This window comes from Microbulbifer sp. GL-2, assembly GCF_007183175.1.
Classification (GTDB): Bacteria; Pseudomonadota; Gammaproteobacteria; order Pseudomonadales; family Cellvibrionaceae; genus Microbulbifer.
In genome coordinates this window covers 2,126,028-2,183,698 of sequence record NZ_AP019807.1, presented here as the reverse complement: position 1 = coordinate 2,183,698, position 57,671 = coordinate 2,126,028, and the positions used below count along the sequence as shown (strand labels likewise).

Sequence of the window (57,671 nt, the reverse complement as noted above, 5' to 3'; positions counted from 1 at the left end):
GGCAGCACTGCTCACGCTGGAAGCATCCTCTGCGGATATGGTTGAGCAGTCGATTACCAGAGTGCCAACCGGGAGTTGCTGTAACAGCCCCTGATCACCGAGGTAGAGCCCTTTTACGGCCTCACCGCTGGGCAACATTGAGATCACTATATCTGCACCCTCAGCGGCCTGTAGTGCAGTATCGCAGGGTACGCAGCGATCCTGCCGCGCCTGTGCCAATGCCTCGGGGTTTAAATCGAAAGCCGCCACCCCAAAGCCAGCCTTCGCCAAATTGGCAGCCATAGGGCCACCCATATTACCCAGACCAAAAAAGGCTATTTTTTCCATAAAAGCCACTCCATATTTTGTTGTTTATATCCCGGACATAGAGCGGCCGGGTCGCTCTATAAAAAGGCTTTCTATAAATCTGCTAGTGGATGCCCACCAACCCAGGGGCTTTCAAAGCAATCAGCCACCTGTTGGGGAGTTATTTCCTCCAGGGTTCCCGGCTGCCATTTAGGTGTGCGGTCCTTATCAACCAATAGGGCACGCACACCTTCCTTAAAGTGGCCACTGGCACAGAGGTTAACAGCCAGGGTTAACTCCATACGGAAAACATCGGCAAGCGACAAGTGACGAGCCCTGCGCAATTGCTCCCAAACTATCCAAGGAGTCAGTGGTGAACCTCCCACCAAAGTCGCAGCAGCCCGCTGCAACCATTTATCCACACCCAGGTATGCGCTGATAGCTGCACAAACCTCGGGCAAGGTTGAGAAATTAGTGAGCTGCTGGATTTGGTCGTAGTGTTCTCGCAGCTGCGAATCAGGCCGCTGTAGAGGGGATAACTCCAGTCCTTTAAGGCAGTCACCGACAAGTTGATGGTTTATCGCATTATCCTGCACAAATTCCAGCGCCCCGAGCGACTGTAAAACAGGCTCACGCTGGTCCTGGGCAATAATACGATCCGCCATCCCAGCGAACAGAGCATCGGCGCCATTAAACTGGGCACCAGTCAGCCCCAGGAAAAGGCCCAGACGGCCAGGCATACGATTAAGGAACCAGCTGCCACCTACATCGGGAAGCAGGCCAATGGTAATTTCAGGCATCGCCATACGGGTGGTTTCGGTCACAATGCGATGACTCGCACCAGCCATAATGCCGATACCACCTCCCATCACAATACCTCCACCCCAAACCACTATTGGCTTGGCATAGGTATGTATTTTGTAGTCCAGGCGATATTCATGGGAGAAGAAGTCAGTGGTATAGCGGTAATCCGGTGTTTCACCATAAGCCGCCGACTGCTGATACAGCGCCACCACATCACCACCGGCACAGAGGGCCTTGTCGCCACTTCCATCAATCCATACCGCCGCGATTTCATCATCTTTAGCCCAGGCGTCCAGCTGTGACGACAGCAGATCGATCATCTGCAAATTCAAGGCATTCAGGGCCTTGGGCAAGTTTAGGGTCGCGATCGCCAGGGCACCGCGCCTGGAAAACAATACTGGGGAATCCTGATCCATTGTTATCCGTCTTATTGCTCTCGTACTAGTTAGCGTCGCAGTTAAGCACAGATCATATTCCGCGTCAGCCACACACGAGTACAGCACCGCCAGGCTGGGGCTAGCGGTTGCACTTTTTACGCAAACTGATAAGTTGCGCGCAAAATCTGAACGATTCCAACACCCATTACGGAACCCCAAATGGCCGAATACGTATACACCATGAACCGGGTGGGCAAAGTAGTGCCCCCCAAACGCGAAATCCTCAAGGATATTTCCCTGTCTTTCTTCCCGGGAGCCAAGATCGGCGTGCTGGGCTTGAATGGCGCCGGTAAATCCAGCCTGCTGCGCATTATGGCCGGGGTCGACCAGGACTATAACGGCGAAGCTCGCGCCATGCCGGGAATCAAGGTTGGCTATCTGCCTCAGGAACCCCAGCTCGATGCCAGCAAAACTGTGCGCGGCAACGTGGAAGATGGTGTGCGCGAAGCTATCGACGCCCTCACAGGCCTGGAACAGGTCTACGCCGACTACGCCGAGCCCGATGCGGATTTCGATGCCCTAGCGAAAAAACAGCAGCAATTCGAGGACATTATCCAGGCCTGGGATGCCCACAACCTGGAACACCGCCTGGAGGTTGCCGCTGACGCGCTGCGCCTGCCGCCTTGGGACGCTGACGTAAACAACCTGTCTGGTGGTGAAAAGCGCCGTGTTGCCCTCTGCCGCTTGCTGCTTTCCCGCCCCGATATGTTGTTGCTGGACGAGCCCACCAACCATTTGGATGCGGAATCCGTATTCTGGCTGGAGCGCTTCCTGCACGACTTCACTGGCACCGTAGTGGCCATCACCCACGACCGCTACTTCCTCGACAATGTCGCTGGCTGGATTCTGGAGCTGGACCGCGGCCACGGTATCCCCTGGGAAGGCAACTACACCACCTGGCTGGAACAAAAAGAGAAGCGCCTGGAGCAGGAACAGCGTGGTGAGCAGGCTCGCGCCAAGGCCATGCAAAAAGAATTGGAGTGGGCACGCCAGAACCCCAAAGGCCGCCAGTCCAAGAACAAGGCCCGCCTCTCCCGCCTGGAAGAAATGCAATCCCAGGACTTCCAGTCCCGCAATGAGACCAACGAAATCTACATTCCACCCGGCGAACGCCTCGGCGACAATGTGATTGAATTTAAAGGTGTGAGTAAAGGCTTCGGTGAGCGCCTGCTAATCGACAACCTGTCCTTCCGCGTGCCCAAAGGCGCGATTGTCGGTATTGTCGGCGGCAACGGCGCTGGTAAATCCACCCTGTTTCGCATGATTACCGGCACTGAGCAACCCGACTCTGGCGAAATCAATATTGGTGAGTCAGTCAAGGTTGCCTATGTAGAGCAGGGTCGTGAGAACCTGGATGACAGCAAGACCGTATGGGAGGCCATCTCCGACGGCCACGACATGCTGAAAATCAACAACTACGAAGTGGGCTCACGCAACTTTGTTGGCCGTTTTAATTTCAAGGGCAGTGATCAACAGAAGCGCGTAGGCGAACTCTCCGGCGGTGAGCGTGGACGCCTGCACTTGGCCTATACCCTCAAACAGGGTGCCAACGTACTGCTGCTGGACGAACCCTCCAACGACCTGGATATCGAAACCCTACGCGCCCTGGAAGAAGCCCTGCTCAACTTCCCCGGCTGTGCCCTGGTAATTTCGCACGACCGCTGGTTCCTGGATCGTGTGGCTACTCATATCCTCGCGTATGAAGGTGAGAGTGAAGCTCTCTTCTACGAAGGCAACTACACCGAGTACCATGAAGACTTTGTGCAGCGGAAGGGTGAAGAAGCAACGCCGCATCGGATGCACTATAAGAAGCTTAAGACTTGAGAATAAAAAAGCCCGCGAAAGCGGGCTTTACTCAAACAATCAAAGTAATTCAATCTTCACTGCTTTACAACTTAGCTCTGAATAATATTCAACACTATGTAACACTCAAAAATATCCTGTTAACAAGTTAACTTCGGCACAGGCATTTAAATATTAAAGCATGCTAAGCAAACATGAGTTATAAACTTTGACATTTGTTTCTTTTTACTTTGGCGGCAAATCAATTACCGCATCTGGCCCTGCTTGGATATCGGTCTCAACTAACATAATGAATCTCCCTTCTAGTGGTAGTGGTAGTGGTTCAAAATAAAAATTACAACTTGACTATTATTGCACAATCCATCCTGAAAGCCTCCCAGAAAAACCTATTTTTAAGCCTTCAACTGAAAGGCTCAACTTAGAATTCAACTAGCGCAATCATACCACGCTCAAAGTAGCCTATATTGCACTTGCATTAGGTATAGGCACTATGAATCAAATAGCGCGATGGAGCATCCAACTAATCAATTTGGCGGAACATCGATAACGGCATCGGGACCAACTTTTATTTCAGTTTCAATACGCATAATACATCTCCTTCATCACAGTTACTTTAGAGAGTTCGACATAATTAGTCCGAACTAAACAAAGCTTAACTCGACACCCCCCTATCAGACTACATATAAACAATAATTATGGGCAAATAGTCACAATTCCAGCCCCCAGGTAACCATTGATCAGTTCGGACAGCTATCAATTAACACCCTCGACCCAATTTCAACCATCCAAAATACATATTGGTACGATAGAACCACTTACGACCTTGCCTCACCGTCAAACACTAATTTGTACGATAATCCTAATCAACCATGAGCGAACCTTTTTTGATTTTATCTCAGCACAAAATATCGCATTTAGTTTCAGCTTAGAATTTTGGGAACAATGACCTTAAAGCATACATACCCCTCATTCCAGCCTCTAGAAATATACTGCAGATAAAAAATCAGCTCCAGGGTCAGCGTAACACCTTTAATTTTTTGTAGCTGAAACTTTTATTTCAAGTTAGAAACCAAGGGAAAATCTAGGTATAAAATTCACCTTAAAAATATAAATCTATTACACTCAAAACGTCGCCCATCAAAAATCAACATTTCCTGCATTCAATCTTGAAGCACAGCATACTTTAAGCTACTGTGGCAACTGTATACTCTCGTAGTCTTTGCCTCAGGATTTTATAAACCAACGTTTTTCTAGGGCGATTATTTAAATGCTCAACAGCCGCTTCGACATCTTTTTGACTCACAAATTTTTCGGAAAGTGCTGGCGCAGCAGGCCATTAATATGGCCGTTCAGGCCTCTCTTCCCAAGATACATACGGATGTGTAAAATAGATTTCCACACCCTGAATCTCACTAATCTTCTCGTGCAGAGCAAATCCCTTGCCATTATCGACGGTAATGACGTGTGCTAACAAGTAGTGTAATGGTAGTCTGAGCAACTAACTCTGCCGTTTTCCGCTCAACCTGCTAAGAGTGTGAATTTGCCCTTACGATCTACACTGCTGACCAGAGCATTACTATGGCCTTTACCTATAAAGACATCTATTTCTCATTCTCGGATGCATAATTTATCATCTACAATTTGTGGCCGCTGTTCGATGCTGATGGCGTTCTTGACGTACCCCCGAGTTGATTTCCCATTAGCTCGCTTGTTGTAAGGTCTACCCCTGCATCGCAGATTCTCTTACAGAGTCCCACCACAATACTTATCATCCCAGATATATAGGTAAATAATTGGTTTCAATGCTGATTGGCATATTTTCCTCCTTCTCTAACCAGTCAGAGATTTATTCTGGGCTCCATAGAAGCTTCAGCTTAGCCTCTTTTAGTGCAATAGTCTTTGGTAGACTCTTTTTGGCTTCCTCGCCTGTCTACACCGCTCTTCAGTCATCCGCTGAGCTTATTTATAGCGGTAGCCATTACCTCCTCTATTACTAACCAGCCCTACAACCATCGCCCGCTATATTCACCTTACTGAGTCTATTGAGCAGGATACTGCTGCCACTATTAACACTTTGGTCAATAGCCTGTCCGTTGATCTAAGGTGGCTATAATGCGAATTGCCTCGGTGATCGCACATTATGAAGGTGCTCTACTGCAAAAGTTCGGCGCCCACCTATTGCCTGAGCAGCGCCGGACCATAACAGCCATTCGCCACTGTCGTACCACTGGCCATTGAAGCGCTGTGGCACTACGTGACTGCGCTCAATGCCAGAACCATGAGGTCAGTCAGTAGCTGGTACGAAAGAGCAGTAAGCTGCTGCCGGTGGAATATTTTCTGATGACCTTGAAGAACTGCGCACACTAGCTTAGCGTCATCAGAAAATTGTTTATACGTGGCTAATGGCTACCGCTGCCGAGAACCTTAAAACCTTTTCCCTCAATGACAGTCATCTCAATGGCGAAATCGGATTGACCAGTGTTCTCCATACTCACACCCGGCGACTGGATTATCACCCACACTGTCACGGAGGTACAATGAATCGAACCAGGCAACAGTGGAGGAAGGCTAAAAGCCAATATCTTTTCAATGGCCTCACCCTCGCCAAAGTCTTTCGTGCCCGCATGCTCGAAGCGCTGTATGAAGCGGGACTGCAGGTCTCCGGCCTGCCAGAGGTTGTACCATCTCAGTCTGTTGGTAGCGGGATATCGACACTCAAGTACTTATCCAAATACCTATATCTTGGATTAATTAGTGAGAAGAAAATATTGAGTGATCAAAACAGAAAGATAGCCTTCCGGTATATCAAGAGTAAAAGCGGACAGTCCAAAACCCTGGCACTGCTAGGCGCTGACTTTCTATGGCTGGTAATACCGCATGTGCTGCCCAAAGATTTTCGGCGAGTACGCGACCACGGATTTTCACACAGCAACGTCAAACGATTATTATAGCTTGTACAGCTGACTCTCAAAGTTATCTTTGAGACGCTTACGGCAAGAAATCGATCTTCAATACACCGCCCCAAATGCAACACGCCCATGCGATTTATACAAGCCTTCAGTCTGGACTGGCTCTCAGGCCAACGAATTAACATTCAGTAAAATATTGTCATTTATCAGAGGACATAAGTGTTCAGTAAAAAATACCTCTTCCATTGGTATCAGAAAAACCAAGACTGACGATCGCCCATAAAAAATGGAGCGCTCGCAGGTCGTGGAAAAATCCCAACACCTGAAAAAGATATTTTCTTATAAAGAGCGGGTTGAAAACTCCGAGCTTGCCCAACAACTGGATTAGGTCGTGGCTGCACGTGCTCTACCCTTATTCCTTGTTAGCTCTCTTTCATCACTTAGTCTCCTGGCGGAGAAGAAGCAGCAGATATAATCTCCAGCCGGCCGCTCTTTTCCAGATGATTAACTGATGCACTTCAGGGTTGAATGCAGGATATTGGAAATCATTAACTTTCATCATCCCCGCCAGTACCCCGAACAGGATCAACACCAGCCTGTGATCCAACCTGGATATCATTTTCAATAATCATAACGGACCTCCTTTATTATTTGAGAAAAAGCCGAAAGCCCAAATACTGTCGATATGAAAAATCAATTTTTCCTGCTTTAAACCCTATTTTCCCTCTCTAAGGATGAGCAATTACCAGTAGAGTTTTTGCGTGTTTCTGTACGCAAGCCACAGCCATGCGCAAGTTTTCCGGATCCAGTGCGGCAAAGCTTTCATCCAGCACCACCAGCTCGGCATTTTGTAAGAGCGCACGCGCAATAAATAAGCGACTCATTTCTCCGTGGGACAGGCGCCAGCCCATCTCGCCAACAGTCTGTAAAACCCCTGCGGGCATTTTCTCTATCAATGGCGTCAGGCCAAGCTCATCGCAAATAGCATAGGCTCTGCGTAAACTACCTTGCTTCGGTGGCCATTCGTCACCCATCAGCAGGTTGAACAGGAAGGAATCACCAAGCACATGGTTTTCATGGAACTGGGGAGCAGAGGCCACCAAGCGGCGCCAACGCTCTGGGCCGATACTGACCCAATCGTAGCCATTGAGAAGCAGTAGGCCCTCATCCGCTTGCTGAATGCCAGTAATCACATTAGCTAGGGTCGATTTCCCCGAACCAGAAGTCCCCTGTAACAACAGGCGATCACCTGGGTAAATGCTCAGGTTGCAATCTGCCAGAACCGACTTTTCTTTGTTCGGATAACTAAATCGAAGGTCGCGTACATAACACAATGGTTGCTCGGCAGAATGCTCGTCACTACTTGCACCACCAGTGCGTGCGATACTGACCAAGGCAACACCCTGTGGAGCCTCCAGGACGAAAAGTTCACGCACCCTCTCCCAGGCCACCAGGGCATTCAGAGCGTTGGTAAAGCCGTTCATGCACTTGAGCACGGCCCGGTAACCGAGCAGTACTCCTCCCAAAGTAACTGCCAGCTGTGCGCTGCTGGCATCACCACTGACAAATACCGGGACCAACCCAGCCACCCCGAGTAACAGCCAGGCACGCGGCAACAGCGCCACCAGGCGCACCATGGTGCCATCCATTTCTGTAGAGATTTGCAGGTATTCGCTCAGCTCCCGATCCTCACCCCGGTGCCAATCCGCCGGGGCCTGTTGAGCAAACCGGGTGCGATGGCCAAGCATCTTTTCTATCAGGCGATCTGTCATCGACAGACGCTGGGCCGTCCAGCGACGACGGCTGTGGTATTGGGCCCTGCCGAAGATTACCGCCACCAGAATAAATAAGGGCAAAACCAACAGGTGCATCGGGCCACAGGCGCCCAACATTAATATAAAAGCAGCCATTGCCAGTTCTACTGCACCAAGTAATAAGAGGAAACCGCCCTGTAGTGCACTGGCTTCAATATTTTCTGTATCGTAAACTCGCCCCAGTACCTGCCCGGTACCCATATGACGCACACGGCCGGGATCAATTCGAAGAGCGCTGGCGAGCAATCGCTGCTTTAACAAGGCTCCGACTTGCACTGACATGGAACCGCGCAGACGCGCGGTAAACAGTGATAGAGGCACCTGAGTTGCCAATAACAATACCCAGGCAATTAGCCAGCCAGTATCAATATAACCACCCAGTACTGCGCTACCGATAACCCACCAGCTGGCTAGGAAAAAAGCCATCTGTACTGCATGGCAGGCAAGCATACTGGCAAACTGCCAATGCTGACCGTGCAGAAGTAATTGTTGCAAGAAAGACCTGTTTGCAGGCTGGCGCAACAGCCAACATTCCTCAATGCGTACTCCCGCCAGGCTCTCTTTCAGTAGTGCTTCAACCGCGCGCTCACGCCGTCGCCCTTGAATACCAGCACTGTCGAGCAAGCGGGCAATACGTTCGCGCTGGGGAATCTCCTGCTTATAACTAAGCAGGGCCATCACCCGACGGGGACAGACTTTCACTACCTGTAGCGTAGGGGTCAACAAACGCAGCTGGCGGCGATTACCGCCACATAGGGCGACAAAATGCTCTTCTTCATCAAAGTACAGACGGACCAGAGCAGGAGCAGCTTGCAATAGCATTTGGCTCTGCTCACCGTAACTGCAGCTAACTTGTTCAACCTGTATATTCAAGGCTTCCGCACTCATTTTCAGGCGGGTATCCACATCGGCTTCAGCACCCTTGACGAGATCAGCAGATAGTGCCGGCTCCAGGCCACAGTGGCGAGCTAGAGTTTGCTGGGCAGATTCCAGTTGGGCTGCCGGCCAACACAGTTGGCGCAGGTTATTATCAGAGCCTTTAATGTTCACTGGTCACCTCTGCAGTCTGTGCTACCCCTGCTTGAGTAGGCGATTTTCTCTGTGATGGCTCCTCGCTTAAACGCCCCTCCGACATGCGCAAATGGCGCCAATCATCACTCTGCCAGCAATTCTGCCACAGCTCCTGCTCTGCAGCGAGCAGCTGCGCATAGCGGGAATCCTTTCGAGCTCCCAGCTCTAAAGGGACACCATCTTCAACTATGCGGCCGTCTTCCACCACCAATACCCGGGAAAAGTTCTGGGTCTCTGCAATATCGTGGGTAATGCAGATCAATGTGGTATCCTTCCAGATCTGGCGAACACGCCCAAGCAGTTGCTGACGCTGATTGCGATCGAGCCCCCGAAAGGGTTCATCCAGAATGGCGCAGCAGGGGTTCTCCCTACCCAAGGCACGTCCAAGACGCACACGCTGTCCCTCTCCACCACTGACAAGAGCACCGCTCTCGCCGAGGGTGCTCTGCAAACCTTCTGGCAGCGAGGCCACCAACTTGAGCAAGTCTGCTTGTTCAAGGATTGGATATAAGGGTTTATTGCGGTTGTTACCATAGTGCAGGTTATCGAGAAGGCTGCTGTTCCAAAGCTGGATGGCTGGATCAATCCAGGCACAATGTAGACGGAAATGAGCCTGAAGCTCACCGTGTAGTTCAGTACCATTTAAAAGTACCCGTCCAGCGGCAGGCTTGTGCCAGCCCAACAAAAGACCTGCAAGACTGGATTTCCCAGCTCCAGATACGCCAACTATGGCAACATGCTCACCGGAACCTATATCCAGGTTGATACCATCGAGAATAGTGCGACCGCTGGCGTTGACACTGACATTTTCAAAGCGAAAGCTCGCCGGTTTTTCCGGGCAAAAATCTACCTTCTTGTTTACCGAACTCTGCTCTCCCTTATCCCTGACGGCTTGCAAAGGCTCGAGTGCCCGCAACAGAGTATTGCGCTGACGAGGATACTCTCGAATCAATGCGGCAATATCTTCACCCAGAGGTGGAAGGGCTAATACCCAATAAACCAAAAGCAACAGGTCAGGGCTGGCCCCGCGAATGTGGATACAATAAGCCACCAGAATGCAGGCGAGCGAGCAATTTACAATCAGTTGCACGGCCTGACTGTTAAGCTGTAAGCGCAGATCAAGGTAGCTGGACCTAACCCACTCGGAAAGTAAACTTTCATGTTCTCTTCGAACCGACTCAGCAGCGCCATGCGTACGTATCGGGATAACCCCCAAGAGAGCATCCATATAGAAGCGCGCCAAGGCGCCGGCATGGGTCTGAACCCGCATCTTATGGTCATTGAGTAAGGGCTGAAAAGACAGCGGGACTAACACCTGCATAGTGGCCATTAGGATTACCAATGGAGCAGAATCAGGAGCAATCCATATAATTCCACCGGCCGTAGCAATTAGTGAGAGCGTTTTAAAGAGGATACTACCAGCCAGCACAGGAAGTTCTCGCAACGCAGTAATACGGTGGCTGCGCTCAGCAGTATCAGAGGTAGGGCGGCTCTGGAAAAAATGATCGGGTATTTGTGGTAAAGCCGAAAGAAAGCGTATACGAAAACGATTTTCCAGATGTCGCCCAACCATCAATTGAATCTTGGCCGCAGGATACTGCACAAGAATTACAGTCAGCATAAAGCCCAGTAGTAGGATCATTGAGCCAATTCGCTGTATTCCTGTAGCCAGTTCGCTATGGATATCTACCAACCCGCGAAACAGTAAGGCCTCCGCCATCAAACCAAAAACAGCCCCAAACATCGCGAGGGCCACTATAAGCGGGGCAAATAAACCATCATCACGCAACAATCCCCACAACTCCCGCAGTGGGCGCACCAGGGGTTCCTCTAGCGCTCTGGATAGATTCCCTGAAGCTGGCTTTACTTCAGCAGTTTCACGCACACCTTTAACACTCACTATCACCGCACCGCTGAATTCCAACTGCTCCGGAGCCAAATTCACAGTCTCGGTTGCCTCAATACCAGGTTGACTCTGTGGGCGAACACACCAATAATTCTCTGGCACCAAGACAAATGCATTGGCAGAATCCTCAGTAAATTCCACCATCAGCTTTTGCAACATCCCGCTAACTTCACTTCCACGGCGTACTGCCCCAGAAGAAACTAGTGCTGTCATCATACGAACAGATGCATCGAGAAATGCCAGGGGCATCCAATCACGAGTTTTCAGAGCAAACTGGCAAAATTCAGAGCATAAAGACTCAGAAACTTTCAGCTGTAAAACTCGCGTGCGAAGAGGGGTTATAAAATCGTCTCCTCCCGCCCAATCCCGCCACCCCTGTGGGGGGACACCCGTTGTGTGAATATGCAGTTCCTCGAGAAAGCGACGGGTACTGGGCCAACGTCGGCCACTGGCCGGGTCCATCACCTGAACAACGCCACCATGATTGCGCCAGGCCACTACAAAATGCGTATTGCCATTTGGCAGGCGCACCACTGCTAACCCTGGTAAATAACCGGGAATATCCATGAGCAAGTGATCTTTTGGCACAACCATTTGAACTGCGTCAAGGCCCAGCTCAACAGCAATTTTTTCCAGTGTATTTATGGAGGTTCCATCTACATCGGTCTGGCACGCATCGCGCAGATGACCATAATGAACATTGATTCCAAAACCTTCCAACAGACACTTCAGAGAAGCCGGTCCACAGTCCATATTGGAGGTCTGTACAACCTCTGGCACTAACCAGCGAGTTCTTTGCTTCACGGCAAAATCCTCGCGTTATTATTTTCGCTATCGGATTCCCCAGTGAGTATATCCCCGACCCTTTGTAACAACAGCTGATAGGGAGTTTTTGTACCCGTAGCAATTTCCACCCTGGCCGGCAGGTCATGTAACAGTGGCAATAGTGGGGGGACGTCGCCCTCTAGGGAAAGCTCAACTAAAATCCGCTCTCCCTGTACCGCGCTGGCAACCCTCTCTACGCGAGCATATAGCTGCCCATAGCGCGCCCAAGAAAAACCTTCGAGTTTTACTCGCGCACTTTGCCCTTCGCGAATATGGCCAAGCGCTAGAGCAGGAGGAAAAAATGCCTGCACACTAATATCACCCTTCGCCTGTATTGTGGCTACTTGCTGGCCGGCAAGCAGAACCTCGCCCTCGCGTATATCAGCAAAAGAGGCAAGTTTTCCCGTAATTGGGGCACGTAACTGCTGTTCATCCACAGCCAAATTACTCTGCTGTATACGAGTATCTACCTCGGCAAGCTTGCTTTGGATATCAGCGCGACGTTGATTCAACTCACTAAGAGACAACTGATATTCATTGGCAATCTGCTCACGACGATCTTCAGCAGCCCCAATTTCGGCTTCTGCAACAAGGGTGGCCATGGCCATTTGCTGATAAGTGCGTTTTGCCGCCAAGTAATCCAGCTCAGAACTTTGCTGTTTCTGTAGCAATCGCTCGTAACGATCTGCCACATCCGCCTGAATCTTTTGATTACTGACCTGTAGCTGATGTTGCTGACGCAGAAGTTCGAGTTGTCCCAGGAGAGCCTTATCATCCTCGACAAACTTCTTATTCAGTAATTGCTGCTCCCTCTCAATCGCATCAAGCTGTATGTCAAGGCTCTGTGAAACCTTACTATCACCATCCAAATCCAAATCAAACGCCGCTGTATCAAGCTGTACCAGTACATCCCCCCTGCTGAGGACATCACCTAGTGAGGCTTGAATCGCAACGACCCTTCCTGTCCGCTGAGTGCTGACATGTACGGTATTCTGCTCTTGCTCAAGCCTAGCTTGATCACTAACGCTATAAGTGGTGATATCCTTGATTAGAAACCAGACAGCCCAGGCTACCATCAGTGATACTCCCAAGGCGGTTAGCAACCCTAAAGAGTAGAAAGTATCTTTAGATATAGAGCGTGTTGTATGAATAAAAGGAGTTGGCAATGCGATTTACCTAATCTGTACCAGTTATGGCTCATGCTATTTATGTTTCATTTTTATGCGTACAGCTCTTGGCTATATTTCGCGGGGCCAAATCTAAATCCCCCATTCCAGTTAGTCAAATTCGATATAAATCCAACTACCCCCCCATTCAACGCTGTCTTTCGTGCCTTGACAACCATAAGAGCTGGGATGCACCAGAGTAAGGAGACATAAGTTGACAAAAATTAAGTATTTCCACCCCTCCAATAAGAAAAAATTTACTAGAATTTCTCTCCTACAAAAAATTTTTGAATTTTAAAAATAACCCCCAAAATAAAGGCATACATCAGCAGCCCCCCCTGTCAACAACCTTCTGTTAGCACTCCCATTCCTAAGCACTATTTTATGCCATACCTAATACTCAATTTTTCACTCATAAAACCCCTTACTACATAACCAAATAAGACTCACTGGAATCAAACCCAGAAAAAACCCAAGATATTAAAATATATAAAAATAATTAATTCTAAGCTGTAGTGCTATGAATTTATCGCTTAAGGTAATTTGCAGTAACGAAAATTTATGTGTTGATGAACTGCATTCCAACATCTTGCCTGATGCTTTCACGAGTTACCCAAAGGCTAACAGCAACAGGAAACCATGTTAGCAACCTGTCCTAAACAAACCTCAGCTCACGTCACCACTTACTCAACTCCAATATTCGTATTGAAAAATATATCGGAGGTATAGTCAGTATTATTAAGCGGAGGGGGTTTAAGGATACCATCTTGGTTGTATATAAACTGGGTGGAATCACCACTACTGATGTAGTCGATAGAGCAGAAAGCGAACCCAGAAACGGATTTGTTTGGATACAGCCATTGTCCAATGGTAAATATAGCTTCTATGAACAGTTCCCAGAAACAAATCGAACCGCAAGGCGCATCACAGTCAAGCTGGTTCTGGGGGCCAGATATTTCATGCCCACACATACCAGGTCCTTTAACATTAAAAAACCCAAGGATATATCCTGGGTTAGATGAAACCCGACTCTCCCATCCGATCGTCCCTGCACTCGTAAAATCAAGATATGGACTAAGATACACATGCACAACCTGTACAAACACTATATACCCTTCTTTCCAAAGAGCCATACTTGGGGGAAGTCAGGATAGGTGAAGATTAATAGAGATCCCCTCTGGTCATAGTGCCCCAATTACCGATCCTTATATTCTCAGGCTATGATCGAGCACCCTTCTACAACTAGAATTTCTATCTGATCAATAAAAACCATCTTTTCGTTCTATTGATCGGCATTCAAAAATGCAGCACCCCAGACAAGCAGCTACAATGTAATCAGGTTGAGACATTCTCCCTAAATGTCGATATCGATATAGTAAATATACTGGATGGCTTGCCACACTGCCCACAATTCATGAAACTTAGTGCTAAATTGAGCATCTATCCATATCACCACTTCTGGAAATTTACATATGCCCAGCTGTAAGATATTTATAGAGGCCTCAAAACTGGTTCCAGATTCTGTTCCAGCTATATTTAATGAGATTATTATTGAAGGCCTGGAAGCCAAGGGGGAGCATGCTATAACCGCTGTTATTGAATCAAACTATGTAAAACCGTCAGGCTGCTATATTGAAATTACATACTGTAAAAAACCTGCGCTTACTCATGAAATATTACAGAAACTTGCCATTCGGCTAGATGAAACAGCTAGAAAGGTATTTCAAATAGAAGACCCTGTTAGGGTAAGGATTTTTTTGTTTGATGAAGACTTTACATCAGGAACAAACTAGTCTTTTCTAGTGAAAAGGCAACAATATAAAAAAACCTACAATTAAAAATCAACCATATATAGGAGTTGTAAACAGCGATATTAGAGGCCATCTTTCCTTAAATTAAAGACAGCCCCCAAAATCTTCAAACCATTAGAGCCTTAACACTTTTAAAAACGCGCGCTTGCGCCAAAACGGAAATAACGAGGTGTTTGATAAACTTGATTAATCCCCCAATCTGGATCAGAAATTCCTGGGCTCAACTCGGCAAACTCATACACTTCAGTTTCAGCGTCTGCATCAAGTATATTAAATATCTCCGCCCTAAGCTCTACATCTGCCAATCCAATTCGCGTACTGTAGACTAATGACAGGTCTATTTGGTTAACCCAACTAGTTCTCCCCCGGCTCCCACGTTTTGTTTTAATCAGATTTCCATCAGGGTCAGTGAGATAATAAGTATCACCATATTCTACAGAGCCATTCGGATGTCCCGTACCAAAGGAGTTAATTGGCCGCCCGGACTGCAAGAGAAAGTTAGCTCCGAAAAGCAGGTTCTCCATTATCTGGTAATTACCATATATTTTGAACTTGTGAGTTCGATCATTAGGTAGATAGCCATCAGCTCCATCCATCAACTCAGGGAAATCAAAGTCCTGTGTAATACCAGCATCATCTTGAGCATTATCAGACTTCACGTAACCTTCAGTATTACCTTTGCTCTCAGACCATGTATAGCTTGCATTGATCCCCCAAACACCATCGAAGCCCCTTTGTGCAGAAAGCTCCAGTGCTTTATAAGTTCGCTTTGCCTCTGGATAGGCTAAGAGTTCAGCTGGGAAAGTAGTCATCTCTAACACACCAGTGCCATACCGATCATAAGGTATGGTGATATCACTACCAGGGTTAGCAAGCACATATCCATGGGCATCCCCAGTGTGCTCATAACCTAAAGCATCAACTGCATGGTCGATGATAACGTCATCTATATGGGATTTTAGATCTCGGTAAGTAGTCTTTACACCAACGGTCCAATCACCATTTAAAACCCTCTCGTAGCCAAGAATAATTTCATCCTGGTACATTGGCTCCAAATCTCGATCTGACAGCTGTGCACTATCTGGAACTTCACCACTAGAAGTAACTTGGACAGGCCCAATCTCCTGAGAGGTTGGAACTCCATCAACACCAAGGTTGGAAGGCGCAAATGTTTTCAAATCATACTTATCATCAAATATAAAATAGCGCTGTAATCCCAACTCACCACCAGAGAGGCGCACATTTGTATTTGAGGCTATTGGCATAAAATATCGCCCCCAGTTACCAAATACCCTAGACTCACCATCGCCAGCAGGGTCCCAAGAAAAACTAAGCCTGGGCGCCCACTGATCGTCAATTTCAATGAAAACGTCCCCTTCCCCGTTATAGTTGGAGAAGGTCTCATTGCGAACTCCGGCACTTATCGTAAGGGTGTCAGTAATATCCCAAGTATCCTCTATATAAAAAGCTCTGGACTCCACCTCAAAATCACCAGAAACTTCCCCCAGACGGTACCGAACAATATGAACATCCGAACCATCTCCATTCACATCAGGAACTATCCCGCCATTTGAAAGCTTTTCTCCAGGTGCATAAGTATAGTAGCGATAATAAACACCTCCTTCTGCACGGAAACTGGTACCAGAATATGTTTCTATGGATGTAGAGGAATTATTCTCCTGATCATAGCCAAACCGCACAGCATGATCCCCCAAAACCCACTCGAAATCTATACGATCAGCAACCCGCTCATCGCCACCAGTTTGAGGCCTGGAGCTAGCCTCACACCCTGGGAAAGTAGATGAATTTCCCGGTAGTGCACCATCACTTGTATCGACAACATAAGGACATTCTGCATCAGTAGTACTAGTAGTTGTTAGGGAATATTCATTCTCACCATGGAGAAGTGAAACACTAAAGTTATCAGTTATTTGTCCATCGTAGCGAAAAAGCCAATTATCCCCCCCACGATCATCCCAAACTGTACCTTTATACTCCTGCTTATTCTTGTTATAGGGATCATAATTTAACTGTTTATTTACTCTTGTGCGCTCATCAGAGAACTGTACATAAGAAACTATGTGATCATCAGTTATATTCCAAGTTAAATTCATACCCCAAAAATCATCACCAATCTCCCTATCATTGAAAGTGCCAGGATCAGCTCTTGTTGTAAATTCCTCAATTGTTTCCTGTTGCTCATACAATGCATAAAAAAACAACCTATCTGGAATAATAGGGCCACTAACATAATAATCAGTCGTATATCTTGACTGCTCATTTTCAGAGTTCAGATCATATAATGTGCCATCAGTAGACAATGTATCCGGACTAGTTGAGCGAAGTGCCGCAGGTTCATAATAGGCAACTACTCCATATTCAAATTCATTACCTCCCCTTTTAGTAACAGCGTTCAATACACCACCTAGTGAGCGCCCAAATTCAGCGCTATACCCACCAGTTTTGATTTGAAATTGATCATAGAACTCAAAAGGGACTGATGATCCACCAAGCCCATTCCTAAAATTGGTTACATTTAGCCCATCAATGTAATAAGCATTTTCTCCAACAGATGCGCCACCAAAAGATATTAGATCCTTATCCTCTCCAAACCCGGAGTCCCCCAAAACCGTTCCCGGGGCTAACAAAGCAACTGATTCAATATTACGAGAAACAGGTAACATTTCTATATCAGCTAATCCAATATTAAGTGAGGACTCTGCCGTTCCAGTACGTATTTTTGGAGCCACCTCTCCAAAAACTACAACCTCCTCTAGGTCTCCTAGTGAAAGGGATATATTCAAATTAGCAGAACTTCCAATTGAGACAGCGACAGCCTCAACAATAGTAGGTTGATACCCCTCCTTTTGAACCGTTACCTTATAGACCCCGCTAGGGAGATTAACTCTAAAATCTCCATCCCTTCCAGTAGACATTGTCCGCTTAAAGCCATTTTTTTCATTCTCAATAATGACAGTAGCTTCCGTTATTTCGGTCTTATTACTCCCAAAAACAGCCCCCTCAATAGCTCCATTCACATTCCCCGCGGCTATCGCCTGGCCACCAAAAGCCGACAAGCTAATAGATGCAGCTAACAACGTCCTCTTGAAAAATATCATAAAGCCATCCTTTTAAATATCATCATATTTATAATTTATTAATTTTTGATATCAAGCTTAAAGTGTTGATCGTCCTCCAGCGACCCACTTAAAATTAACTCTACAGAACCTAAGGACCGACAAAATTCTACTAGTCGGATTGAGTGATTAAGTACCACTTTCCAGCATGATTTCCGAACGAAACACATGATTTGCATATCCCCATAAAAGGATATTGTTTACACTATCCTTAATCATTAACGCCAGGAAAGTACTATCTAACCAGGGTGCCATTCACACTCTGGCAAATATTATTCTTTCAAACTAAGAACTCAATACATATAAAAATATATTGAACCCAAAAGGAAACATTTACGCCAAAACATGCATTAGAGCTAAGAGCCAAACAGGGCAGTCAACTTATTTTTAAGATAAGATATCAAGATTGAACAACTTACACGAAAATTAGAGCGCCAATCACATCTAAAAATAAATAAATTATCACGCAAGAATTAACAACAATAAGCATTGTCGGGCTAAATTTTCAATTCCCGTCCCCTATAAATATCGAATACAGGTGGAAGGACTAGGATGGATCGAAAGATAAAAGTTCTTTCCTCTCCAAAGCGAGCCTGAAGTCAAAATCCCAGAAGGCAAATAGCACTTCAATATACAATGATCAAAAAAGTGTAAAAAGTTGACAGAATTGGAGTTAAAGACTGGGAAGAAAAGCGCAAGGGGACGGAGAACTCGCCCCCTAGAAATAGGGCTATTTACGCAAAAACTCCAACATCCACCTGGCAACCACATTCTCGTGGATATCATTCTGCAGGGAGGCTTGGCCTTTCTCCACAACCTCTTCACCAAAGGCTTCGCGGCGTAGTTCCATCAAACTGTTGGAATAGGGCTTGGTAAACTCTGGGTGTGCCTGGAAGCTCAGCATATGGTCATCCACTTGCAGCATTGCCATAGGACAAAACTCGCTCGACGCCAAAACTCGACCACCTGGTGGCAATGCCTCAACCTGGTCTTGGTGGGTGACCAACAGGCTAAAGTTGTTCATAGGCTCAGACATCCAGGAGGGGGTTTCCTGCATCTCGTAGGTGTGAACCCCCAAACCCCAACCTTTATCAGATTTGCGGGTTCTGCCCCCCAGTGCCTGGGCAATCAGTTGGTGCCCAAAACAGATGCCTATAGTCGGCTTTTTTATATCGTGAAGCTTGCGCACAAAGTCCATCAGCGGTGGAATCCACTCCTTTTCGTCATAGACACCCGTTTTGCTACCGGTGATCAGGTATGCATCCACCTCATCTATCTGGTCCGGGTAATGGCCGTGCTGGACTTCGTAGGTAATGAACTCCAGTTCAGAATCCTGGCTGCGCAACAGGTCGGCAAACATCTTCGGGTACTCGCCGAATTCGCCGGCCAGTTCCGTGCGTACATCGTCGGTTTTTAACACTCCAATCTTCATTATTTCACCGCTGGGTTGACTGCTGAATGTTGGGATTATGGCATATTCGCGAATGGCTGGTCGCTAAGCCTGCCGCGTAAATTGACACTTTCAAGCGACTGTTTTGGGCGCCACAGCTGTGCGCGCAATGTCCTACCAACACTGATGGCTGCTTGTTCTCAGCTGAAATTTGACGACTGAACCGCAAATAACATTCCCCTTGAGGCATTCTTACCCAAAGGACTTTTGTGTATGATCGCGGCCTTAGCACATTTTTCAGCCAATTATTCGGCTAACGGGCGTTCCAGAGGCAATTAGGGATGCCCGACACCAAGATGATTGAGGACAAACAATGACCACAACGACCTCCCCCAGCGACCAGCAGGATAGCCCACCGGGGCGCAAGACGGCCTTTACCCGCTTTCTGGATGTGGTGGAATGGCTCGGTAACCTGCTCCCGCACCCCATCACTTTGTTTGCCCTCTTCGCCGTTGGGGTAGTTGTACTCAGTGGAGTGGCTTCCTATTTTGGCCTGTCAGTGGCGGACCCACGCCCGGTAGGTGCCGCAGGACGCGATCCCGATGGGGTCATTGAAGTCTTCAACCTGATGAGCGGCGATGGTCTCAGGATGATCGTCACCAGCCTGGTGAAGAACTTTACCGGCTTCGCCCCCTTGGGAACGGTATTGGTAGCCCTTCTTGGTGTAGGCATCGCGGAACATTCCGGCCTACTCAGTGCCGCTGTGCGCGGCTTGGTACTACAAGCCTCCAAGCGCACCGTAACCGTGATTGTTGTCTTCGCCGGTATTATCTCCAATACAGCGTCAGAGCTTGGTTACGTTGTACTGATACCCTTGGCAGCAATGATCTTCCACTCCCTGGGGCGCCACCCTCTGGCGGGCCTGGCTGCGGCCTTTGCTGGTGTTTCCGGTGGTTATAGCGCCAACCTTTTATTGGGTACTGTGGACCCACTACTATCGGGCATCACTGAATCTGCGGCCCATATGATCGACCCCACATATAGCGTTGGCCCCGAAGTGAACTGGTACTTTATGATCGTCAGTACCTTCCTTATCACGATTGTTGGCAGCTGGGTCACCATGGCAATAGTGGAACCCAAGCTCGGCAAATATGATCCTCAAGAAGCTTCTGTCGACTTAAGCCAGGACAAGCTGGGCACTCTGAGCGACGCTGAGAAGCGCGGGCTCAAATACGCTGGCCTCGCCGTTTTGGCTGTTTCCGCCCTTTTTGCACTGTCCGTCGTGCCCGAATGGGGAGTGCTTCGCAACCCGGAAACCGGCCTGGTCGCTGGCTCCCCCTTCCTAAAAGGTATTGTGTCCCTCATCCTGATCTTCTTCGCCATTCCCGGTTTCGTGTATGGCAAGGTGGTTGGCACCATGAAGAATGACCGCGATGTGATCGATGCCATGGCCAAAAGCATGAACAGCATGGGCATGTATATTGTGCTGGTATTCTTCGCAGCTCAGTTTGTTGCCTTCTTCAAGGTTACCAACCTGGGCACTATTTTTGCCGTACTGGGCGCAGACACGCTGCAGAGTATTGGCTTGACGGGACCACTGCTTTTCCTGTTCTTCATCATGATGTGTGGCTTTGTAAACCTGATGCTGGGTAGTGCTTCCGCGCAATGGGCTGTGACCGCTCCCATTTTCGTGCCAATGCTGATGCTGTTGGGTTATGCACCAGAAGTTATCCAGGCGGCATACCGTATCGGCGACTCCGTGACGAATGTGATTACGCCAATGATGAGCTACTTCGGCCTGATCATTACCTTCGCCGCCCGCTATAAGAAAAACCTGGGGATGGGAACCTTGATTGCCACCATGATCCCCTACTCAATCTTCTTCCTTGTTGGCTGGACCGCTCTCTTCTACATCTGGGTATTCGCCTTCGGCCTGCCCGTTGGCCCCGGTGCAGCAACCTACTACGGTGGCTGAAACCCAACCTCCTGAGAAGCCCGCTTATGCGGGCTTCTTTTTGCCCGTCCCCTACCCCCGACAAACTTAAAGTTGAACCAAAGTCCCATTTATTAATAATTAGGGCCTACTCAAGGAGTACGTATTTGGGAAAAACCAATTTCCGACTAATTTCCTTAAAAAATTATTATTCCTATAGAAGTAGTCACCATAAAACAAAAAAGGCATTTATCGCAATTTGAGGAATATTTTTCTTAAATGGCCGGTTATATGGGTATTTTTTTTCATTAGGTGACAACATTTAAATCTCCCGCTAGATTAATCCCCTTCAAAACACCTAAAAAAAACAAGTAATATAGATACCTGTAATAACATTTAGCGGAGACCGATACGCGGATTATCGCCACCAGCGCCCTGCCCTGATCTAACTATCATTTATTATCCGCTCAGGATGAGCACTATGGTTGTGCCCTGCACTACCCTCATCTTATGAGGTGGTGACTGCTTCTGCTCATCCATCACTGACATATTGGAACGTCGAAATAAAGCAGGCCCTCGTCGGCAGGACTGTCCTCATTATTGAGCAGTTAAACCTCTTTAAAGATAACCATAAATAATGTGCCACAAGGCTCAGGTTTTCTATTACATCGGGGTTCCGCATAAAGTCGAATCACTTCCGCCGGATCAAATTATTCAACCCGCAAAAAGTTCATAACTCATTTATCCGGGTGACATACAGGATTCTAAGAAATTGACTCAACAAATAAGAACGACGCTGTTAACGGGCTTTTACGAGTTGGTGAGCCAATTTAATGGCAGCCCTGAAGGCCTGCTAATAAGTGCCCGAATAAATCCCCAGCAGATTGAGAACCTTAACGGTTATCTCCCTCTGAAGTCCGTCAATGAACTGTTGGATAAGAGTGCACATCAACTGAGCTGTGCCGATTTCGGACTGCGTCTTGCTCACAGCCAGGGAGCCGCTGCACTGGGATCACTGGGAGCCGCTGTACTGCAATCCCTTACTCTGGGGGAATTCCTGAATGCAGCCATCAAGCAGCTTGATAAGCCACCCTACAGCCTGCGTATAGAATTACAGAAAAAGGGACGACATACATTACTCGGGTTTCACTGTATAGATGATCTCCAGGCAAGTGCTCAGGGGGAAATACCGCTTGCACTGGATCAGTGCCGTGAATTCCTCCTGGGAGTGTCTCTGATAGCATTGCAAAACCTGTGCGGCGAAAACTTCCAACTGGAGTCTGTACACCTGCAAACTGAACGACCTCTACACGACCAGTATGAAAGCTTCTTCGGGGCTCCGGTGCACTTTGGCCGCGAAAAAGATGCTTTCATTCTCAACAGCAGCTCCCTGCTGCACCCTACAGAAAAGTGTAATCCCAACTTGCGCCCACTGCTGAAGACCTATATTGAGGAGCTTCTGCAACAGGGGGAGGCCAGCCTTGTGGTACAGGTACAGCAACTGATCTACTGCCTGATGCCATTAAAGCGCTGCAGCCTGCAGGAAGTTGCCAACCAGCTAGGAATGCACAAGCGCACCCTGCAACGCCGCTTGCGGGACCGCAACCTGGTATTTGAAGATCTGCTGGATCGTATCCGACGTGAACGTGCCGAGTACTACTTAAGCACCAAGCAGCCCCCCATGTCACAGATTTCCAATATGCTGGGATATCGTGAACAGAGCTCCTTTAACCGCGCCTGCTATCGTTGGTTCGGAACCACCCCAATGCGAGTGAGGCGCCAGATGATGGCAAACGTTGCAGCCAGGGAAGCTGCGGAAGTCGAGTAATAGCACTCTCGAATAGGATTGACAAGGCAACCCCTCTGCCCGGTCAATCCTAACGAACCGACACCTTACAGGTGTCCAGGCCAGGGTAAAACTGCAGAGCGGCATATAATCAGCCCGCCATTTTTTTCACTTACCCCCAAATACTAAATAAAACTGGTAACACTTAAAGAATAGCCAGAAACTAAATCTTATCGCCTATGCTCATAGCTAATGTGGCTTTACCCCTGCCACCACCAACATATCAAATCAACGGCATATAAGATCACTATACTGCACTTCTTCGAGCGCCGAATTATCAACAACCACCTTGCCGCTCAGCATACGCTACTAAGGTAAAAACCTTTGTCTTGTTGTCCAGTACTTTCAAGAGAACCTGCAATAATTAAGAATATAGAAAATGGTACACCTTATTAAAAAATATAATTCTTAGCCCTGAGTCAAAAAATCCAAAATGAAATCCCAGGCAAGAGTATCTTGCCACAGCAAATTATGGCCGCCATCAAAAATCCCCAGCCGAGCATTGGATATCTGCTGATACAGTGCCCGCTGATTTTAGAAAGGAGCAATATTGTCGTAGCGTCCTCCGCAAATTAGCGTTTCCCTATTTAACCCCGGCAAACGCTCATAAGTATCATGCCCCATTCTCGCCTTGAGCTGTCGTAGACGACACAAAGCACCTTCATTTTTATTTTCTGAAATTTCACAAACTTTACTGTAATAATTACTTAATGGGATATAGAGCTCTGGCAATGTATGTATATCATCAGGGCTTGACATACGCCGATCGCCCGAGCAGATCCAAAAATCTACTTTTTCATTAGTGGTCATAGATTCGATGTCATATTCATGAAGAGGAAATGACGCTCCACCAATTCCACCAGAACTAGTCACCACCAACACAAGCTTTTGCACCAGTTGCGGATATCGCAGGGCAAACTCCTGTAAAACCATTCCGCCAAAAGATTCTCCAATAAAAAGAGCACTCTGCCAGCCAAGATGTATTAGCAGTCGCTGAAGGTCATCGGCATAGTCGGACATCTCTGGAGAGGCATCAGGGGAATTAGACTGTCCAATACCACGTGGGTCAAAGCTCAGTATCTCAAAGTGTTTCGCCAATGGGGAGTCAAAAATAGTCGGGGGAACTCTGAGGTCACTAAGGGTTCCGGGGTGAAATACCAAACGTGGGCCACTTCCCCGAACTTCATAGATTATGTCCACGCCATTGCAACTAAATATCGCCATACCTTTCAACCATTGAGAACCGGGTAGCTACAACAAGAGTAACTGCAATAGTAATAGCTCATGCCAAATATTTTTAAGAATAGCCGCCAATACAAATATCAGGTGTGGCCATTAAATTTATCATTTATATCCAACAAGGGTATATCTAGGAGGAATAGAAAGGAAAGAAGTGAAATCACCCCAACAAATTATCTAACCTAAGAAGCTCTCTCTATAGGCTAACCTGCACCCCTGGATAGAAATCAGAACCCATAGTATAAGAGCCCGCTACTTCACAGTAGCACCTGTAAAGCATACTTGTCCGCGCAGGTTAATTCGCACATTAGAAGAGACAGGATAAACTGCATTCAGGGTCAACTTGCCAACTATGCCCCATACCGTACCGAGCGAAGAGTTTTTCCTTTTTAGTAAGTGCTTGGTTCTTCAGGGCTCTAGCCACCTCACTTTCATCCACATTTCTTTACAAAATTTCCACATTCCTTGCGCATTCCTAAATTATGTTGACTTTCAACGGTTGATTAAATAATGCCCCTATTGCAGAAAGTGTCCTATCACAGCTATAAGACTATCCTGCTAATACCGCGGTCGCATCGCAACCAACAAAAGGAAAATACGGTGAATAAAGTTCTGGTTCCCATCGCCCTGCTGACCCTTATTTCTACAGCTGTGGCACAGCCGCACAAACCGCCCCAGGAGGCCTTTGATGCATGCAACGGTATATCGGAAGGGCGTGGCTGTGCAGTTGAAACTCCGCATGGCACCTTGGAGGGCACTTGCCGAATACCTCCAAGGGAGGAGCAATTGGTCTGCGTGCCGGCAAAAGTGGAAGGCCGCAGACCGCTCAGAGATAAAGAAGAAAGTCCCGAATAAATTTATAGTCTGTCAGGGGCACGCAATTTTGGGTTGTCATATGAAAAAGTGGTTATTACTAGGTCTTGTCTGTGTTACTCCGGCAGCTCTGGGTCATTTACCAGAAACAGCTACTGGAGCCTGCCAAGACCTTACCTCCGGTGCCAATTGTACTTTCGGACATAACATCGGCCTGTGTTTTAATTTAACAGGGTCACAGGCACTCACCTGCCTACCGGAAAGACTGGATATCGCCCGAGCAACTTCCCAGGACCGCATTGTAGTCAGACCTCCTGCACGCAAACACCGAGTACTTCAGTCCAACGGGTTGCAAAACACCGTCCCTGCAACTCGCACACCCATCGCCTCTAGTGTGGTGGAAATATCTGTACAAGGCCCCTGGAGAATCATTGAAGCCAACGGCATTTCAGCACACAAAACCGGCACTTTCCCCAATCCTGGTAACCCGCACAGAATTGAAACCCAACGCTATAAATACAGAGTTCCAGCCACCCCCCAAATTACAGGAACAAGCTCCCCGGTAACTTTGCAGAATTTCGGTGTTGGCATCAACGGCGTACCTTTTGATCCCAGTGCAGCAGAATGGTATTTGGGTATTCGCGGCCTTTGGCGCTATGAAGCCCTATCAGGTGCCATTCCCCTGGGCGTGGATGATAATTTTGCCCATGTACAACCTAACGGTGCCTACCACTACCACGGCCTGCCGACCGGGCTTTTGGCGCGCTTGCAAGTGACACCACAACGTCACTCGCCACTAATTGGTTGGGCTGCAGATGGCTTCCCGATTTATGCTCTTTACGGTTTTCTGGATAGCCAAAGTAGCGAATCCGGAATCGTAAAAATGCGATCTAGTTATCGGGTAAAAGCCGGGCCGCGCTCTACCGGCAGCAAGCAGCCAGGCGGCTACTATGATGGCACTTTCGTAGCAGACTACGAATACGTGAAAGGTTCTGGATCCCTTGATGAATGCAACGGCCGCTTCGTGCATACCCCTGATTTTCCCGAAGGCACCTACGCTTACTTTCTGACTGAGGAGTGGCCGATTATTCCACGCTGCTATAAGGGTACGCCCTCGGAGGATTTTCGTCGGGGCCTACAGAAAACACCTCTCAAAAGAGAGATGAGAAGGGGCTTCGGCTGACACAGCTAAAAATTTATTTAAACAACAAATTTCAATGCGAATGTTTTCAGGCATCACTGGCAGCGGGAGAAACACCGTTGGAAACGGCCATTTCTCCTCAAAAAAACAATGATATTTTACTGAAAAACCACACTTCAGCTCATATCAATAACGGCAAGGGCCTCTGCCAGAGTTTTTACCGAGTGCATCTCCATCCCCTCGATATCATTTTTTAGGCGGTTAGCAGCGGGTACTATTGCCTTGCGGAAGCCATGCTTGGCTGCCTCGCGCAAACGCTCCTGGCCTGAGGGCACCGGACGGATCTCACCGGACAAACCCACTTCACCAAATACCACTAAATCCCGCGGTAGAACGCGGTTGCGGAAGCTGGAAACCACAGCCAGCAACAGGGTCAGGTCGGCACTGGTCTCCATTACCTTGACCCCACCAACCACATTGATAAATACATCCTGATCGCCCACGAGCACACCACCGTGGCGATGCAACACCGCCAGCAACATATTCAGACGGTTCTGGTCGAGCCCCACCGCCACCCGGCGTGGATTACCCAGGCTGCTGTCATCTACCAGCGCCTGTAATTCGACCAGCAACGGGCGAGTGCCCTCCCATACGGAAGTCACTACTGAACCTGAGGCAATTTCCTCAGCGCGTTGCAGGAAAATTGCAGAGGGATTGGACACTTCTTTTAGCCCCTGCTCTGTCATGGCAAACACCCCCAGCTCGTTAACCGCACCGAAGCGATTCTTGTGCGCGCGCAAAGTGCGGAAACGGGAGTCGTGGGTGCCTTCAAGTAAAATGGAGCAATCAATAATATGCTCCAGCACCTTGGGCCCGGCAAGACTGCCATCTTTGGTTACATGGCCCACCAAAATTAGGGCAGTGCCGGTTTGCTTGGCGAAGCGGGTCAGGTACGCCGCGCTCTCACGCACCTGAGCAACAGAACCCGGTGCAGACTGCACATCACTCATGTGCATCACCTGGATGGAGTCCACCACCATCACCCGCGGACTCACTTCCTTGGCCGCCAGGCAGATACGCTCTACTTCGGTTTCACTGAGCAGTTGCAGGGAGTCTGTAGGCAATCCAAGACGCTTGGCCCGCATAGCCACCTGCTGCAGGGATTCCTCCCCGGTGATGTACAGCGCTGGCATCGAGGTGGCCAGATGGCACAGAGTCTGCAATAGCACTGTGGATTTACCGGCACCCGGATGACCGCCGATGAGCACCACCGAGCCCGGTACCAGGCCACCACCCAAAACCCGATCCAACTCGGAAGCGGTGGTGGGAATACGTGGCAATTCACTCAGGTCAATTTCAGAAAGTTTCTGTACCTTGCCAGCACCAGCAGCGCCAGCATATCCGCTCTGCGAATCGGTGAAATTGGCCGCACGACTATCCTTGTGCTCGGAACCCAGACGTACCTCCGATAGGCTATTCCAGGTGCCACATGCACTGCACTGCCCCGCCCACTTGGTGTAGTCGGCACCACATTCATTACACACGTAGGCAATTTTGCGTTTCGCAGCCAAGGTCATCTCCAGAACAGTTGTCCGAATTAATTGGCGCACAGTTTACCTCCAATCAGGCGGCAACGGGCAGCGCTTAGCGGTCAAGAATGACTCACCTGCACTACTCCTTTTTGATGGCACCCTTTTCCTCAATCTATGCCATCTGTGCGATTGATCTAGATCAATTCGCCATGTTTCCACCGAGATAATATCCGCCGCGGCCTGTACCCACTAATGGGGAGGTATTCAATTACACCGACTAATCATCAAACAGGAAGTAAGCATGTCGTCTATTTCTCTTCGCGGCGCGATTTTGGCGCTCGCCATGGCCTCGACCTCCGCCTTGGCCGCAGACCACGAAGTTAAGATGTTGAACCAAGGTAAGGACGGCATGATGACCTTCGAACCCGGTTTCCTCAATGTTGCTGCAGGCGACACCGTGACTTTCCTGCCAACCGATATGGCCCACAATACCCACTCGGTGCTTTCCCCGGCCGAAGGCGCCACCTGGAACGGCAGCATGGGTGAAAAAATCACTGTAACCCTGAATAAGGAAGGCGTTTACCTGTACCAGTGCGACCCGCACCTTCCGCTGGGTATGGTAGGGGTGATCCAGGTGGGTGAAGCCAGCAACCTAAAAGATGCCAAGAAACATGCCGAAGGAATGAATGACCGTATTGCTGTAAACAAGGAGCGACTGCAACAGTACCTCGGTTTGGTGAAATAAGGGGAACCGCGGCGTGGACATCCTATTTGAACAAGGCCACCACCTGGTTGCGCGTTTTTGCGATCTGGTCAATGAGCAGAACGGCAGTGATGGCGTACAGGCCAACCAGTTTGTGATTCGCCGCGGTACCAAGGGGGCACTCATCGATCCCGGCGGCGACCTGACCTATACGCCCCTGACCATCGAACTCAGCCGCCACCTGAACCTGAGCGACCTGGAATATATTCTGGCTTCGCACCAGGACCCGGACATTATCGCCTCGCTACCGCGCTGGATGTTACATTCCCGCTGCAAGGTGGCAGTGTCGAAGCTCTGGTCACGCTTTTTGCCACACCTGGTATCCGGCTTCGTCGCCTCGCGTGCAGGCAGTGAGAAATGGCAGGACCGCATAGTGCCACTGGACGACAAGGGCGAAGTCCTGCCTTTTGCCGATAGTGAGATCTGGGCCCTACCCGCCCACTTCCTGCACTCCTGTGGCAACTTCAGCTTTTACGATCCGGTCAGCCGCATTCTATTTTCCGGGGATATCGGTGCCTCCCTCGGAGGTGAAGAAGGTGAAGTTACAGATTTCGACACACATATCCCGTCAATGGAGGGCTTCCATCGGCGTTATATGGGCGGCAACTGGGCCTGCCGACTTTGGGTCAAAATGGTCCGTGAATTGAACCCTTCAATGATCGTACCCCAGCACGGTGGCTACTTTGCTGCAGACGAAACCAAGGAGCGATTCCTGGGCTGGCTGGAAAGGTTGGAATGTGGCCCGGACCTATTGCGCCATCAGGATTTTTGCCTGCCCCTTGGCAAATCCTGAACCCGAAACTGATGTGTGGCGGTACCCGTAGCGCCGCCACACAGCCTCTCCTCCATATCTAAAACACCACTGCATTTGCACCTCTATCTGCCAACTCATACACTGGTCCCTGTACTTCTTTAGGCAATAGCCATGCATCCCGGATTCTTCCGCTCACTGCTACTGATACTACTGCTCACCTTTGCCGGCCTGGCTTCGGCGGTACCTTGTAGTGAGCCTGGTGAAATGGCACCGGCCCTAATGAACGCAGAATCCAGTGAACAGAATCACTGTTCCACAGATAAGCCTACCGATTGCAGCAGCGAGCATGCCGGCGATTGCGGTATTGAGTGCAGCTGCTGCCCGGGGCTCAGCAATAGCCTCGCGGCCCTATCCGATAGCAAGCCCGCTTTTTTTCGTCAGGGCCCGCGTAATACAACCTATTTGCGATTCAACTCCCCCCCGGAACCAGATACCGAGTTACGTCCTCCTATTACCTCCTGAGTCGTAGCAAGTACCCCTGCGCTTTCCCGACTAGATCAATAACCACAAACATTTTTTCGCGCCCGAAGACCCTTCGGAGCGCCAAACGCCCAGTGTATTTCTCACACCGGGCGTTACCGATTTCTACGAAAAGGAGATATTTCATGTACCGCACGTTCCTGGCTGCTATCGCCATTGTTTTTACTTCCCTGGCCCTGAGCGCCTGTGCCGATCCAACCGAAGTGCCGGCGCAAAGCCCCAGCCTGACCACCTATAAATCAGCCACCTGTGGCTGCTGTAAACTCTGGGTAGATCACGCCCAGAAAACTGGCTTCGATGTAGTGGCAAAAGATGTCGATGATCTCAACAGTATCAAAAAGCAGTATGGAATCGAGCCACGTTACCAGTCTTGCCACACTAGTGTGTCCAGGGAAGGTTATGTTTTCGAAGGGCATGTGCCAGCCAAGCTGGTCCACAGTTTTCTGAAGAATCCACCGAAAGGTGCCATGGGACTGGCCGTACCCGGTATGCCACTGGGCAGCCCCGGTATGGAAGTAGGTGATCGCTTTACCCCCTACCAGGTAATGCAACTAAACAAGGATGGCAGTAGTGTGGTTTACGCTGAGGTCAACTCTGCCGGAGAACAGTTCTAAGGGCTGTCGATGATAAGACTTCCGTGGCCGGTCTCAGTGCCGGCCCAGCAGGCTCGAGGAAAGCAATTGTGTGAAGTTAGATAAATCACAACCCAGCGGCCAGTTCGCTCTGCCCATGCCTAATAAACTCCCGCCACCATGCCTGAGTGGGGGCAGGCGTGTGTACATTTACTGGAGCACCGATAATAGGGGTAAGTAATGTGACCCCCTGGGCTTCGGCAGCCAACTGCGCTCGCTCCAGAGGCTCAAACCAATCGTGAAGGGCAAGATCAAAAGTGCTGTTGTGAATGGGCACCATCGCACGACCGCGCAGATCCAAATGGGCCTGCACACTCTCCTCCGGTTTCATATGCACCTCGCTCCAAAGATCGTTGTAGGCCCCGGTTTCAATCAGCGTTAAATCGAAAGGACCCAAGCGCTCACCAATTTCCCGGAAGCCACCGAAATAGCCACTATCACCACTAAAGAAAATCCGCACGTCGCGCCCGGCAATCACCCAGCTGGCCCACAGAGTTTTATCGCGGTCAGTAAGACCGCGTCCGGAAAAGTGCTGGGCTGGGGTCGCAGTAAACTGCAGGCTGCCAATAGAAAATGACTGCCACCAGGCAAGCTCGGTGATCTTATCCTTCGTAACTCCCCAGTCCTGCAAGTGCCTGCCAACACCGGTGGGTACAATAAAGTGCTCTACCTTCTTGTCCAGGGTTCGCACACTGGCCTTATCCAGATGATCGTAATGATCGTGACTGATGATTACTGTTTTCAATACGGGCAGGTCTTGCAAAGACAGAGGCAGTGGATGGAAGCGCTTTGGCCCCAACCACTGCACCGGTGAAGCTCGATCGCTGAATACGGGGTCAGTAAGCACATACTCGCCATCAAGTTGAATCAATATCGATGAATGCCCCAGACGGTAAACTGTAGGTTGTGTCTCGTTGCTGGTAAGTATTTCCTTTGTGATCGACTGCAGGGGAAGTGGCTCTGCCGGTACCGGCGCAGCCCTCTCAGCGCGGACATAGGCGCCGAGCATATCAACAATCTTACCCATCCCGGCCTTGTAGTCGATTTCCGTGTTATGAAACTTCTCAGACTGTGTAGCACAGCTATTGAACAGACCAATGGACATACCTATCACTCCCACTAATAACCAACAGCGCTTCTTCATAGATGCCACTAGGTAAACTATACAGTGCAGTTTATTGACGAAAAAGGCAAAAGTAAACCAATTAGTGTAAAATTAGTTATTAAGTGAAATTCCCCGCCAGGTGGACAGCCGGGCGTAAACAGAGATACCGAGTGCCACATGAATGAAAAGAAGCCGACGAGAAGTGAATTAAAGCGACAGGCCATTATCGATGCGGCCAAACAGGCCTTCCAGGAGCTCGGCGTCCAAGGTACCAGCATGGATGAACTGGCGGCCCGCGCCCAAGTATCCAAACGCACAGTGTACAACCACTTTGCCAGTAAGGAGACACTGGTCATGTACCTGATTGGCGAACTCTGGCAGCAGGCAACCCAGTCCCCCGGCTGTGACTACAGCCCAAACAGAGACCTGCACTCACAACTTCGCACCTTGCTGGAGTTGGAAATACAGACCATCTGCAACCCACAGTATATTGAGCTAAACCGCATGGCCTTCGACTACTTCTTTCACCAGCCGGAAGCCCTGCGCAAGGAAATGGAAAAGTTTAAAGCCAATGAAACCGGCGTGCAGCGCTGGATAAAATCCGCTGTAGCCGACGGCCGCCTAAATCAGCTAGATTTAGAAATCGCGAGCGGACAAATTCACAACCTGATCAAGGGCAGCTGCTTCTGGCCACAGCTATTACAACTCTCCGGTCCACTAACTCCGGCCGAACAAGAGGCCCTAGCCGAGCGCACTGCAGGGATGTTTTTAAGCCATTATCAGGCTTGATAAGCTCGGGTTAACAGGGCTGTATCAACCTAACATGCAGATTCGGCTGTTAATCTTTGGATTAAAAAACAAATAAAAATTAAATTGATTAGATGAACCATTTAATATTAAACATCACACACAACAAGAATCCACCAGAGAAAACATAAGGTATCCAGATTACCTGGGCATATATTTAAATGCTGGAAAAATCTCAAGAAAACCCGTTATCGATACCTATAATGTTAACGAAATAAATTCAGGCTTCGGACTCAACCTGAAAGAAAATATTGTAGACAATATATATCACCAGAAAATTATGCTTTCATGGTGCACAGGACTCTAAACTAGAATAATCATAAAAACTCATCCAACATTCGCTCACTAGCATTCAGATAGAAAAAAGGTTTCCCCGAAAAAACTTTTAACATTAACGACCAATTGCCTACCCAACAAATCAGAACATTCCAGCTAAACTAAACAACACCTAAATACGACTCCGATTTATATAGAGCGTGTCAATAAAACCAGGATACCCTTAGCACATGATTAGAAACTACAAATCGAATGACACGAATACTATTTGTGATATCTGGCTGAAAGCTTCCATTAAGGCACACAGCTTTATTTCCCCTGAGTTCTGGCAGTCACAGTTAGAAAGCATGCGCAGCATCTACATACCATCCTCAGAAAGTTATATCTATGAAAGAGATACAGAGATAGCAGGGTTTTACTCCCTTGACGGAAATTCACTGGCTGCTATCTTTGTTTATCCACATCTTCAGGGACAGGGGATAGGAAAACAGTTACTTTCTCATGCGAAGTCTCGACGATCTCAACTGACATTATCTGTCTATAAAGAAAACCTTCCCAGCTATCAATTTTACTTATCTCAAGGTTTTGTGCTAATTAAAGAACAAGTTGACAAACACACTGGGCACTTAGAGTATTTAATGAAAACAAAAGTATAGCCAACAGGCCTCAAATACCAGGAAAACAGATGCACTTGCATGGAAGACATTATGATTACACTCCCTCAAATCACTGAGTTCCTAGGCTGGGCCTCAGCAATTAACATCTGTTACCTTATTTTGGCGACAGCCATTATTGTGTATATGCATGATGGAATAGCTTCTATTCACAGCAAGCTATTCAGAATAAGTACCAAAGAATTAAATTCCAAATATTTTGACTTTTTGAGCACTTACAAAATTGTAACACTGGTTTTCATTTTGGCACCTTATATCGCACTAAAAATTATGGGGCAGTAAATCTATAAAAATAACTCATTCATTGCTCAGGTCTAAAGAAGGAGGCATAGCGAACCTAAGGGCTATCTTATGTGCTAACACCGACTATTACGATACCAACAGGCACTCTCTAAACAGGAGGTAGCATGCCCAGCCTAGGTCTACGTGAGAAACTTGACGCAACCTTCGATAAATATGTACAAGCAGAGCTGGCTGGAAATCTCGACGAAACTTTGGCGACTATAGCGCCCAATCCAGACGTCCTCAATATACCGACTTTGCTTGGCGGCCAAGGTCCTCAAGGGGTACAGACTTTCTACTCAAAACGCCTTATTGGACAGTTTTTTTCTGCCTGATGTCACTTTCGAAACAATTTCAAGAATATATAGTGAGGAACGACTTATCAATGCATTAGTCATCTCATTTACTCACACGATAAAAATGGACCACCTGCTGCCTGGAATTGAACCAACTGGGAGACTTGTCGAGTCAGCATTTATTGTTATTGTTGGAATCGGAAATGATAAAGTAGCCTACGAACATATCCTGTGGGATCAAGCCAGTATGCTTGTTCAACTTGGACTGCTGGACCCAGAAAGTCTTCCAGTTGTCTGGGCAGGTGCTGCAGCTACGTTAAAAAAAAACCTGCACTGCCGAACCCACTTTTCGATGAGAGCTAATTATCAACTTCAAGGGCTTTAAGAATGTACAGTATTCAGGTGAGAAAACCCAATCTTGAAAAGTGTTTATTTAATATTAACCACCCAAGCTTCATTGATCACATCTTTCATTCAATCCATACGGGATTACTAGCTTATAACCGCATTAAGGCTTCAAACTGTAAAAGAGCAATAACCTCCGTCAACCAGCAAATTCTGCCCCGTGATAAACCCTGCCAGCTGGCTGCATAGAAATGCACACGCAGCCCCTAATTCATCCGGCTTCCCTGCCCGCCCCGCTGGAACTTTTGAGATTAGATCCCTGGCAATATCGCCCAAATCCAGGAGCCTTTCCGTCATAATTGGTCCCGGCAGAAGGTTGTTAAGCGTTACATTATGTTCAATGACCTGCCTCGCCACACCGGCCGTATAGCCGGTTAATGCCAGCCGTACTGCGTTGGAGAGATCCAACTCTTTTACAGGTGATCTCACCGTCATAGATGTGATATTCACTATCCTCCCAAATTGACGTTTTATCATGCCATTGATATATAAACGTATTAATGCTTCCGCAGATAAAAAATTAGTATCGAGGGCATCAATCCACTGTTTACGAGTTAAGGTCCTAAAATCCTGCCCTGGGGGCCCTCCCGCATTTGTTACTAGAATATCAGGATTTTCACATTCCCTTATTACTTTTTGCAGTCCATCCTCTCCAGAAATATCTGCAACAATGACCCTGGGCCTTAGCCCACAATCCCCCTCTATCGTATCTGCTGCCTGATCCAGCGCTGACTTGGTTCGAGCAACGATGGTTGTATGAACTCCCTCACTAGCCAGGGCTTTAGCGCAGGCAAACCCTAGCCCCCTGGACGCACCACAGATTAATCCATTCCTGCCTTCAATACCCAAATCCATAACCCTTGCCTCACCTAAAGTATTTTGTCGCTTAATTTAACGAAAATCCATGAGTGGCATCCCGTAAAAAGCATTCTGCAAATTTAATTACTTGAGAATAGGTGTAATTTTACAAAAAACATAATCCTGCTTTTCAGTAATGGCGGTTGATATATTTTTAAGATTACGAAGGGGAAATCACACAGGTAATTTCAGCTTGATCGCTTCTTTCGGCAGCCAATTGCCTGGACCAATTTATTTTTTATTCGCCCCGCCTCTTAATATGAGATTTTATGGCTGGAAATCGACTAGCAACAATTTATTCTACTACCCGCCCAACAATCATAACTAGAGCGAATATCACAAAGTACCACTCTCAATAATCACTAGCGTTTAGACTCAAAGTTTCAGGCGATTTTGGAGAAACCCGGGGACTAGCAGGCCCCGGATTTAAGAATAGATTTAAAAAACCCTGTAAAGCTGGATTATTGTGTATCAACCAAACGACTGCGAATATCAATCATTAAAATTAGGTTTGCAATAAACCAAAGGTCTTTGATAATAAATATCCCACTGGATGACAGTATTCCAGGTGCATCCCAGCTTCCAGGGTAACTGAACAGAAAGGTTTGTGTGGTGACAAAGACAGCTCCACACAATAGTACTCCAGGCCAGAAAAATACCCGGACATGAATGCCAATAGCCAATATCACCAGGGCAAGCAAATCATAAATACCGATAATATTCGATGCTTGCTGCACACTAAAGAAACTATACAGCCAGGACATTAGTGGGGAGCTGCTTACCAGTCCCTCAATTCCCTGGGCCTCGATGGCAGTAAATTTCATTCCGCCTATCCACAGTAGAACCAAACCAACTGGAAGATAATTCAGCCATATAAATTTTCTGGATGGAGGTGTTTTATGATTCAACCAGGTCAGACCGATTGCTACCAGGGCAAAATACTTGATAATTCCCTGCCCGGAGCCTATTGCTGGGAAACCACCAAGGGCGGCAATCCAGTGTACGCTGCCAAACAGGCTTAACAGGGGCACCACCGATATAGCAATGATCAGGAGTGCCAGAGGCATAACCCATTTTTCTGTGAAAAAAGATAGTAATGCTAGCAATGCAGCTAAGGCAAAGACTATGGCGGCAACAAGACTTACACCTGATAAGTCTGCACCTTTCTCAAACCCATAAAAAGCTGTGATGGACCCAAGCCCGCCCTGTTGACCGGAAAAAAGGGCGATCGCAATAAAAACGAAAGAAATTGCCAAAAGGGCAAATGGTAGTTTTCGCAAACAAGTATTCATCATTCAATGACCTGGAAGTAGATAACCTTTCAAGGAGAAGCCTTGTGGCAGCCCCCAGCCCTTTATGCGCTACCAACAGATAATTACCTGCCGGCAGATGACTCCAAGGACCTTACTTACAGTTGTCGCCATTAATTGGAAAATGTTACACATTCCGCTGCTTTCTCTATGACCCTGAAAGCAGAGTCCGTCACAACCTGACTCTACTCCAGCACCAGGGTGCCGCGGTACATCTGCATTTGGCAAGTAAAAGGGTACTCTCCGGGCTTTGCTGCTGGCAGATTGACAGGCGTGTCCTTGTGCAGGGCTAGCTCAGCACTGACTTCCAAGTCCGGAAATAGAACCCATTCAGAGCAGGGGTTGGGGTCCTCTCTATGAAAATGCAGGGTCGCGGCTCGGCCAGCTGGTAGACGAATATGGTCTGGTTCATAAACTCCATCCTTGACCAAAATCTGTAGCTTATCCACGGCAGAAACCACTTTTACAGCACTATGCTTTGGTCCCAGCCAAAACCACCAGATAATGGCAATAATCAGTAAAACTCCAACAATATTCACCAATACCACGTCCATCAGTGCACCTCTGTAGGTTTGAACAAGCGCAGGCGATTCGCATTACTGACTACGGTAAGAGAGGAGAGTGCCATTGCAGCACCAGCCACAATTGGGCTCAGCAACATGCCGGTTACCGGATATAAAATTCCGGCGGCAATAGGAATTCCCAAGGTGTTATAGATAAAGGCACCAAACAGGTTTTGTTTGATATTGCGTAAGGTCGCACGGGATAACTCCACCGCATTGGCAACACCATGTAAGGATGAACGCATCAAGGTGATATCTGCACTTTCAATAGCGACATCAGTGCCAGCCCCAATGGCAAAGCCCACATCCGCGCGAGCCAGCGCCGGAGCATCATTGATTCCATCGCCCACCATACCTATACGCTCACCGCCCTGCTGCAACTCCGCAACAATACGCTCTTTATCTTCCGGCAGCAGTTCCGCATGTACTTTGTCAATATTCAAGTGTTTGGCGACAGCCTCTGCACTCCTGCTATTGTCGCCAGTTAGCATTTCTATTCGCAGCCCCAGCTTGCGCAGGCGTGTAATTGCCGCTTGTGCATCATCACGAATAGGATCGGCTACGGCGATAATGCCTTTCAGCTCTCCATCCACAGCCCCGAACATTACCGTGCGCCCGGCCTCTGCCAGCTTATCGGCACGAACCGCCCAGGAACCCATTGGAATATTTTCCCTCTGCATTAATTTGGTATTACCAAGCAATACTTCTTTTCCAGAAATAGTACCTTTCACACCATGGGCAGTAATTGCTTCAAAGTCACTGGGGGGTTGTAGCTGCAATTTTTTCTCATGGGCAGAGCTGACAATTGCTTCAGCCAGAGGGTGCTCAGAGCCCTGCTCAAGGCTCGCAAGCAGCTGCAACAATTCATTACTGTCACCATCGCAGTCGATATCGGTGAGGCGAGGTGAGCCCTCAGTGAGCGTACCCGTTTTATCAACAACCAGTACATCCAGATTACAGGACTGTTGCAGAGCTTTACCGTTGCGAACCAACACACCGTGCTCAGCCCCTTTACCAACCCCCACCATCACCGACATCGGGGTAGCAAGCCCCAATGCACAGGGACAGGCAATAATCAGCACCGAGGTGAGCACTACCAACATATGGGCAGCGCGAGGCTCGGGTCCTACATTGAACCAGATCAAAGCCGCTACCACGGCGATAACCATTACTATCGGCACAAAGATCGCTGAGATTTTGTCGGCCAGGCGCGCGATGGGTACCCGAGAACCCTGTGCATTTTTGACCATTTCAATAATCTGCGCGAGACGAGTGTCCGAACCCACTTTCTCTGCACGGAACAACAGGCTGCCGTTTTTATTCAGGGTGCCTGCCGCCAGGCTATCGCCCGCACCTTTTTTTACCGGCACCGGTTCACCGGTGAGCATGGATTCATCCACCAGGCTGCTGCCTTCCAGTACCTGTCCATCCACCGGGATTTTCTCACCGGGCCGTACACGCAGCTGGTCTCCTGCCTGAACCTGCTCAATAGGCAGATCCAGCTCCTTACCATCTCGCAGTACACGAGCCGAAACATCCTGCAGCTCCAACAGCTTTTCCACCGCGGCGCTGGTACGCCCCCGGGCCCGCACTTCCAGAGCTTGCCCCAGGCTGATCAGGCCGATAATCATGGCACTTGCCTCAAAGTACACATGACGCGCAGATTCAGGTAATAAGTGGGGAACCAGGACAACCAGCATTGAGAAGAGCCAGGCCGTGCCTGTTCCGAGGGCCACCAGGGTATCCATGGTCGCGCTGTGATGACGTAATGCTTTCCAGGCTCCGCTAAAAAAGTGCCCACCACAGAAAATCAGCACCGCCAGGGTAATCAGCCCCATCACACCCCAGATTATCTGGTCCACAAAAGTATTCACTGACATCTTATTGGTGATCAGCCCCCAGATCATCAGGGGGACACCGACACCCAGGGCAAAAGCAGATCGCCAGAGTAATTGCTCGTAGTGGCGCCTCTCCTCTGCCCGTTGCTCCTCGCGCCGTTCTCGCTCGCTGCTCTGTACCACTTGCGCGTCATAACCTGCAGAGCGCACTGCCTCAATGCAGGCCTGGGGATCCACTTCGCCACACACAACAAGTGTCTTGTCGGCGAGATTTACACGGGCATCCCCCACCCCTTTCACCTGCTGTACAGCAGCTTCGATCTTATTGACACAGCCGGCACAATTTACGCCGCTCAAGCGGAACACTGTCTGCACTGATTGCTGCTCATTCGCCATAATGCTCTCCCGCAAAACCGTTTCTGGCGACAAAGTTACAACCTTACCGCAGGGGTAAGGCAACAGTCTGCGCCAGTAATCCCTTCCTTAATATACGACTGGGCCGCCAACCTTCAGCTTAGCGGCTTGAATGGTGCAAACCCGAGAGCAAAGGCCGCGCAAGGCCCTCGCCGGAGTGTTATTATCGCGCCATGAAACACCCCCTGCTCCCTGAAAGACTCCTGAGTATCTCTCCGACTCTGGCCGCAACCGTTGGCCTGGAGGAGGCGGTATTGCTCACAGCACTCGGCGACTTGACACCTTTCCTGCCCCTGGAACCTTATGCGGGGCGGGATTGGTACACGGCGCAGGGGGAGCAGCTGTATCTGTTGCTTCCGTTCTGGCAGGCGGCAGATATCCAGCGTGTGGCCACTAGCCTGCGCAACCAGGGGGCTCTATTACTTGGCGCGGCCCCGTTTGGCAGCAGCGAGCTCCTGAAGTTCGCCCTGCCCGGCGAGTACAAGCGCTCCACAAGCGCACCGCCGCCTACCCAACAGGCACCAGCGCCATCCAGCCGCAGCGCCAATACCATCGCACCGGGCTGGCAACCAGATGGCGAAACCATGGCACGTATCAGCCAGCTGGGTATCCCCGAACATTTCGTGCGCGAACAACTCCCGGAGTTCGTGACCTACTGGCGCGAGCGTGCGGAACCGCGCCACTCCTTTGGCTCCTTGTTCCTGCGCCAGGTGAAGAGCAAATGGGAAGCTTTTCGCGCCACCGCCCAGCGTAAACAGGCCCTGCCCGAGAGCTGGCAACCGAACAACGACACTCTGCGAAAACTGGCCGACGAAGGCGTGCCCAGCACATTTGTCAGTCGCGGATTACAGCGCTTTCTCGATTACCATCGCTCCAGTGGCAAGCAGTCCATTTCCTGGGACCTGGAGTTCAATGACTGGATCATGGAGGACTGGGAGAAGCAGGAAACCCCGTTTATCGAGAAGCGCAAACCCACCGCTATGGTGCGTGACTGGCAGCCCAGCGAACACACCTGGGAACAACTGCAGCGCCTCGCTATTAACCCGCGCTTTGCTGCAGAATTACTGCCGGAATTTATCTATAAATGGGCCGAGCGCGGTGGTCACAGTGCCCGCTGGGGCGAACTATTTATTGAGTACGCACGTGAAGAGTGGGCTTACTACTGCCAGGGTATCGAGAAAAACCCAGTGGCCAAACCTATATCTCGTAACTGGCAACCCGGTGGCGACTGCCTCAGCCACCTGGTAAACCAGTGTGAAATCGATCGGGATTTCGCCCTCTCTCTGGTAGCTGAATTTATCATTTACTGGCGCGGGCAAAACGCCGCGCGTAAAAGCTGGGACGCCGTGTTTGTGCGTCATGCCCGCCACCAATGGGCAGAGCGCAACAAATTGGCAATAGGAAACTCTTATGGCAAACCACAAGAATCCAATAGCAGCGCAAACCAGCGCACCCGCGACCGGTCAATCGGCGACATACTCACAGACACAAACTGGTAGTGGGCAAAGCCAGGAACAACTGAACGAAAAGAAACGCGTAATCAACGAAGTATTTGCGCTTTTTAAACTGAATTACCACAACCAGTTCAGTGCCGCCTTTCCTGATACCGAAACCTTGCACCACGCCAAGCGTTTGTGGCTGGAGGCCCTGCTCTCTTTCGCCCCACAAGACATTATGCAGGGCGCTAAACGCGCGATTTTGCAGAGCGAATACCTGCCTACTGTACACAAGATGTTACAGCTCTGTGCTGCTGGCGAAGATGGCCTTCCAGAAGCTCGTGCCGCCTACCGTGAAGCCTGTAATGCTCCAAGTCCCAAGACCAACCACAAGTGGAGCCACCCGGTCGTATACCATGCTGGGCGAGAATCCAACTGGTTCTTTCTCGCCAATAATCCAGAGTCCATTGCCTACCCAGTCTTTGCGGAACACTACCGAAAGCTTTGTACTCGTGTATTAGAGGGGGAAAACCTTACAGCTCCAGAGCAACTGAAACTCGAAGAGAAAGACGGCACCCCACTTTCAAAGGAAGAAAATGCGCAAAAGATGGCAGAACTGCGTGCGCAACTGAAAATTTAGATCCATGGCTTTTATCTACCCAGATAAAAAGGTAAGCCAATAACCATTACTTTGAATCAATCCGTATGCACTTTACCCTCATATCGGATATTTTTGGGCGGACATCTGCTCTTGAGAAACTGGCAACAGAACTTTCCAGCTCCTCTGAGATCATCGATCCCTATGAATCAAAGAATATTAGTTTTGATAATGAGCTGGAGGCATATAACTATTTCACATCCCATATTGGAATGGATGCATTTACGTTAAAAGTTCTGGAAAAATTGAAAGAAAAACAGGAAGAAACTGTACTTATTGGATTCAGTATCGGCGCGACGGCCATCTGGAAAACATCATGCAGCACTGAAATTAGCCACATCAATAGCGCCATATGTTTCTATGGGTCACAGATTCGCAACCATAAAAATATAATACCTCTATTTCCAATTCAGACCATATTCCCCCAAAGTGAACCACACTTTTCAGTTACTGATCTTATTGCAGATTTATCAACCATAGAAAACTTGAAAGTTACACAAGTAAATTTTCTACATGGTTTTATGAATCCTTTATCCAGGAATTATAATCAGGTTGGCTACCAACAGCGCTTACAAGCCCTGAAAAATAGATTTAAGTAAAAAACTTAGTCTTTACTCAAAAATTCAGCTCTACCCGATTCAGAAACAAAAGAACAAACCGTTACCTCTCCAAGCCTTCTAGCTATGCTTTTTAGCCAGTCAACCCACAAAGTCTCAACTATCAGTTTCTGCATATAGAACAGACACACTTAAAGCAGGGGAATCATAATTATAAATTTGAACCGATAAGATCACACTCAACATAGAATGTGAATTTATTTTCTTTAAAAGTGGCAATGTAAAAGTTATCCTACCAATGCTTCCTAAACTGAAATACCTTAAAATACCCAAGGAAAAACCAAAATGGGATAAGCTGATGAAAATAAAAAGTTTACTGTTTATTACGATATCATCCTTTTTATCACTTAATGTATCGGCAACAAATGACCCGTCTGGAATTGTTACAGCCATTTCAGATGAGGAGATCACACGGCAGCGTGTAAACTTAGCAAAGAATACTGCAGGGAAAGGTTATGGCCCTCAGTCACCACGTGATATTGACATGGTTGAAGGTCGGAATACGATTTCTTTCAGTATGGCGCCGGCGTACTCAAGTATGAATCTCTGCAATATACACTTTCATAAAAATGCCGAGCATAAAGGAGGAGATTTTACGACCTTTGCTGGGAACGGAAATGGCCTTGGTTATGAAACAGGTTTTAAGTTTTCTGGAAAGCTCTCAGAGTCAGACCTGGCACCTATCACCCAAGATATTTGCCCCGGCACACATGGTGGTCTTCGCCCTGGTGATACCATTGAAGTACATTATGTGCATTCATCTGCCAAGACTAAACCAGGCCCCTCTCTTGGGTCCTGTCTAAATGACTCAGTTAGTAATCCCCAACTAAGAGTTGAAGCTCAGGTTTATGTATTAGTCAATAACGATGATGCACTGGATTTCACTGAGCTAACAACACACAAAGAGCAAAGTGGATTTTACCAAGCCGTGAATATTCCGGTTAACACCGGCCGACCTGTCCAATACTCAGGATCAACAACCGGGCCGGGTTATAACGAACAGGGGTCCCCCTATCAGGTAACCTGGAGTGTCCGCCCAAAAACGGCGAAAGTGAATATCAAATCAGTTGATAACTGGTGTAAGAAAAACATTTTTAATGAGGATCATGCCCACGGTGTAAGAAATCTTATTACCAATCCGGAGCTCCTCTCCGCTATAGATCCGTAGTATTTATATAATTCAAGAATACTATTATTTCTATTTCAAGGGGTGTTGGTACCAAGCCACACCCCTATTATTGGAAGTCGCCCTATCACGCACGCCTCTTCAATTCAGCTTATTGTGCTTTTCTACGCTTGAAGCTTATACTTTAAACGTATCATATTTACCAATCGATGCCTGGAACTCTTTAATCTTTCATGTGGAGCAAAGGCTGAACTCACCTTATCCAGCAGATTAACGGCCATGGTAAGCTTCTCCAGCGCCTCCTCACTTAAAGAATCTTCTTCGTCCAACTTATTAATTTGAGTGATGGCAATTTCTTTTGCCGCAATATCTTCCGGAAGGCCAGAGACGGTACAAAGACCATATATCCCTTGAATAAAATACTCCCACTCCGTTTCAATATGCTCATCCAGTTTTTCTGTAAACTTCACTGAAGAAGAGCTATGACCTAATGAGTTAAGGGTTTTAATGGCACCTTTATATCTAGAGCAAAATTCATTATAAATGGAGGATTTACACATAGAGCCCAACAAGCCTAACCAAGACAAATAACCTTTTGCATAGTACTCTATCTGCTGATTCTCATGGTGTAACCCAAAAAAGGAATCACTTTTAATATTTACATCAAGAACATAAGAAGCTTTTGGCATTATCCCTTCATTTTGATAAGTACGGAAATCCACCTCACTTACTTTGGCTAAATTCAGAATCTCATGCAAAGTAATAAAATTATTGTTCAGATAGCTAAAAAGCTCCAAACTTAACCTCCTATGGGTGTGCCAATATTACGACTCTAAAAAAGTTGCAGGCTCAATACTACTATGTAACGAGTGAGAAAACCATTCATCCAATTAAATGACATTAGATATAAATGCTATTCCGTATGTCATTGTATCATCACAGAGGAATTTACGTTCATGACAGGCTATCCCTAATTGACAAGATTCATTTCTCAACGATTTCCATTGCCCGACTTACGCTCTTTTTGCACACGCATATAAATTTCCTCACGGTGAACGGACAAGGTTTTGGGGGCATGTATTCCTATCTTCACCTGATTACCCTTAACCTCCAAAACTGTGATTGAGACATTTGCTCCAATTCTTGGATTTTCGCCAGTACGGCGCTTTAAGATCAACATATTTCTCTCCTGTTAGTACCCAAGTAGTACTCAAGCTATGAGTGAACCTGAAACGGTAGGGAAGCTTTGAAAGTAATGCGCGCAGGGCATACGAGGTGGTGCGCGAGAACGGTAGGGGCAAAAGTAGAAAAGGCGGACGCAACGCTCCCACAGCTTGGGGAATGTACCCAAACTGCTGAATTTACTCCACTTTATTGAAGACGAGCGGGTTTCTAGCGTATTATCCATATAGCCATTTTGATAGTTAAGGTATCAATTTGGTTAGCTGGCCCCTGGTGTTGTCGCACCTTGGGCCAGCGCCTTTTATTTACTCTTAGATCACGCTACCGTTCTCCTATTCGGGGGACTTTGAAAACATTTTTGGATCTCTATGGCTTCACAAGCTGCTGCCTATAGAAGACAGCTCAGGAAGTATCCATAATTTCGATAAATATCTATCGATTCTACCCAGATTTGATACCCAAGAAAACTTAATGAAATCCATTGGGATAATTTTGGCGCCTATTTTTTTAACAATCGGCTGGAAAACTTCACCTGCCTATTAGCAGTGTTGTCAGACAAGCATTTATTGGGCAGTTACCAGTTGCTGGAGACTTTAAATAAAATATTTGAAGACAACCCAGTCAGATTAACTGAAGCAAACTACATTTACTCATATTTAATAGGAACGAGCGGGGGGCCATACTTAAACGGCTGACTGTTACTATAGTATAAGTGATTACAAACTCTACTAAAAATGGCAATCAGGATTGCAACATGAAATACACTACCTATTTACTTCACCTATGTATAGGGCTTTTTGTTATATTTATCAGTATATATTGGCCTCCAATTAACACTTATGCTCAAAAAATATCTAACTTTTTATCCCACACAATTGGTGAAGGAGCTTTATTCTTCATTGGGCCAGTACAGCTTGTATTTTTTTCAATGGGGACACTAACGGGGATCCTACATTCAAATAAAGCGTTTTGGCTATCTCTCCTACAAGTTCTTCCTTATTTTATATTGGTTGCATTTTTAAATTTTTCAGACAGCCCACTTTATTTGAAATACCTATATAGTTTTTCATTAATAGCAGCATCTTTATTGGGCGCCTATATTGGAATTTACCTGAAACGCAGAAAATTCAAAAAAGTTTAGATGCAGATATATTATATATAGCATAGTTTTATTCAATACTTATTGAGCTGAATACAATATACGAGATATACTAAACAATGAAACTTAATTGCCACCTGAAAAACTAAATGCAAAGATTTTTTATACTCTCCTCTATAGTATTTTTTTGTTTTATTTTATGGATTATTTATCTGGCTAACACTGGGAGCAGCAGCATATTTTTTGAACTCGTGAGATCAATTCCATATGGAGACAAACTTGGCCATATCAGTTTGTTTGGAATTTTATCTTTAATAATTATACTCAGCACCAAGGGAAAATCCTTTAGCGCAGGAAAGTTAAATATTTATTGTGGTGCCTTGATTGTATTTATGTTTGCACTTACAGAAGAGATAAGCCAAGCTTTTATTTCCTCCAGAACTTTCGATACTACAGATTTAGTGGCAGATATAATAGGAATTTCCTTATCTGCTGCTATCTGCCGTGTTTTCTTCAGTCGAAAAAAAGAAGCCAATCCCTAAAAGGCGTTCCAAAATCTACTGGCAATAGGCCCCAGGGAGCGCTCTCTGTTACGGATAACACATAAATCGAAACTGCTAATTGCCTTGATTCCCTCAACGCTCACAGGGATGAGTAAGCCTTTCGCCAATTCTTCCGTTATAAAATGTCTGGGAATCCTTCCCCAACCAAGGCCGGCAATAGTCAGTTCCTTTTTGGTGTGATAGTCGTTAACAAACCACCGGCGACCGACTTCCAGCAAGTTAATGTTTCCTTTTTTTCCTGAGTGACCAGTATCTCGCACTACAATTTGCGGCAGCTGTGCCGCTTCCATCTGTGAGACGTCTTTCCCAGGAAAAACATCTGGGGCAACTACATTAACCAGTTCAACCTGTCCTATTTTCTTCCACTCATGCTTGCTCTCAACGCCATATAAAGTGGCAAATGCCAGGTCAGCTTCATTATCATCCACCCGCTCCATGACGCCAGACAATAATTCAGTACTAATACTGAAATCTGTATTGGGAAATGACAACACTATGGGCTTAATCTGTTTTAACAGAGGGCTCAGCTCAACGATACCGCTAATAACTATGGTAAATTTCGGCTCTATTCCCGCCCCAAGCTGGTGGCCCATTACAGAGAGCTGCTCAAGGCTTTGCATAACACGCTTGGTCTGCTGGTAAAAAGCTTCCCCCTGCTTTGTGAGGCCTGGGCGATAGCTATTTCTATTAAATAGAGGGAAGCCAAACTCCTCTTCAAGCTTCTTAATTGCATTACTGATTGTGGGCTGAGTCTTGAAAATAGCTTTGGCCGCACCCCTGAAGCTTCCCTGCTCCACCACGGCAATAAACATTTTGAGTTGCTCTTGAGTCATAGCAAAACCTGATTCATTAAATCTATCATATTGATGTAAATATACCATTATTATTTGATCAAAAGCATAGTTAATCTAGGTCCTGTCAAAACAAGCAGGATCAATCGATATGACTAAGAATCTTTCAAAACTGAGTCTTTTTTCCCAAGGAAATCTTGGTCCTTTGGAAACTGAGAACCGGGTCATCATGGCCGCCTTGACCCGTGCAAGAGTGGGACGGGATGGGGTACCTACAGACGTCAATGCCAAGTATTACGCTCAAAGGGCCAGTGCGGCGATGATCATCTCTGAAGCTACAGCGATTTCAGCTCAGGGGCTTGGATGGGTGGATACTCCGGGCATCTTTACAGAAGAACAAATCGAGGGCTGGCAAAAGGTTACCGATGCTGTACATCGTCGCGGAGGGAAAATCTTTATCCAACTATGGCATATGGGCCGGGAAGTACACCCCGATCTTTTTGATGGACAAGTGCCAGTAGCGCCCTCTCCTATAGCAGCGGAAGGTGAAGCACATACTTATGAAGGGAAGAAGCCTTATGCCGTTCCCCGAGCCCTAACTTATGATGAGATTCAAGGCATTATCGCAGATTACAAACAAGCTGCTAAGAATGCACTTAAAGCTGGCTTTGATGGGGTTGAACTCCACGCTGCTGGGCCTTACTTACCAGCGCAATTTCTACACGATAGTAGTAACCACCGTACTGATGCCTATGGCGGCAGTGTAGAAAACAGATCTCGCTTCATCTTCGAAGTAATTTCCGCACTGAGTGAAGTCTGGGGATCAAATCGAATTGGAATCAAGCTATCACCTGAAATTAGCTTGGCAGACAGTCATGCTCAAGAAACCTATTTATATGTTGTCAATCAACTTAACAGATACAACCTGGCCTATTTACAGATGATGGAACGGGCCTGGGACAGAGATGAGCAACCAGCCATTGACCACATTCAGCTGCGTAATACCTATAAAGGTCACTATGTTGCCAATGGAATGTATGACCTGGATTCCGCAAACAAGGCTATTGCCAATGGTTCAGCCGATTATATTTCATTTGGGCGCTTATTTATTTCCAACCCAGACCTTGTGGAGCGCCTGGCTAATAATGGGCCCTATAACACAGAGGATATGTCTTCATTTTTTGCTGGCGATGAGCAGGGATATGTAGACTACTCACCCCTGGCAGTAAATAACGTTTAACTTATAGAACTATCAACTTTATTTTGGATATGACCATGGAAAAAATCCTGATCACCGGCAGCACTGGAAATAACGGAAAAGCCATTCTTAAAAATTTCTCCGGTACTAATATACCTGTTAGGGCTATGTTGCGAGATATTTCAAAAGCCCCAATCAAGGCCGACAATATCAGCTATGTGGAAGGAGACTACGAGGACAAAAACTCTCTTCTGGAAGCACTGAAAGGTATTGAATCCGCCTTTCTGGTTACCGCGTTTGAACCCTCTTTTCCAGAAAAGCATGCCGCCTTTATCCATGCGGCTGAACAGGCCGGTATAAAACATATTGTGCAGCTCTCCGGATTGGGGGCTGATACAAGTTCACCCATTGATATAGCCAAGTGGCTAGGAGAGGCAGAAAACCATCTTATTCACTCAACTTTAGACTGGACAATTCTGCAACCCGCAAGTTTTAACAGTAATTTCTTCGCTTCTGCCGATGAGATTGCCCAACAGGACACCATTAGTGGTCCTTATGGCTCTGAACCAGGTGCAACTATTGTTACAGTCGACCATCAGGACGTTGGCGATGTGGCAGCAAAAATTCTAATAGAGCCAGCTGAGCATACCGGTAAGAAATATATTCTTACGGGCCCAGAGCAATTAACTTACACTGATACAGCAGATATATTATCTGAGGCCCTGGGTAGAAAAATTAGCTACTTACCCATTAGTGATGAAACAGCCAGATTGGCTTTATTAAATGCTGGAGTCCCAGAGAGAGCAACCGACGCTCTGGCACAACTTTGGCCTGTGACTCGAGAATGGGGCCACACTATTGAACTCTCTGACCATGTAGAAAAAATACTGGGTAGAAAACCAACATCGCTCAAGACATTTTTTGACAATGAATCAAGTCAATTTAACTTGAGAGAAGTTTAAATGTTATAAATTTATGCAGTAGAAGCTAAAGTACAAACTACTTGAAGTATGATCTCCTACAAGCAAGCAGGTAATGTAACTTGCCTTCTTGCTTGCACACTTAGATTGCTGAACCCCCTCTCAAATTACTTGGTTAATCTAAGCAGAATGATCCATCCAATATTATTAGCATCCCTTTGGCGGTTCAGGTCACCATCTACATTAGTGGCCTGGGCCGTAACTACGACTGTCTTCATGATCTGTGGCTGACGACTCTGTGCGCAGGTATTTGCACTCAGAATTGCAGCAGCAAGTGCTGTAATAGATATTTCAAGTAGGCGTAAACTGATGGTCTTGTACTTCATAAAGTCCCCTCTCTCGTCATTGTCCGTGACATATTGAATTGGGCGCAGACTAGACGGCCTTGATGACCTTTCGGTGACATTTTTTCAAGCTATCATCAAGCTTTCAGAAGAGGTGGTGAATATCCGTGCCAGTGAACCATGAAATAGATAAACCGGTCATAGTGGTTTTGACAAAAACTCTGTGTAAAGTACAGATAAAATCGGGCCATTGGCCCAGCCTCAGCAGCCTCAATGGAGCAGAAGATGAGTGATCAACTCAATAACCCGGAGCGACGTAAGCTACTGAAAACCCTGGGAACGATGACCGCTGCTGGTGTAACCAACACAGTATTACCTGGCTGTACTGCAGAGAATAATGCACAAAGGGAAAACCTTACTTTCAAAGAAATTCCCCACTCCCTGGACTTCCAGCACCATATACCCGAGGACTATAGCGCCGATATACTTTTACGCTGGGGAGACCCGGTCCAGGAAACAGATAGCGATTTCCACCCGGAGAAACTGAGTGCCACTGAACAACAGAAAAGATTTGGTTACAACAACGACTTTATTGCCTTTATGCCCCTGGCAAAGAATGCGCCATCAGGACGTGGAGATCTTCATCTAAATAGCGGCAACAGCTCCCACGGGCTTCTGTGTGTTAATCATGAGTACACCCAGCCTCACTTGATGTTCCCTGGCTATAACGATGCGTATAGCGCCACACGAGGTGTCAGTGCGGAACATGTCGCCATTGAGCAAGCGGCTTGTGGCCACTCCATAGTGGAAATTAAGCAGGGCAAAGATGGATGGCGCCTCGTACCGGGCAGCCCCTACAACCGCCGAATAACCATGACTACCGCAATGAATATCATCGGGCCGGCGGCTGGAAATAAGCGGCTTCAAACTACAGCCGACCCCAGTGGTACCCAAGTGCTTGGCACTGTAGGAAATTGTGCTGGAGGCAAGACACCTTGGGGCACAGTGCTGATTGCTGAGGAAGGATTTGGTGGGGCTTTCCAGGGAAATCCACAGCAAATCAATGACCCAAGGGAAGCCCGGAATCATCATAGCTTTGGCATAAGCCAAAAAAACCGCAATCTGGGAGACTACGATCGCCGCTTCGATATTCAAGTGGAACCCAACGAACCCAACCGTTTTGGCTGGATGGTGGAATATGACCCCTATGATCCCCATTCCAGACCGCGCAAGCTCACTACCCTCGGCCGTTTCGAGCACGAGGGATTTACCCTCGTATGTAAACCTGGGCAGGCGGTAGTAGCTTACGGTGGCGATGACGACGAACACCAGTTCGTCTACCGTTTTGTCTCCAGGGGGACTTACCAACCTGACAAATACCAAGCTAATAGAGAGCTACTTAGCGAGGGTACTCTCTATGCTGCCAGGTTTAACGAAAGTGGGGATGGGCAATGGTTGCCCCTGATATATGGTCAGGGGCCTCTGAGTGAGAAAAACGGTTTTTACAACCAGGCGGATGTGTTGATCGACGCACGCCGCGCGGCAGCACTGCTGGGTGCTACGCCGATGGACCGCCCTGAGGATGTGGAGACCAATCCCCACAATGACTGTACATACGTTATGTTGACTAAAAATAAGAATCGCCAAAAAGACGAAATAGATGCCGCCAACCCTCGTGCTAAAAACTCCATGGGGCATGTACTGGAAATTGTGCCGCCGGGAATCAACGGCAAGCGCGATCACACCAGCGACAGCTTCCGGTGGCAGCAATTCCTGCTCGGCGGTAATCCCAATGCAGAACATCCAGAGGAAAGAGGCGCCTACGGCCAGCAGTCAAACTATAACATTTCCGCTCATGGCTGGTTTGCCAATCCAGATAACGTTGCCTTTGACCGCCACGGCAATATGTGGATTGCCACCGATGGCTGTGAACGCTTTGGGTTCCATGATGGGCTCTGGGCCATGGCGACTGAAGGGCCATTGCGTGCGGCACCAAAACACTTTTTTGGATGTCCACGTGGTGCTGAGGTTTGCGGCCCTGAATTTACTCCCGATGGCACAACCCTGTTTGTGGCTGTGCAACATCCCGCCGAAGCACGCAACTCCACTTATGAGAATCCACTGCATCGCTGGCCAGATAATGACCCGCGAATGCCGCCGCGCCCTTCTGTACTGGCTATTTACAGGAATGATGATAAAGAGGTTGGCAGCTAAATCAGCCTTCCATTAAAGATGTGGCAGCCTTGCTAAAATTCTTTTAAATCCACTCTTTAATTCGACTATCTACTGGGAGTACTTTTGAATCCCGGCGGTTTTGCAGTCGAGGTTACTCATGCTGTCTAAATCTATCACTGTTTTACATCGACTTAGCGTCACCTTAATGATCCTCTGTCTCACACTGCTACTTGTATTTATTGCTCAGCCCAAAATCAAAGCTGAAGTCTCATCTATAAATCTACGTGGCAGTGGTGCCCGCTTTCCACACCCCGTTTACGTTGACTGGTTCCGTCAGTTTACTCATCAGGATAACGATGTTTTCGTGCACTATGGCCTGAGTGCAAGTGTGGATGGCATCAGGGATTTTCTAGGAAATACGGTGGACTTCGCGGCCTCTGATATCGCCATTGAAATTGAGAAACTTGAGGGCCTAAAAGGTGGCGCAGTGGTATTACCTGTCACTGCCATTCAACTCGTGTTGGTTTTTAACCTGCCAGGTATAGAAGTGCTAAAACTCTCCAGGGAGGCCTATGCCAATATTTTTATGGGAAAAGTCCAAACCTGGGATCATCCCAGTATTGTCGCCAGTAATCCAGAGATACGCCTGCCAAACACAGAAATAACAGTGGTAACACATACGGAAATCTCTGGTGCTTCATACCTTTTGTCTGGACATCTAAGTAGCATCAATGATGAGTTTCGCGAAAAAATTGGAATGAGCCAAAATCCTGACTGGCCCAAGCACCCCAGTTTCGCGCGGGCTGCCGGAAGTCAGGGAGTCGCGGCAAAGGTAAGAGCAACCCCCGGTTCGATCGGTTTTATAGATCACTGTTTTGCTGAGGTTACCAACCTACCCGAAGCATTATTGGAAAACCGTGCGGGTAACTTTATCGAAGCCAATGTGAAAAGTGGAAAAGCGGCACTGGCAGAAGCTGTATTTCCCGACGAAAAACTACCAGGCAGTAATGCGCCCAATCTTATCGCCTGGGTCTGGGATCCCAGCGCAGAAGATGCCTACCCCATCACCAGCTTTTCCTGGCTACTGCTCTATGCAGAGCAGGAGGACCTAAAGGCCCAGGCACTGCGTAAAATGCTGTCATTTATTTTACACAGCAACTCCCAAGATAGGGCCGGAAATCTGGGATTGGTACCGCTACCAGAGCATATTCGTAAAGAAGCACTCAGTGCCGTCGACTTTGTACAGTAAACCTGTCTCATACTGGCAGAATTTATAACTGTCAAACATTGTGTCTTATTGAAATCAGCATCCAGTGGCTGCCGCCCATACTGCTAAAATTGGATTTGAAGCCAAATTTTGTCCGGCTCGCTAGCGAGATTATTTTGAGATACTGGCGGCCATTTAGTTGAGGTTTTCCATGCTAATGAGGTGCGCCTCTGTTCTGTGTCGCCCTACCACTGCTCTGTTGGCGACTGGCCTCAGCCTGTTTATTGCTTTTTACGCCCATTCCCAAGTGCCCCAAAACTCTGTCAACTTACGTGGAAGTGGCGCAAGTTTCCCCTATCCAATCTATGTAGAGTGGTTTCGCCAATTTACTCACCGGGAAAATAATATTTTTATTTTTTATGAAATGAGTAACAGTAGCGATGGAATCCGGGATTTTCTCGGTCATACCGTAGACTTCGCTGCCTCTGATGCAGCTATCGATATAGATGAATTAAAGCGCCTCAATCAGGGGGCCGTAGTCTTGCCGGTTACCGCTGGTGAAGTAGTGCTGGTTTTCAATCTTCCAGGTATTGAAAGCCTGAAGTTGTCCAGGGATGCTTATGTAGGGATTTTTTTGGGAAAAATCAGGAGCTGGGATGACCCTGTAATTACTGCCAATAATCCGGGTATAAAAATTCCAAATATGGCAATTAATGTGGTCACTCGCTCAGAGAGATCTGGCACTTCTTATATATTTTCCGGACATTTAAGTAGTATCAGCGAGGATTTTCGTGAAAATATAGGCCTGGACCGTATTCCCAACTGGCCAAAGCTCCCCAATTTTAAGCGGGCGCCAGGCAATCAGGGTGTAGCCGCAATGGTAAGAAGGACACCTGGTTCCATCGGCTATGTGGAACATGGTTTCGCAGAGATCGTCAACTTGCCTATTGCAGTACTGGAAAATCGTGCGGGAAACTATATTGAAGCCAACGCAGAAAGCGGTGCTATAGCGCTAGAAGAAGCCGTGTTTCCAGATAGTAAATTACCAGTGAGTGGTGCTCCCAACCTGATTACCTGGGTATGGGACCCGAAGGCGGAGGATGCATATCCCATCACCAGTTTTTCCTGGCTGCTTCTATATTCTGACCAGGAAGATGATAAAGCACAAGCTCTGCGACAATTACTGGTATTTATGCTGAGTAGAAAATCCCAATCTGAGGCAGGAAACCTTGGCTTGGTACCACTGCCAGAAAACATACGTCTCAAAGTACTAAATGCAGTTACCTTTGTACGATAATATCGGCGACCATTTAAAATAAATATCTTATCAAGAATGTGTTCAACATAAGTGGCTTGTTAAGCACTGATACCCGTTGGGGAAAATTCCAATACCCGGTTTCGCCCCGTTCTTTTTGCCTGATAAAGAGCGCTATCCGCCTGCTGTAATAATTCTAGGATATCACTATCTCCAACCAGGCAGGCCACTCCGATGCTTGCAGTAAAGTGCACCGGCCCCTGTACAGATTTGATAACGATCCCGGCAATATCCCTATGTACCCGCCTGGCGATATTTACTGTATCCTCGGCATCGGCACTCACCAGCAGTGCAAATTCCTCACCACCTATACGGCCAAACACATCCACATCACGTACATGTTGGGCAATCACCCTAGCAGTCGCACAGAGTGCCTGATCACCAATAAGGTGTCCGTGAATATCATTGATAGATTTGAAATGGTCGATATCCAGCATCAATATACCAAGAGGGATACGCTTGCGCTGGGCGAGCTTCAATAACAGGCCTGACTCCTCAAAAAAGCTACGGCGGTTATAAATGCCGGTGAGCGGATCTGTGCGAGCCTCCAATTCCGCATGTGCTTTAGCTATTTCCAGCTCTTGGGTACGCAGCTGCACCTGATGCTCCAGGTCTGCTTTCGACACTTCCAGTTGCTGCAAATATTTTTTCTCTGCCTGCTCTTTCTGAGTGCGCAATCTCTGCACCATCAGGCCGATCGCAGCCATAATAGCCAATATTTCCACAAAAGAGGCTACCGGCGGCCAGTAATAATTGACCGGGTTATGTACTACAAAGCCCAGATCGCGCATAGCCTGTACCAATAGTCCCAATACCAGAGTGGTCCAGCCAATAGCGAATACTGCGGCAGCGCTGTTGCCCTGGCACCAGCGCACCAGTGCAATCGGCACCACCAACGGATAGCACAATAGAGCTATCGTCATGGAAATCTGTGACAGAGCCTTAAACTCCATCAGTACACAGAGCAGCAGAAATCCACCATTAACCATCATCAGCTTTAACAAGTGATCAAGTTTGGGGGTATAACGGCGGGTTTCCAGAAAAATACGGGCAAAAATAAGCCCGGTCAAAATAGCCACAGCACCACTTAGAGAGGCATAACTCCAATGGAAATCCCCGCTCACCAGGTACTGATGTGTATACCCCAGCACTGTACCCCAAACCAAAATCTTACTGGCACAGTAAAGAGAATAAAAATAGAGTAACTTTTCCTTAATCGTAATCGCCCCCACCAACGCAAAAAGGGCCATCAAGAAATAACCTCCAAAAAGGAAGGAAAGTAAACTGATCTCGCCTTTACTGTTTTGTTGCAGCTTTTGTGGACTCCAGATACGCATACTCGGAAAAACCACCCCCAATTCTCCGGAGTCAAATTTCACCATTAACTCCTGGGTGGATAAAGCCGGTATGCTAATTTCAAAAACAAAACGATTATGCTCTACCTGTCGACTGTCAAATGGAGCATATATGGATAAATCAGCTAGCTGCTGGTAGGGATCAACACCAGCAAGCTCACGAGAATAAGCCTGCAAACCCAGTAACTGGTGATCCACATACTCGATATGTAATTTAATTGACTGATTACTGTTATTGCGCAGAGCAAAATGTGACCAAAAAGCACCTGCCTGAATGCCGCTGGAGCCCGCACTATCCAGGGGCAAAAAATCCCGCTGTTCATAGGCCTGCAAAGCTTCTTCAATACTGCTTTGTCCACTTTTATCGTGCCATATTTCCTCTAGCCCAGTGAGTTTTCTACCCTCTTCTTGGCCGGAAACCTCAATAGGGGTGTGGGCCCAAGCCAACGCCGAAGGTAAGTGCAGGAAGCTGACAAAAATAAAGACAAGGGTAATTCGATTGAAACGGTAGTACCAGAATGGAATTTCAGAATTTCGGGAATGAACTATCCGCTGTCTTGTTATGTTTTTTTTCATGCTCTTGGCACGCGAGTAATAAAGTTCTACTGTTATAAAGTCTTCGGCTCATTCCGTAAATCACAGCCTCTCACGCAGAAGTAGCGTACTCCCGCTATACATGTAGCCCTCAGCTTCACTATCAGCTCACCGGGCCACCTGGGTATGTGGATCGCTCGACAAAAAATTTAGAGCAAGCAGAGAGCACTTCACTATTTACTGTTACCACCTCTAAACAGGGAGATTATCAAGCCAGAAGCACCTTCCTGCACACAGTTGTTAATCAACAGCCATTGCTTGGCTGCCGATTTCCCAAACTAGCAGTAAAAAACCATTCCACCTGAGGATATTGCGATGGAACACCATGGCTATACAACCATCAAAGCTGGAAAAGATGACGGGGTTCTGACCATTACCTTCGACTACCCGCCAGTAAATATTCAGGGTCGTCTAATGCCGGTAGACCTGAACATACTGACGTAAAAACTTGAACAGGACAGGTCGACAGCAATCTCCCACGACGAAGTCGAATAACTAGACTTACAGGTTACGTTGGAGCGTATCAGCACCCTGCCCCAAGCCACTATCGTTAACATTGAGGACTTTGCTCGTGGCGGAGGACACAAATTTGATCTACGAAGGCAATCGTTGCTCACGAAATTACTATATTTAATTACATCGACTTAATCTTAGGGGGAAATGGAAGGTGAATAAGAGACCCTTGTAGCGGCACAGGAATTCCCACTGGACAAGTATTCAATGCAGATGACTCAAGCCGTTGATGCGTTGACTTTCGGCACTCCCCGCGGAAGATCTCCTACCTGTGCATAGGGTAAGGAAGACTCTCTCTTCCGTAAGAAACACCGTACATAAGGTGTGAAGCGGCAAGCAGTTCTACACAAACTTACCAACATGGGCTCTGAAGTGTTCAACATTACCCACTTATCACTGGACTCACTACAAGCAAACCCAGGATTGGGGTCCGTAAATATTTCCCCCGGCAGAGTAATGCAAGGTTATCGCGACCGGGAAATAGACGATTTCCCCCAGCCGCGGTGAAGCAATTCCTAAATAGAAAAGAACTGCTGTATTCCCAGCAGTACATTGGTGGTCGCTACTGAAGCAAGAATCAGGCCCATGACCCGGCTGACGATACTGGCGCCAGCACTGCCAATAAAACGGTAGATCCAATTGGCGGTAAGCAGCAGCAGTAAGACAATAACCAATACAGCCATCATCGCTGAAGCGGTCAGCAACTGGTGTGGGATATCAAAACGGTGGTTATCTGTGAGCACCACTGCAGCCAGCATGGCGCCAGGTGAGGCAATAGAAGGCACCGCCAGGGGGAATATGGCGGTCTCATGTCCTTCCCGCACGATTTCCATTTCCTGCTCCGGTTTACCATTGCCAAAAATCATGGTGAGGGCAAACAGGAACAGCACCACTCCACCCGCCACCTGGAATGCCGACAACGGTACACCGATGGCTTCGAGCAGGAACTGGCCAGCCACCAGGAAGGACATCAGGATACCGGAAGCCACCAATACCGAAAGCCAGGCGATTTTGCGTTTTTGCCATTCAGCATGGCGAGAGGTCACCGCGATAAAGACCGGCAGGGTACCCACCGGGTCAATCACAGCAAAGAAAAAGACAAAACTACTGATCCAATCGTTCAAGTGGTACTCCGGCGTGGCGTGCTACTATCCGCTTATTCCCTGCCGCGGGGAGACCAGCAAGCGCCACAGCAGACA

49 protein-coding genes (1 of these 49 only partly in view) are annotated in these 57,671 nt (G+C 47.7%); 29 read left to right on the top strand and 20 right to left on the bottom strand.

Annotation, left to right across the window (positions count from 1 at the left end; translation table 11 throughout):
- Both mmsB and GL2_RS09490 read right to left on the bottom strand, forming a co-directional pair.
- On the bottom strand, window positions 1–327 hold the 5' portion of the coding sequence (gene mmsB / locus GL2_RS09495; RefSeq protein ID WP_143730425.1) for a 3-hydroxyisobutyrate dehydrogenase. 579 nt of this gene lie to the left of the window's left edge; the window shows 327 of its 906 coding nt (coding positions 1–327); its start codon is at window positions 325–327; its stop codon lies beyond the left edge, outside the window.
- A gap of 71 nt (window positions 328–398) precedes the next feature.
- Window positions 399–1,505, bottom strand: coding sequence for an enoyl-CoA hydratase/isomerase family protein (locus GL2_RS09490; protein ID WP_143730424.1), 1,107 nt, complete (start codon window positions 1,503–1,505; stop codon window positions 399–401).
- Between the two features lie 180 nt (window positions 1,506–1,685).
- Between GL2_RS09490 and ettA the strand changes: the two genes are divergently transcribed.
- The 3 genes from ettA to GL2_RS09480 all read left to right on the top strand — a co-directional run bounded on the left by ettA (window position 1,686) and on the right by GL2_RS09480 (window position 6,280).
- Window positions 1,686–3,350, top strand: coding sequence for an energy-dependent translational throttle protein EttA (gene ettA, locus GL2_RS09485; RefSeq protein ID WP_143730423.1), 1,665 nt, complete (start codon window positions 1,686–1,688; stop codon window positions 3,348–3,350).
- A 2,091-nt stretch (window positions 3,351–5,441) separates the two neighbouring features.
- Entirely contained in the window at window positions 5,442–5,567 is a 126-nt protein-coding gene (locus GL2_RS22135; protein WP_255505855.1) for a hypothetical protein, read from the top strand.
- Window positions 5,568–5,731: 164 nt separating this feature from the next.
- Complete coding sequence (locus GL2_RS09480) at window positions 5,732–6,280, top strand: transposase (protein ID WP_143730422.1); 549 nt, start codon at window positions 5,732–5,734, stop codon at window positions 6,278–6,280.
- Window positions 6,281–6,966: 686 nt separating this feature from the next.
- Here GL2_RS09480 and GL2_RS09475 read toward each other — a convergent pair.
- The 3 genes from GL2_RS09475 to GL2_RS09465 are packed head-to-tail and all read right to left on the bottom strand — an operon-like array spanning window position 6,967 to window position 12,930.
- Window positions 6,967–9,102 carry an ABC transporter ATP-binding protein gene (locus GL2_RS09475; protein WP_143730421.1) on the bottom strand — a complete coding sequence of 712 codons (2,136 nt, stop codon included), beginning with the start codon at window positions 9,100–9,102 and terminating at the stop codon, window positions 6,967–6,969.
- Window positions 9,092–11,833: an ATP-binding cassette domain-containing protein gene (locus GL2_RS09470; protein ID WP_143730420.1), complete on the bottom strand. Its 2,742-nt coding sequence runs from the start codon at window positions 11,831–11,833 to the stop codon at window positions 9,092–9,094. The genes GL2_RS09475 and GL2_RS09470 overlap by 11 nt, the downstream gene beginning before the upstream one ends.
- Window positions 11,830–12,930: an HlyD family secretion protein gene (locus GL2_RS09465; RefSeq protein ID WP_143730419.1), complete on the bottom strand. Its 1,101-nt coding sequence runs from the start codon at window positions 12,928–12,930 to the stop codon at window positions 11,830–11,832. The genes GL2_RS09470 and GL2_RS09465 overlap by 4 nt, the downstream gene beginning before the upstream one ends.
- 1,562 nt (window positions 12,931–14,492) lie before the next feature.
- Between GL2_RS09465 and GL2_RS09460 the strand changes: the two genes are divergently transcribed.
- The gene (locus tag GL2_RS09460; RefSeq protein WP_143730418.1) at window positions 14,493–14,813 is read left to right on the top strand and encodes a hypothetical protein; all 321 of its coding nucleotides are present in this window, start codon (window positions 14,493–14,495) and stop codon (window positions 14,811–14,813) included.
- Window positions 14,814–14,962: 149 nt separating this feature from the next.
- Here GL2_RS09460 and GL2_RS09455 read toward each other — a convergent pair whose 3' ends face one another.
- Entirely contained in the window at window positions 14,963–17,950 is a 2,988-nt protein-coding gene (locus GL2_RS09455) for a TonB-dependent receptor (protein WP_143730417.1), read from the bottom strand.
- A gap of 748 nt (window positions 17,951–18,698) precedes the next feature.
- Window positions 18,699–19,400, bottom strand: coding sequence for a GMP synthase (locus GL2_RS09450; RefSeq protein ID WP_143730416.1), 702 nt, complete (start codon window positions 19,398–19,400; stop codon window positions 18,699–18,701).
- Window positions 19,401–19,731: 331 nt separating this feature from the next.
- Between GL2_RS09450 and GL2_RS09445 the strand changes: the two genes are divergently transcribed.
- Together GL2_RS09445 and GL2_RS09440 are read left to right on the top strand one after the other, a co-directional pair.
- Window positions 19,732–21,333: an AbgT family transporter gene (locus tag GL2_RS09445; protein WP_143730415.1), complete on the top strand. Its 1,602-nt coding sequence runs from the start codon at window positions 19,732–19,734 to the stop codon at window positions 21,331–21,333.
- A gap of 730 nt (window positions 21,334–22,063) precedes the next feature.
- Entirely contained in the window at window positions 22,064–23,119 is a 1,056-nt protein-coding gene (locus tag GL2_RS09440) for an AraC family transcriptional regulator (RefSeq protein ID WP_143730414.1), read from the top strand.
- Between the two features lie 552 nt (window positions 23,120–23,671).
- Here GL2_RS09440 and GL2_RS09435 read toward each other — a convergent pair.
- Entirely contained in the window at window positions 23,672–24,361 is a 690-nt protein-coding gene (locus GL2_RS09435; RefSeq protein WP_143730413.1) for an alpha/beta fold hydrolase, read from the bottom strand.
- A 615-nt stretch (window positions 24,362–24,976) separates the two neighbouring features.
- On the opposite strand from GL2_RS09435, the gene GL2_RS09430 reads away from it, so the two are divergent.
- The gene (locus GL2_RS09430; protein WP_143730412.1) at window positions 24,977–25,231 is read left to right on the top strand and encodes a hypothetical protein; all 255 of its coding nucleotides are present in this window, start codon (window positions 24,977–24,979) and stop codon (window positions 25,229–25,231) included.
- A 40-nt stretch (window positions 25,232–25,271) separates the two neighbouring features.
- The gene (locus tag GL2_RS09425; RefSeq protein WP_143730411.1) at window positions 25,272–26,372 is read left to right on the top strand and encodes a YHYH protein; all 1,101 of its coding nucleotides are present in this window, start codon (window positions 25,272–25,274) and stop codon (window positions 26,370–26,372) included.
- A 134-nt stretch (window positions 26,373–26,506) separates the two neighbouring features.
- On the opposite strand, the gene radA is transcribed toward GL2_RS09425, so the two are convergent.
- Window positions 26,507–27,907, bottom strand: coding sequence for a DNA repair protein RadA (radA, locus tag GL2_RS09420; protein ID WP_143732852.1), 1,401 nt, complete (start codon window positions 27,905–27,907; stop codon window positions 26,507–26,509).
- A gap of 256 nt (window positions 27,908–28,163) precedes the next feature.
- On the opposite strand from radA, the gene GL2_RS09415 reads away from it, so the two are divergent.
- From GL2_RS09415 to GL2_RS09400, 4 genes are all read left to right on the top strand, one after another.
- Window positions 28,164–28,607, top strand: a complete 444-nt coding sequence (locus GL2_RS09415) for a pseudoazurin (RefSeq protein WP_143730410.1) — start codon at window positions 28,164–28,166, stop codon at window positions 28,605–28,607.
- A gap of 13 nt (window positions 28,608–28,620) precedes the next feature.
- Window positions 28,621–29,418, top strand: a complete 798-nt coding sequence (locus GL2_RS09410; RefSeq protein ID WP_143730409.1) for an MBL fold metallo-hydrolase — start codon at window positions 28,621–28,623, stop codon at window positions 29,416–29,418.
- A gap of 132 nt (window positions 29,419–29,550) precedes the next feature.
- Entirely contained in the window at window positions 29,551–29,901 is a 351-nt protein-coding gene (locus GL2_RS09405; protein ID WP_143730408.1) for a hypothetical protein, read from the top strand.
- A gap of 143 nt (window positions 29,902–30,044) precedes the next feature.
- Window positions 30,045–30,533: a DUF411 domain-containing protein gene (locus GL2_RS09400; RefSeq protein ID WP_143730407.1), complete on the top strand. Its 489-nt coding sequence runs from the start codon at window positions 30,045–30,047 to the stop codon at window positions 30,531–30,533.
- 85 nt (window positions 30,534–30,618) lie between these two features.
- Here the strand turns inward: GL2_RS09400 and GL2_RS09395 are convergent, their stop codons facing one another.
- Window positions 30,619–31,695, bottom strand: coding sequence for an MBL fold metallo-hydrolase (locus GL2_RS09395; RefSeq protein WP_172621103.1), 1,077 nt, complete (start codon window positions 31,693–31,695; stop codon window positions 30,619–30,621).
- Window positions 31,696–31,833: 138 nt separating this feature from the next.
- Between GL2_RS09395 and GL2_RS09390 the strand changes: the two genes are divergently transcribed.
- The 5 genes from GL2_RS09390 to GL2_RS21685 all read left to right on the top strand — a co-directional run bounded on the left by GL2_RS09390 (window position 31,834) and on the right by GL2_RS21685 (window position 34,376).
- A complete protein-coding gene (locus tag GL2_RS09390) occupies window positions 31,834–32,445 on the top strand; it encodes a TetR/AcrR family transcriptional regulator (protein ID WP_143730406.1) in 612 nt (203 codons plus the stop codon).
- A 524-nt stretch (window positions 32,446–32,969) separates the two neighbouring features.
- The gene (locus tag GL2_RS09385; RefSeq protein ID WP_143730405.1) at window positions 32,970–33,395 is read left to right on the top strand and encodes an N-acetyltransferase; all 426 of its coding nucleotides are present in this window, start codon (window positions 32,970–32,972) and stop codon (window positions 33,393–33,395) included.
- A gap of 39 nt (window positions 33,396–33,434) precedes the next feature.
- A complete protein-coding gene (locus GL2_RS22345; RefSeq protein ID WP_370452138.1) occupies window positions 33,435–33,695 on the top strand; it encodes a DUF6868 family protein in 261 nt (86 codons plus the stop codon).
- A gap of 125 nt (window positions 33,696–33,820) precedes the next feature.
- Window positions 33,821–34,030 carry a hypothetical protein gene (locus tag GL2_RS21690; RefSeq protein ID WP_197736544.1) on the top strand — a complete coding sequence of 70 codons (210 nt, stop codon included), beginning with the start codon at window positions 33,821–33,823 and terminating at the stop codon, window positions 34,028–34,030.
- Window positions 34,008–34,376 (top strand): hypothetical protein, encoded by a 369-nt coding sequence (locus GL2_RS21685; protein ID WP_197736543.1) that lies wholly within the window; start codon window positions 34,008–34,010, stop codon window positions 34,374–34,376. The genes GL2_RS21690 and GL2_RS21685 overlap by 23 nt, the downstream gene beginning before the upstream one ends.
- A 131-nt stretch (window positions 34,377–34,507) precedes the next feature.
- Here the strand turns inward: GL2_RS21685 and GL2_RS09370 are convergent, their stop codons facing one another.
- The 4 genes from GL2_RS09370 to GL2_RS09355 form a co-directional block, all read right to left on the bottom strand.
- The gene (locus tag GL2_RS09370) at window positions 34,508–35,251 is read right to left on the bottom strand and encodes an SDR family oxidoreductase (protein WP_143730404.1); all 744 of its coding nucleotides are present in this window, start codon (window positions 35,249–35,251) and stop codon (window positions 34,508–34,510) included.
- Between the two features lie 464 nt (window positions 35,252–35,715).
- Window positions 35,716–36,534, bottom strand: a complete 819-nt coding sequence (locus GL2_RS09365; protein ID WP_197736542.1) for a DUF417 family protein — start codon at window positions 36,532–36,534, stop codon at window positions 35,716–35,718.
- A gap of 215 nt (window positions 36,535–36,749) precedes the next feature.
- Entirely contained in the window at window positions 36,750–37,118 is a 369-nt protein-coding gene (locus GL2_RS09360) for a cupredoxin domain-containing protein (protein ID WP_143730402.1), read from the bottom strand.
- The gene (locus GL2_RS09355) at window positions 37,118–39,361 is read right to left on the bottom strand and encodes a heavy metal translocating P-type ATPase (RefSeq protein ID WP_143730401.1); all 2,244 of its coding nucleotides are present in this window, start codon (window positions 39,359–39,361) and stop codon (window positions 37,118–37,120) included. Before GL2_RS09355 ends, GL2_RS09360 begins: the two co-directional genes overlap by 1 nt.
- A gap of 191 nt (window positions 39,362–39,552) precedes the next feature.
- Here GL2_RS09355 and GL2_RS09350 point away from each other — a divergent pair, with 191 nt between their 5' ends.
- The 4 genes from GL2_RS09350 (at window position 39,553) to GL2_RS09335 (ending at window position 43,258) form a co-directional block, all read left to right on the top strand.
- The gene (locus tag GL2_RS09350) at window positions 39,553–40,878 is read left to right on the top strand and encodes a DnaT-like ssDNA-binding domain-containing protein (protein WP_143730400.1); all 1,326 of its coding nucleotides are present in this window, start codon (window positions 39,553–39,555) and stop codon (window positions 40,876–40,878) included.
- Window positions 40,790–41,455, top strand: coding sequence for a replication protein P (locus tag GL2_RS09345; RefSeq protein WP_143730399.1), 666 nt, complete (start codon window positions 40,790–40,792; stop codon window positions 41,453–41,455). Before GL2_RS09350 ends, GL2_RS09345 begins: the two co-directional genes overlap by 89 nt.
- A 65-nt stretch (window positions 41,456–41,520) precedes the next feature.
- Window positions 41,521–42,072 carry a dienelactone hydrolase family protein gene (locus tag GL2_RS09340; RefSeq protein ID WP_143730398.1) on the top strand — a complete coding sequence of 184 codons (552 nt, stop codon included), beginning with the start codon at window positions 41,521–41,523 and terminating at the stop codon, window positions 42,070–42,072.
- Window positions 42,073–42,328: 256 nt separating this feature from the next.
- Window positions 42,329–43,258 (top strand): delta-class carbonic anhydrase, encoded by a 930-nt coding sequence (locus GL2_RS09335; protein WP_232053809.1) that lies wholly within the window; start codon window positions 42,329–42,331, stop codon window positions 43,256–43,258.
- Between the two features lie 122 nt (window positions 43,259–43,380).
- Here GL2_RS09335 and GL2_RS09330 read toward each other — a convergent pair whose 3' ends face one another.
- Together GL2_RS09330 and csrA are read right to left on the bottom strand one after the other, a co-directional pair.
- Window positions 43,381–44,013, bottom strand: a complete 633-nt coding sequence (locus GL2_RS09330) for a DUF6058 family natural product biosynthesis protein (RefSeq protein WP_143730397.1) — start codon at window positions 44,011–44,013, stop codon at window positions 43,381–43,383.
- A 194-nt stretch (window positions 44,014–44,207) separates the two neighbouring features.
- Window positions 44,208–44,396, bottom strand: a complete 189-nt coding sequence (gene csrA, locus GL2_RS09325; protein WP_143730396.1) for a carbon storage regulator CsrA — start codon at window positions 44,394–44,396, stop codon at window positions 44,208–44,210.
- Window positions 44,397–45,152: 756 nt separating this feature from the next.
- Between csrA and GL2_RS09320 the strand changes: the two genes are divergently transcribed.
- Window positions 45,153–45,539 carry a hypothetical protein gene (locus GL2_RS09320; RefSeq protein WP_143730395.1) on the top strand — a complete coding sequence of 129 codons (387 nt, stop codon included), beginning with the start codon at window positions 45,153–45,155 and terminating at the stop codon, window positions 45,537–45,539.
- A 107-nt stretch (window positions 45,540–45,646) separates the two neighbouring features.
- A complete protein-coding gene (locus GL2_RS09315) occupies window positions 45,647–46,039 on the top strand; it encodes a VanZ family protein (protein ID WP_143730394.1) in 393 nt (130 codons plus the stop codon).
- On the opposite strand, the gene GL2_RS09310 is transcribed toward GL2_RS09315, so the two are convergent.
- Window positions 46,036–46,893: a LysR family transcriptional regulator gene (locus GL2_RS09310; protein WP_172621102.1), complete on the bottom strand. Its 858-nt coding sequence runs from the start codon at window positions 46,891–46,893 to the stop codon at window positions 46,036–46,038. The two genes, GL2_RS09315 and GL2_RS09310, sit on opposite strands and share 4 nt — an antisense overlap.
- A 109-nt stretch (window positions 46,894–47,002) precedes the next feature.
- Between GL2_RS09310 and GL2_RS09305 the strand changes: the two genes are divergently transcribed.
- Window positions 47,003–48,091 (top strand): alkene reductase, encoded by a 1,089-nt coding sequence (locus tag GL2_RS09305; RefSeq protein WP_143730392.1) that lies wholly within the window; start codon window positions 47,003–47,005, stop codon window positions 48,089–48,091.
- Between the two features lie 35 nt (window positions 48,092–48,126).
- Window positions 48,127–49,011 carry an SDR family oxidoreductase gene (locus GL2_RS09300; RefSeq protein ID WP_172621101.1) on the top strand — a complete coding sequence of 295 codons (885 nt, stop codon included), beginning with the start codon at window positions 48,127–48,129 and terminating at the stop codon, window positions 49,009–49,011.
- A 125-nt stretch (window positions 49,012–49,136) separates the two neighbouring features.
- Here the strand turns inward: GL2_RS09300 and GL2_RS09295 are convergent, their stop codons facing one another.
- Entirely contained in the window at window positions 49,137–49,355 is a 219-nt protein-coding gene (locus tag GL2_RS09295) for a hypothetical protein (protein WP_143730390.1), read from the bottom strand.
- Between the two features lie 243 nt (window positions 49,356–49,598).
- On the opposite strand from GL2_RS09295, the gene GL2_RS09290 reads away from it, so the two are divergent.
- From GL2_RS09290 to pstS (GL2_RS09280), 3 genes are all read left to right on the top strand, one after another.
- Window positions 49,599–51,527: a PhoX family phosphatase gene (locus tag GL2_RS09290; protein ID WP_143730389.1), complete on the top strand. Its 1,929-nt coding sequence runs from the start codon at window positions 49,599–49,601 to the stop codon at window positions 51,525–51,527.
- Between the two features lie 118 nt (window positions 51,528–51,645).
- Window positions 51,646–52,737 (top strand): phosphate ABC transporter substrate-binding protein PstS, encoded by a 1,092-nt coding sequence (gene pstS / locus GL2_RS09285; RefSeq protein WP_143730388.1) that lies wholly within the window; start codon window positions 51,646–51,648, stop codon window positions 52,735–52,737.
- A 169-nt stretch (window positions 52,738–52,906) separates the two neighbouring features.
- Window positions 52,907–53,992, top strand: coding sequence for a phosphate ABC transporter substrate-binding protein PstS (gene pstS, locus GL2_RS09280; protein ID WP_143730387.1), 1,086 nt, complete (start codon window positions 52,907–52,909; stop codon window positions 53,990–53,992).
- 59 nt (window positions 53,993–54,051) lie between these two features.
- Here the strand turns inward: pstS (GL2_RS09280) and GL2_RS09275 are convergent, their stop codons facing one another.
- Window positions 54,052–55,941 (bottom strand): diguanylate cyclase, encoded by a 1,890-nt coding sequence (locus tag GL2_RS09275; protein ID WP_143730386.1) that lies wholly within the window; start codon window positions 55,939–55,941, stop codon window positions 54,052–54,054.
- A gap of 333 nt (window positions 55,942–56,274) precedes the next feature.
- Between GL2_RS09275 and GL2_RS22130 the strand changes: the two genes are divergently transcribed.
- Window positions 56,275–56,403: a hypothetical protein gene (locus GL2_RS22130; RefSeq protein ID WP_255505854.1), complete on the top strand. Its 129-nt coding sequence runs from the start codon at window positions 56,275–56,277 to the stop codon at window positions 56,401–56,403.
- A gap of 584 nt (window positions 56,404–56,987) precedes the next feature.
- Here the strand turns inward: GL2_RS22130 and GL2_RS09270 are convergent.
- Window positions 56,988–57,596, bottom strand: a complete 609-nt coding sequence (locus GL2_RS09270) for a MarC family protein (RefSeq protein WP_143730385.1) — start codon at window positions 57,594–57,596, stop codon at window positions 56,988–56,990.
- Window positions 57,597–57,671 lie beyond the last annotated feature (75 nt).

Bases quoted from the DNA above. Each gene is read 5' to 3' on its own strand.
- GL2_RS09390 (WP_143730406.1), top strand. From the start codon at position 31,834: ATGAATGAAAAGAAGCCGACGAGAAGTGAATTAAAGCGACAGGCCATT.
- GL2_RS09350 (WP_143730400.1), top strand. From the start codon at position 39,553: ATGAAACACCCCCTGCTCCCTGAAAGACTCCTGAGTATCTCTCCGACT.
- GL2_RS09355 (WP_143730401.1), bottom strand. From the start codon at position 39,361: ATGGCGAATGAGCAGCAATCAGTGCAGACAGTGTTCCGCTTGAGCGGC.
- pstS (WP_143730388.1), top strand. From the start codon at position 51,646: ATGCTGTCTAAATCTATCACTGTTTTACATCGACTTAGCGTCACCTTA.
- GL2_RS09435 (WP_143730413.1), bottom strand. From the start codon at position 24,361: ATGGCGATATTTAGTTGCAATGGCGTGGACATAATCTATGAAGTTCGG.
- GL2_RS09400 (WP_143730407.1), top strand. From the start codon at position 30,045: ATGTACCGCACGTTCCTGGCTGCTATCGCCATTGTTTTTACTTCCCTG.
- GL2_RS09305 (WP_143730392.1), top strand. From the start codon at position 47,003: ATGACTAAGAATCTTTCAAAACTGAGTCTTTTTTCCCAAGGAAATCTT.
- GL2_RS09315 (WP_143730394.1), top strand. From the start codon at position 45,647: ATGCAAAGATTTTTTATACTCTCCTCTATAGTATTTTTTTGTTTTATT.
- GL2_RS22135 (WP_255505855.1), top strand. From the start codon at position 5,442: ATGCGAATTGCCTCGGTGATCGCACATTATGAAGGTGCTCTACTGCAA.
- GL2_RS09450 (WP_143730416.1), bottom strand. From the start codon at position 19,400: ATGAAGATTGGAGTGTTAAAAACCGACGATGTACGCACGGAACTGGCC.
- GL2_RS09300 (WP_172621101.1), top strand. From the start codon at position 48,127: ATGGAAAAAATCCTGATCACCGGCAGCACTGGAAATAACGGAAAAGCC.
- GL2_RS09370 (WP_143730404.1), bottom strand. From the start codon at position 35,251: ATGGATTTGGGTATTGAAGGCAGGAATGGATTAATCTGTGGTGCGTCC.
- GL2_RS09455 (WP_143730417.1), bottom strand. From the start codon at position 17,950: ATGATATTTTTCAAGAGGACGTTGTTAGCTGCATCTATTAGCTTGTCG.
- GL2_RS09465 (WP_143730419.1), bottom strand. From the start codon at position 12,930: ATGGTAGCCTGGGCTGTCTGGTTTCTAATCAAGGATATCACCACTTAT.
- GL2_RS09490 (WP_143730424.1), bottom strand. From the start codon at position 1,505: ATGGATCAGGATTCCCCAGTATTGTTTTCCAGGCGCGGTGCCCTGGCG.
- GL2_RS09360 (WP_143730402.1), bottom strand. From the start codon at position 37,118: ATGGACGTGGTATTGGTGAATATTGTTGGAGTTTTACTGATTATTGCC.
- pstS (WP_143730387.1), top strand. From the start codon at position 52,907: ATGCTAATGAGGTGCGCCTCTGTTCTGTGTCGCCCTACCACTGCTCTG.
- ettA (WP_143730423.1), top strand. From the start codon at position 1,686: ATGGCCGAATACGTATACACCATGAACCGGGTGGGCAAAGTAGTGCCC.
- GL2_RS09460 (WP_143730418.1), top strand. From the start codon at position 14,493: ATGCCCAGCTGTAAGATATTTATAGAGGCCTCAAAACTGGTTCCAGAT.
- GL2_RS09405 (WP_143730408.1), top strand. From the start codon at position 29,551: ATGCATCCCGGATTCTTCCGCTCACTGCTACTGATACTACTGCTCACC.
- GL2_RS09345 (WP_143730399.1), top strand. From the start codon at position 40,790: ATGGCAAACCACAAGAATCCAATAGCAGCGCAAACCAGCGCACCCGCG.
- GL2_RS22130 (WP_255505854.1), top strand. From the start codon at position 56,275: ATGGAACACCATGGCTATACAACCATCAAAGCTGGAAAAGATGACGGG.
- GL2_RS22345 (WP_370452138.1), top strand. From the start codon at position 33,435: ATGGAAGACATTATGATTACACTCCCTCAAATCACTGAGTTCCTAGGC.
- GL2_RS09310 (WP_172621102.1), bottom strand. From the start codon at position 46,893: ATGACTCAAGAGCAACTCAAAATGTTTATTGCCGTGGTGGAGCAGGGA.
- GL2_RS09480 (WP_143730422.1), top strand. From the start codon at position 5,732: ATGGCTACCGCTGCCGAGAACCTTAAAACCTTTTCCCTCAATGACAGT.
- csrA (WP_143730396.1), bottom strand. From the start codon at position 44,396: ATGTTGATCTTAAAGCGCCGTACTGGCGAAAATCCAAGAATTGGAGCA.
- radA (WP_143732852.1), bottom strand. From the start codon at position 27,907: ATGACCTTGGCTGCGAAACGCAAAATTGCCTACGTGTGTAATGAATGT.
- GL2_RS09425 (WP_143730411.1), top strand. From the start codon at position 25,272: ATGAAAAAGTGGTTATTACTAGGTCTTGTCTGTGTTACTCCGGCAGCT.
- GL2_RS21690 (WP_197736544.1), top strand. From the start codon at position 33,821: ATGCCCAGCCTAGGTCTACGTGAGAAACTTGACGCAACCTTCGATAAA.
- GL2_RS09415 (WP_143730410.1), top strand. From the start codon at position 28,164: ATGTCGTCTATTTCTCTTCGCGGCGCGATTTTGGCGCTCGCCATGGCC.
- GL2_RS09320 (WP_143730395.1), top strand. From the start codon at position 45,153: ATGAAATACACTACCTATTTACTTCACCTATGTATAGGGCTTTTTGTT.
- GL2_RS09395 (WP_172621103.1), bottom strand. From the start codon at position 31,695: ATGAAGAAGCGCTGTTGGTTATTAGTGGGAGTGATAGGTATGTCCATT.
- GL2_RS09295 (WP_143730390.1), bottom strand. From the start codon at position 49,355: ATGAAGTACAAGACCATCAGTTTACGCCTACTTGAAATATCTATTACA.
- GL2_RS09445 (WP_143730415.1), top strand. From the start codon at position 19,732: ATGACCACAACGACCTCCCCCAGCGACCAGCAGGATAGCCCACCGGGG.
- GL2_RS09385 (WP_143730405.1), top strand. From the start codon at position 32,970: ATGATTAGAAACTACAAATCGAATGACACGAATACTATTTGTGATATC.
- GL2_RS09290 (WP_143730389.1), top strand. From the start codon at position 49,599: ATGAGTGATCAACTCAATAACCCGGAGCGACGTAAGCTACTGAAAACC.
- GL2_RS09335 (WP_232053809.1), top strand. From the start codon at position 42,329: ATGCTTCCTAAACTGAAATACCTTAAAATACCCAAGGAAAAACCAAAA.
- GL2_RS09275 (WP_143730386.1), bottom strand. From the start codon at position 55,941: ATGAAAAAAAACATAACAAGACAGCGGATAGTTCATTCCCGAAATTCT.
- GL2_RS09340 (WP_143730398.1), top strand. From the start codon at position 41,521: ATGCACTTTACCCTCATATCGGATATTTTTGGGCGGACATCTGCTCTT.